Below are 57,671 nucleotides of genomic sequence, written 5' to 3' on the forward strand. Positions count from 1 at the left end.
CGAAGTGTCGTGGTCTTGCCGCATCCCGATGGCCCCAACAGGGAGAAGAACTCTCCCTGACGGATATCGAGGTTCAAAGGTTCAACGACGGTCTGGTCGCCAAACTTTTTGCCGACATTGCTTAGGCGTATGTCGATGGCTGCTGCCGTCACGACAGGTTCGCTTTCACGCGCCGGTTCCACTGGTCGAGCCAACCCGCATGGTTTGCAGCGATCTTCGCGTAATCCAGTCTCAGGGCCTTGGCGAGTTGCTCGCTGGAGACGGCCGGATCATTGGCTAGTTCTTCTGGCAGACCACTATTATCTTTCAGGACAGGTACAACTGAGGCAGTGACCGCGTAATCGATGATGTTTTCGCGTGTCAGGCTTTCATTGATCAGGTTGCGGCCAACGCGCAGCTGATCATCCGTGCTGCCGTTCAACAGCTGGAAACCTTCAGGGAACAGGATTTGCCCTTCTTCCGGTATCGCATAACCGAATGGTGCGCCTTCCTTGATCCAAGGCAGTACAATACCGCGGAAGTGCGGTGCAATCCAGACTTCACCACTTGCCAGAAGCTGCTGGATCTGGGCGTTGGAGTTGAACAGCGAATGGATGTGGCCGGACTTGGCGGCTTCTTCGTAAATCTTCAGCGCAGGTTCAATGTCAGCGATGCTGCCGCCATTGGCATAGGCGGTTGCAAGCACGCCATTGCCTGTCCAGAAGCCATCGAAAGTCGCGACACGTCCGTGATACTTAGGGTCGAACAGGTCTTTCCAGGACTTCGGTGGTTCCTTGACCTTTTCGGCATTGTAGATGATGCCGCCGAGGTCAATCCACGGGAATGCGCCGACGTCGTTTGGCAGGCGAAAGTCGTCGTGGATATTGTCGAGGTTCTCTACGTCGGCAGCGTTCAGTGCCACCCATGCATCTTCGGCGAGGCCACGTGCGGTGTTTTCGAGGTTGAAGAAACCGACATTGATCGGTGGAGGGCTGCCTGCCTTGCGGGCGGCTACAATGGTGTTGAGCACCGCATTGGATGAGCCCGGTGCAACGGTGATGCTGACGCCGGGATTGGCAGCCTGAAATGCGCTCGCAACCTTTTGCGGTACAATTTCCTGCGCGCCTGTCCAGACCTGCTGCTGGATCTGAACATTATCGGCTGCGAAAACGCTGGACTTACCAGCCAGTGTCAGTGCGGCGGCTGAGGCGCCTGCGGCACCTAGAAAATGACGACGTGAAAGCGTGTGGGTCATGGATTTTACCCTGCGTTGGGGAGATTATTGGGGGCGGGAGGAAACAGTAATGTCGAGCGCTCTCGTTGCGGTCAGCGCCTGATAGATCGAGCAATTATCGAGGTAGAGCTGGCGTAGACGGTTGGCCTCGGTCTGATCGATACCTTCGACTGCGACGTCGAGATGGAGCGAGCCGAGGTTTGTCTGACCCTCGACCCGCTGGAAACGGGCATCAATATGCACATTTCGAAATGCGGGCAGATCAGGCTCAATTGCGCCTCTGAAAACGTTCAATGCACAGGTGACGAGCGCGCCACCAATCAGGTGCGAGGTGCCTGCTGCCTGTCCGCGACCACCTTTGCCAGCGGTTGCGTCGGTCACGATCTGGAAGCTGTCATTGCCGATCAGAAAGCGGCCCGGAATATGGGTTGTCGCACCTTCAATCTGCACATCGGTGATAATCTTGCTCATTGTATTCAACCTCTGAAACGGTCACGCAGCGTTCCGGCTGCATAGTCTGTACGGAACTGCCCGCGTTTTTGCAGGATCGGCAGAACCTCATTGATGAAGATGTCGAGTGGTTCGTCGTAATAGGGCAGGGACAGGTTGAAGCCGTCGACGGCACCCGTTTCCCACCAGTGTCCCAGACGGTCGGCTAGCTGCTCGGGCGTGCCGACGAAATAGCCGCCGTCATTGCTGCCTTCGAGATGTTTGGCAATGTCGCGCAGCGTGTGGTTCTTGTCCTTGATCAGACGCAGGATTTGTTCGTAGCGGCTTCTTAGGCCCTGAACCTGATCCGGCTCTGGCAAAAGCTCATGCGGGATGGGTTCATCGGGTCCAATCTCAGACAGTTCCAGTCCAAACCAACTGCGCATCGACCCATAGACGTGATCGACTGTTGACAGTTCATGCAGTTCTTGCGCGATGTTTTTGGCTGCCTGCTCAGTGTCTGCCAGTACGGGGCAAAGGGCTGCCAGAACGGAGATTGCGTTACGCGGCCGTCCGGAACGTTCTGTTGCTTCCCTGATCTGTTTGGTGAACGCCAGCGTCTGGTCAAAGTCGTCGCCTGGTGCGTAAATCGCGTCCGCATAGGCACCGGCAAATTTCTGGCCGCTGGCTGATGCGCCAGCCTGAACGAGCAGAGGGTGGCCCTGTGGTGGTCGCGGGCTGGTCAGCGGGCCGCGTACATCAAAATAGGGCCCCTTGTGATCAATGGCGTGAACCTTGTCATAATCGACCAGTGTTCCCTGAGCCTTGTTTCTGACGAGAGCGTCTGCTTCCCAGCTGTCCCACAGCTTTCGCACCACATCGACAAATTCTGCAGCACGATCATACCGCGTCGCATGTTCGGGGATCGGGCGGTCTCCGAAGTTTGCTGCTGATTCCGGATGGAATGTCGTGACAATGTTCCAGGCCGCGCGACCTTTCGAAATGTGGTCGAGGCTTGCGAATGCGCGGGCGACGCTGAAGGGGTCCGAATAGGTTGTCGATGCCGTGGCGATGAGACCAATATGTTTTGTGGAGACAGCCAGCGCCGAGAGAAGTGTCAAAGGCTCAAAGAGCCAACTCAACCCTTTCCAAGGGTGATTGATGACCGAGAGACCGTCGGCAATGAACAGCGAGTCGAATTTGGCCGCCTCAACCTTGCGGGCGATCTCAATGTAATAATCAATGTCGAGAATTTCATTGATGCGGTTTTTAGGGTGCCGCCATCCGGACAAGTGATTGCCCTGTAACCGCATAAAAAGGTTGAGGTGGATTTCCCGCTGGGTCATCTGTTTGCCTGCACTGCTCGTCTGCAACAAAAAATAGAACTGGTACTTCGGGTGTCGGTTCTGTGTTCCAGCTCACGCCCATGCATCGCAGGCGATGAAGTTTTCAACGCGCCTCAGTTTTGTGTAACTGTATGAAAATAAGTAATTATTTTCCGATTTCGGAGTGTGTGGAAACGGACGTCTGTCCCGCTCATCTTATGTAATTAAAATCTATAAAATTTATAGGTAATATAATCTAATATCCCGACGACAATGAGAATTTCTTTGCAAACCAACGCGTGGGGAAGCGTGAATCATGAAGGGGAGGTCACAGGTCGTGCGCGGTTGCAACGGACGTTTGATGTCGGTTGTGCACATTGACGGAAATTCCCTTCAGGAACTTCCGGTTCTGCCGACTGCTTTCATCGGGAGACAGCCTTGGCCATGCATGGCTCTATCGCCAGCTATGGGTCGTTAAACAGAGAGCCTGCGCTTCGCTCAGTCTTCCCGCGCGACATTGCTGAGCGGCGAGGTGGTGCCATCTGAAAATCCGCGATAGCGCAAATGGCTGCGGTTCAGATGGGCGCGCATGGCTTCTCGCGCTTTTTCCGAAATACCGGAGCTGATTGCCTCGCAGATGGCGCGGTGTTCGACAACGGTGTTTTGAATGTAATCCGGGGTAATCAGTGCAGGATTGAGTTGTCTCGAAAAGGCTGGCTGCGGCAGGATTTGCAGGCTCATCAGACTGAAAAATTCGATAAAGGCGCCGTTATTCGTCGCTTCGGCAATCGAGCGATGGAAAATGAAATCGAGATGGTCGAGTGCGCTTTCATCTTCCAGCGATGCTTCGAACTGGCGCGCGGCATTCCAGATGTTCGATTCCTGCGCCCATGAACGGCGGGTAGCGGCCAGGCCGGCTGCATGAACCTCGAAGGCCATTCTTAATTCCAGGAGATCCATGAATGAAGTTTTCAGGCGCGCAAATGGAGCGAGCGCTACGTCTGCATCGAATGTATCCGGTTCGCTCTCAGCCACTCGGGGCGCTTGCCGGACAAACACGCCAACCCCGTGCCGTGATTCCACCACGCCGTCGGATCGCAACGCCGAGACGGCTTCACGGATGACTGTTCTACTGACGCCGAACTGCTGTGATAAGTCATTGAGTGAACCCAGCTTGAAACCACTTTCAAACTGGCTTTCGCTTATGTGGGTTTTCAACGCCTGTATGGTTCGGCCTGTCAGAGTATCCAAAGTTCGCAGTTCCTGTATCGCTTATGTTTTGCGGTAAAATCTCACTTCTGTCGGCAAGGTATCACTACTTGGCCAAGTGATGCTACCTCTTTGGTCAATTTTCGCTTTTTAAGTGTGCGCACTCTGAGGTTGAGATGGCGGCTGTACGGTATATTTGGACGATAATTTGGCTTTTATTTTAAAAAAAAATTTGTATTGCCGCACAATGTCAGAAAATTCAGAGATGAGATAGCACTAATAAAAAGGATTAAAAACATACTGTTAGAGATATTTAATGGAGTTAATTTTCAAGAGATAGTATCTCTTTGTTTGTTGTTGACAAGAGGTACTATTTCAATAATGCTCTACCTCAGAACAAGTGAGCTTACGACCAGTCAGATGTAACAAGACGGTTGGCGATTGGCTCCGGGAACGTGGTCCGCGCACACTGCGCGTTCAAAAATTAAAATGGAAAGCTGCTATGGGTGCCGTCTCCGCACGTCTCACAGAGCTGGGCATCGTATTGCCGTCGATTGCCCCGGCTTCAGGTAATTACATTTCGCACCGAGTGGCGGGAAGTCTGCTGTTCGTTTCGGGTCAGATACCCAGAATAGATGGCGTCGAGCATTTTGTCGGCGTTGTCGGTCAGGATATTTCGCCCGGCGACGGTTATCAGGCCGCCCGGCTTTGCGCACTCAATGTCATAGCGCGTGTCAACGCTGCGCTGGACGGGGATCTAGACCGGGTGGTTGCCTGTGTCCAGCTTCGCGGCTTCGTCAATGCGCCACCTGATTTCAAAGGGCATCCGGCCGTCGTTGATGGTGCTTCCGATCTTCTTGTCGAGATATTTGGAGACAAGGGCCGTCATGTCCGCACCGCACTTGGCGCGGGATCTCTGCCGCGCGGATCATCTGTCGAGATTGATGCCATATTTGAAATCGCACCTAACGCCTGACAACAAAAAGGGGAACTGGCCATGAACGGGACCAGCATGTCGGAAAAAGCCATAGAGATGACCGGCGTCAACAAGTGGTATGGCACGCTCCAGGTGCTGAAGGGCATCGACCTCAATGTCGCACGGGGCGAACATATCGTTTTGTGTGGCCCCTCTGGATCGGGAAAGTCGACTTTGATCCGCTGTATCAACCACCTTGAGGAAATCCAGCAGGGCAAGATTGCCGTTAATGGCACCGAACTCAGCCAGAAAGGTAACAACGCAGACCATATCCGCCGTGATGTCGGCATGGTTTTCCAACAGTTCAATCTGTTTCCGCATCTAACCGTTCTTGAAAACTGCATGCTGGCGCAGCGTCGCGTTCGCAAAACGCCGGTTGCCGAGGCGAGAGACAAGGCAATGCGTCATCTGGAGCGCGTCCATATTGCCGAACAGGCCAAAAAATTCCCGGCCCAGCTTTCCGGCGGACAACAACAGCGCGTCGCCATCGCCCGGGCATTGTGCATGGATCCCAAGATCATGCTGTTTGATGAGCCGACGTCAGCTCTTGACCCGGAAATGGTCAAGGAAGTGCTTGATACGATGGTATCGCTGGCCGATGACGGCATCACAATGATCTGCGTTACTCACGAAATGGGATTTGCGCGCGCTGTTGCCCACCGGGTGATTTTCATGGACCGCGGCGAGATCATCGAAAGCGCCAAACCGGACACGTTCTTCAGCAATCCGGCCCATGAGCGTACCAGAACGTTCCTCAGCCAGATCCTCAACCACTGAGGAGTGACCGATGAATTATACGTTTGATTTTACCCCTGTATTTGCCGCCTGGCCGATGCTCGCGGACGGCATCATCGGCACATTGAAGATGTCGTCGCTGTCGATGGTCTTTGGTTTGAGCCTTGGCATCGTCTTCATGTCCATGCGGATGAGTAAGACGCCCGTGCTGCGCACCATCGCCATTGGCTACATCGAACTGATCCGCAACACGCCAATTCTGGTGCAGGTATTCTTTGTGTTCTTCGGCATGCCAGCACTGGGCATACGGTTAAGCGGAGAGCAGGCGGCGATCCTAGCCATGACACTGAACTGTGCGGCCTATGCGGCGGAGATTGTTCGCGGCGGTGTGCAGTCCATTCGTCCTGGCCAGATCGAGGCGGGCAGAGCGCTTGGTTTGCACACGGTGGACATTTACCGCTTCGTTGTGTTTCGGCCTGCCATCCGTGCTGTTTATCCGGCGCTGTGCAGCCAGTTTATCCTGATGATGCTGAACTCCAGTCTGATGTCATCGGTGTCGGCGGAAGAACTGACCTATTTCGCCCAGACGCTGGACTCCCAGACCTTCCGCAGTTTCGAGATCTATCTCACCCTCGGTGCCATTTATCTTGCGCTGTCGCAGTTCTTTTCCATCGCTCTCGGCGCCATTGGCCGAGTGTATTTCTCCTATCCTGTAAAGTGAGGCAGTGCGATGATCCGTCAATTTGGTTGGGGAGAGTTCCTGTTCTTGCTGGAAGGCGCGCGTTGGACGGTCGTCCTGTCGCTTCTTGCCTTCACAGCCGGAGGCGCGCTCGGACTGGCAGTCGCACTTGGACGTACCAGCAAATGGAAATGGCTGCGTATTTTGATGGCGACCTACATCCAGATATTCCAGGGTACGCCGCTGCTCGTGCAACTGTTCTTCGTGTATTTCGGCCTGCCGCTGGTCGGCATTAAGGTGGATGTCTGGGTGGCGCTGACCATTGGTCTTTCGCTGCACACCAGCGCCTTTCTCGGTGAAATCTGGCGCGGCAGCATTCAGGCGGTTCCTGATGGGCAGAGCGAGGCGGCGCGTGCGCTTGGTATTGGTTACGTACACCGCATGGTCGATATTGTACTGCCGCAGGCATTCCGCATCGGCCTGCCAGCGACCATCAGCTTCCTGGTCAATCTGATCAAGGGTACAGCTCTTGCCGCACTTCTCGGCCTGACAGAGCTTACCCGCTCTGGACAGCTAATGGCCAACATCACGTTTCAGCCGCTGCAGGTCTATGGGGCTGTTGCACTCATCTACTTCTTCATCTGCATACCACTGACCTATTGCAGTGCACGGATCGAAAGGCGCCTGAACGCCGCTCGGTAACACAAGAACGCATGACAAAAAACCAACCAGAGGTGACACTATGTTCAATACAGCATTCACTCTTTCGCGTTCCAAAGCCCTCGGCGGATTGACTGCCGTCCTTCTTGCCGCGACCTCATTTGCGACGTCGGCACTGGCTGTGACGCCGGAAGAAATCAAGGCCAAAGGCACCGCTACCATTGGCGTACAGATGGACCAGTTCCCCTGGGGCTTTATTGATCCAAAGGGTCAGAACGACGGCTTCGATATCGAGATTGCCAACATGATTGCCAAGGAACTTGGTGTTGAGGTGAAATTCGAGCGCATCACCGGGCAGAACCGTATTCCGCTGCTGGTCAACGGCAATGTCGACTTCCTGGTGCCGTCGATGACGATTACCGAGGAACGCGCCAAGGTCATCCAGTATGTCATTCCTTATTCATCGAATGACATCACGGTCTGGGGCAAGAAAGATGCTGACATCAAGGCGAACGAAGATCTCGGCAAGTTCGTGATCGGCGTTAACCGCGGCAGCGCTTTTGAACCACTGCTGGTCAAGGTTGCGCCTCCAGACACCCAGATCAAACGTTTTGACGATGACGCAACAACCGTTCAGGCACTGCTTTCTGGCCAGGTCGATGCCATTCTTGGCAGCGTGACATACGGCATTGTTATCAAGCAGGCCGGTTACGATGCGCAATTCGACCGCAAGTACAAGGTTGCAGACAATTTCCAGGGCATGGCAGTGCGCAAGGGCGATCAGGAATTGCTGGATTACCTGACGGACTTTGTCACCCGCCACACGGCAGACGGCACGCTGGATGCCGCCTACAAAAAATGGATCGGGGTTGATCGGGCCAAGTTGCCAACGACCCTGCCGGGTGTCGATTTCACCGGCAAACAGTAACGCTGAATTTCTGCGCGGCCGCTGCGGCCGTCGCGCAGAACACCTCAATATCAACAATTCAAGAGCTTTTGGCCTCCACCTGATTGTGTGGGTGGGGGAACGGCGGACGCACGTCAAAAATTGAACGTCCCGCGCCCGGCACAACCAGCAGCTCGCTTACGGAGCATGAGTTATAAAATGGCGAAAGATGGCAAGCAGATCAGGGTCGGTGTCGATATCGGTGGCACCTTCACCGACGTTGCGATGGAGGTAGGCATCACGCTCCATTCGATCAAAGTGTTGACCGATTACTCTTATCCCGAAAACGCGATCGTCAAGGGTATCCGACAGGTGGCGGAGGTGGCGGGTGTCGAGCTTTCCGAGATCGATACGATCATCCACGGCACCACGCTGGCGACCAACGCATTGATTGAACGACGTGGCGCGCGCACGGCCTTCATCACCACCAAGGGCTTCCGTGACGTCATCGAAATGCGCACCGAAAGCCGTTTCGAACAATATGATCTCAATATTGTTCTGCCGGCGCCGCTCGTGCCAAGAAACGAACGTTTTGTCATCGATGAACGTATCGGTGCAGATGGCTCGGTCCTCAAGGCACTGGATATCGCCGAAGTGGACGCGCTGTGTGACCGCATTATTGCAGCTGGTTACGAGAGCGTCGCGATCGGTTTCATCCACTCCTATCTGAATGGCGAGCATGAAAAGGTCGTTCGCGAACGCCTACTTGCCAAAAAGCCGGATATTTCGGTGTCGATCTCGTCTGAGGTCTCGCCGCAGATGCGCGAATTCCAGCGTTTCAACACGGTTTGCGCCAATGCTTTCGTCAAGCCGCTGATGGCGTCCTACCTAAACCGCCTTGTTGGCCGGTTGACCGAAGAAGGCACGCGCTGCCCGGTCTTCATGATCCATTCCGGTGGCGGTATCATCAGCGTCGAAAGCGCCGTTGAATTCCCGGTTCGTCTGCTTGAATCCGGACCGGCTGGCGGTGCCATTTTTGCAGCCCATATTGCCAGCAGCTATGGTCTCGATCAGGTTCTGTCCTACGACATGGGCGGTACGACCGCCAAGATTTGCCTGATTGAAAAACAGACACCAAAAACATCGAAAACCTTTGAAGTCGCCCGTACATGGCGCTTCAAGAAGGGCAGCGGCATGCCGATTTCCATTCCGGTTATCGAAATGGTCGAAATCGGTGCCGGTGGTGGCTCTATCGCAACCATCGACAGCATGCGCCAGATCCGTGTTGGGCCGCACAGTGCGGGTTCCGAGCCAGGCCCTGCCTGCTACGGTCGCGGCGGTGCAAACCCGACGGTAACCGACGCCGACCTTATCCTTGGTCGTCTTGACCCGGATGAATTTGCCGGTGGCGCCATGAAGCTTGATCGCCCGGCCTCCGACAAGGCCATGGATACCGACATCGCGTCAAAACTTGAAACGGACATCGCCACCGCTGCTTACGGTCTGAGCGAAGTGGTTGATGAGAACATGAGCAATGCCGCGCGTATGCATGCGGTGGAAAACGGCAAGGAACTCTCCGAGTTCACCATGATTGCCTTTGGTGGTGCAGCACCAATTCATGCGGCACGACTGTGTGAAAAGCTCGGCATGTCGGATCTGCTTATCCCGCCTGGTGCCGGTGTTGGTTCGGCTATCGGCTTCCTGCGTGCGCCTTTCGGTTTCGAATCCGTTCGCAGTGCTTACAGCCGTCTCAGCCGGTTTGAGTCCAAGGCGATCAACCAGACGATCTCCGACCTAATTGCCGAAGCCACGTCCTTCGTTCGTTCCGGCGCTCCAGATGCCGATCCGGCACTCGAATGCACGGCTTACATGCGTTACGTCGGTCAGGGATGGGAAGTGCCTGTCACTATCGACGTCCGTGATTATGCCGACACTGACGAAAAGCTGTTCCGTGACCTGTTTGATGAACAATACGAACAATTCTTCGGACGTGTCATTGATGGTCTGGATGTCGAGATCGTTAGCTGGTCGCTGCGTGCAACATCAAAAGTCACGCCTCCCGGCCGTATTGGCAAGACCGAAAAGGCTGCCAGCGCCAAAACCAGCGGTGTGCGTGATATCTTCGATGTGCAGGAAGGCAGCTTCCAGAAAGCCTCGATTGTGTCGCGCAACGACATGAAGGCCGGCGACTGGGTTTCAGGACCTGCCGTCATCACCGAACGCGAAACCTCGACCATTATCACCGCAAGTCGCGAAGTCATCATGCAAGCTGACGGATGCCTGCTCGTACGCGTCAAGCAAAGCGCTTGAACGGAGGATTACCCATGAAAACCAATGCACTTTCCGAAGTCCACATGCAGATCATGTGGAACCGTCTGATCTCCGTCGTTGAAGAACAGGCTGTCACCCTCATTCGTACCGCTTTCAGCACCAGTGTGCGTGAATCGGGCGATCTGTCTGCCGGTGTGTTCAACCGTGGCGGCAAGATGATTGCCCAGGCTGTGACCGGTACGCCCGGCCACGTCAACGCCATGGCCGAGGCGGTTGGTCACTTCATCCGCGATATTGGCCCTGAAAACATTTTCGAAGGTGATGTCTACATCACCAATGATCCCTGGAAGGGGACGGGCCACCTGCACGACTTCACCGTCGTGTCGCCCAGCTTCCGCAATGGGGCGCTGGTGGGTTACTTCGCCTGTACCGCGCACGTTGTGGACGTGGGGGGGCGCGGTTTCGGACCGGATGCCAACGAAGTTTACGAAGAAGGTATCTTCGTACCGATCATGAAATTTGCCGAACGTGGCAAGGTCAACAAGGATCTGGTCAACATCCTGCACAACAATGTGCGTGAAAGCCATCAGGTGGTGGGTGACGTCTATTCGCTGGCTGCCTGCAACGAAATCGGCCATCGCCGTCTGATGGACATGATGGAAGAGTTTGAGCTTGATGATCTGGAGACGCTCGGCGAATTCATCTTCAAGCGCAGCTATGACGCTACAATCGAGCGTATTGCGGCGCTGCCAAAGGGCTCCTATTCGAACGTGATGCGTGTCGACGGTTACGGCTCGCCAATCGACATTGCCGTGCGTCTTGATGTTGCAGAAGATCATATTCTTGCGGATTTCGAGGGCACATCACCGCCCAGCCCAAAGGGGATCAATTGCCCGATCATCTATTCGGCAGCCTATGCCTGCTATGGCATGAAATGCTCGATTGCGCCTGAAATCCCCAACAACCACGCTTCGCTGCTGCCATTCCGTATGACGGCACCGACCAACTGCATTCTGAACGCTCAGCACCCGGCGCCAGTATCGGTTCGCCACGTTCTCGGCCACCTGGTACCGGACGCCGTACTCGGTGCGGTTCACAAGATGCTGCCGGGGCAGGTTCCGGCAGAAGGTGCCGGCGCCCTGTGGAACCTGCATGTCAGCGTACGGCCATTGCAGGGTGAGCATGCACCAGCCGACGGCGGTCAGCGCGCAGAAGTCCTGCTGTTCAACAGTGGTGGTGCTGGCGCCCGCTCGACACTTGATGGTCTGAGTGCCACCGCCTTCCCAAGTGGTGTCCATTCTATGTCGATCGAGGCGACCGAGCATGTTGGTCCGGTTATCTTCTGGCGCAAGGAATTGCGGGATGGTTCCGGCGGTGCCGGCCAGTTCCGTGGTGGCCTCGGTCAGGTTGTCGAGATATCCCCAACCGATGGGCATGAAATGCACTTCAACGCGATGTTTGACCGCGTCGATCATCCACCACGGGGTCGTGAAGGCGGTGAAAATGGTGCAGCCGGCGCCGTTCTTCTCGACGACGGAACACGTCTTGCCACCAAGGGTCGTCAGCATGTGCCTGCCGGTCGGCGGTTGATCCTGCAGCTGCCGGGTGGCGGCGGTTACGGTCCAGTCGAAAAGCGCGACGCCGATGCCGCGAAGCGCGACACTGACTTCGACTATGTGATTGCCCAATAACCCTCCCGTAGAAACCGGGCGAGAGGTTCAGCCTCGCCCGGTTTCTGGCTCAAAGATAAGGTCAAGGAAGTCGGAAATGAGTTTCGAAAACGGGCGCGCAGCAAGCATCAAATCATCCCCAAGCATGGCCATTGCCATGGCGGCAAAAAAGCTGGCGGCGGAAGGTCGCGACATCATTGATCTCTCATTGGGAGAGCCGGATTTTGAACCGCCGGAGCATGTCACCAAAGCGGCTGTCGCAGCTGTTTTGAAAGGTGGCATACGCTATGGCGCGCCAGCTGGCATGGAAAGCCTGCGCAAGGCGATTGTTCAAAAATTCAAGACCGAGAACGGGCTGGATTACACCGCCGACGAGGTGATGATTGCCAATGGCGCAAAACAGATCCTGTTCGACGCTTTTCTGGCGACACTGGAACCGGGTGACGAAGTCATTATTCCAACACCCTGCTGGGTGTCGTACGGCGATATCGTTGCCCTGCATGGCGGCAAGCCGGTTTACGTCAACTGTGGTCCTGAAGATGGTTTCAAGATTTCGGTCGGTAAGCTGAAAGCTGCCATCACGCCAAAAACCCGCTGGCTGATGTTGAATTCTCCTTCCAATCCGACCGGAGCAATCTATTCCGCCGCTGAATACCAGTTGCTCGCAGAGGTGCTTATCCGCCACCCTGATATTCTCGTGGTCTCAGACGAGATTTACGAACATGTTCTTCTGCACGACAAACCCTTCGTCTCGTTTGTCAGTGCCTGTCCGCAATTGCGTGATCGCACTTTGGTCGTCAATGGTGTGTCAAAGGCATATGCCATGACCGGTTGGCGGCTTGGATATGCGGCAGGGCCAAAGTCGTTGATCTCGGCGCTCAACAAGATGCAGTCGCAAAGCGTGTCCTGCGTTTCGTCAATTGCACAAGAGGCTGCGCTTGCAGCCCTGACTGGCAATCAGACCTTTGTAACTGATGGGGCACAGATTTTTGCCAGCCGTGCCCGTCTCATGGCGGAACGTCTGGCGAAGATCGATGGCATCGACTTCATTCCTCCCGATGGCGCATTTTACGCATTTATCGGAGTGCAAAGCCTGTTGGGTCGCAAGACGAGCGGCGGGGATGTCATTGCTGACGATACGGACTTTGCCGCCTGTCTGCTGCAGCAGTTTGGCCTTTCCAGCGTTCCCGGTGCTGCATTCGGTGCACCTGGTTTTATTCGCCTGTCGATCGCCGCATCCAATCAGGAATTGGAAAGTGCCTGTGATCGTTTGGCTCAAATGGTCGGCTCTCTAAAGGCCTGAACCATCTTTCCACCCATTCACAAGTAGACAGAGGTGACGGACAACCGCACCTCGACAACAGGAGGGTTACATCCATGAAAACCGAAGATCTGAAACATGTTTTGGGGGCGGGACTGTTGTCCTTCCCGGTTACGCATTTCGATGGCGGTGGCAAGTTCAATGCAAAAAGCTACGCCGAGCACGTCAACTGGTTGTCCGGTTTCGAGGCGGCGACCTTGTTTGCGGCCGGCGGTACAGGCGAGTTCTTTTCGCTGACACCGGAGGAAATCCCGGAGATTGTTCGAGTCGCAAAGGAAGCGGCCGGCACAACACCAATCGTTTCGGGCTGCGGTTACGGCACTGAAATCGCCATTTCCATAGCCAAGTCAGTGGAAAAGGTTGGCGCCGACGGCATTCTGCTTTTGCCTCATTATCTCATCGACGCTCCGCAAGAAGGTCTCTACCAGCACATCAAGGCAGTATGCCAGTCAACCGGCATGGGTGTGATGGTTTATAACCGAGACAACTCGGTTCTTCAGGCGGATACGCTGGCACGGCTTTGCGATGCATGCCCGAACTTGGTCGGTTTCAAGGACGGGACGGGCGACATTGGCCTGGTGCGCCAGATCACCGCGAAGATGGGTGACCGCCTGACCTATCTCGGGGGTATGCCGACAGCGGAGCTTTTTGCGGAGGCCTATCTGGCTGCAGGCTTTACCACCTATTCGTCGGCGGTTTTCAACTTCGTTCCGGGTCTCGCAGTGGAGTTCTACAAGGCACTGCGGGCAGGTGAACGGGCCACGTGCGAAAAGATCCTTATCGACTTCTTCTATCCGTTCATGGCGATCCGTAACCGCGCCAAGGGGTATGCCGTTTCAGCCGTCAAGGCAGGCGTGCGATTGCAGGGCTTTGATGCAGGCCCGGTCCGGTCTCCATTGCAGGATCTGACAAAGGAAGAAATGGGCATGATGGAAGCGCTGATCGGCAAGTACAAGCGCTGAACGAACTGTCATGGTTGCCCTTACTGCGGACAACCATGACGCATGGATAGGCTGCCTCAGTCGATGGCAGGATGGACATCCGGCGGGATCGGGCAGACATAGGGCTGCCCGTCCATTTTTTCTTCCCATTCAGCCTTTGCTCTGGCCAGTAATTCCGGCGAAACAAGAAGATCAAGTCCGGTTGCGGCCATCGCTCTGGCGGCATGGATCATCGCCTTGTGTGCACCAGGACTGCGCCCTTGCGCCACGACCTGCCATGTGTGCGGATTTGTGCCGATTGCCCAGGCCGGTGCCCAGCATTGCGCGGTTGGTGTGACACGGCTGACATCGCCCACGTCGGTTGACCCTGCGCGGAAGTGCGACTGCCCCTCAAACGACCGAAGTCCGAGATGCAAAGGTTGTGTGCCATCCACCTTGTGATTGAGGAAAACGTCCTCCTTGATCTGATAAAGCCGAATGCTGCTCTTGATTGCCTCATCTGAGAAAGTGGCTTGAATCTTCTGCGCAAAGGCAACATCCGCGTCATCGAATGGAACCGGTCCGAGAGCGGTCAGATTGTCATGGATTGCGTGTTCAAGAGTCAGATTGGGCAGGAGATTTGTTGAGGCTGAATCGAAGACGATCTCGACTTCGGTTTCCGTCATCATGGCAGCGCCTCTTGCCACCTTGTTGACCCGCTCGGCAAGGGCAAGTGCTTGCGACATTTCAGGCGCACGAACGAGATAAAGCACTTCGGCACGGGCCTGTACGACATTGGCCGCTTTGCCGCCGGTATCGGTAATCGCGTAATGGACGCGGCAATCCTGTGGCATGTGTTCGCGCAGGAAGTTGACGCCGACATTCATCAGTTCCACCGCATCAAGTGCTGAACGACCAAGATGGGCGGCATTGGAGGCGTGGGCGGCAACGCCTTTAAAACGATAATAATATTCGAGAACGGCGAGATTGTTCGTCGACCGCACACCGTTGAAAGGTGCTGGATGCCAGGTCAGCGCGGCATCAACATTGTCAAACAGACCGGCCCGCGCCATGAAGGTCTTGCCGGATCCGCCTTCTTCGCCAGGGCAACCGTAATAGCGCACCGTTCCAGGAATGTTGTTTTCCGCCAGGTGTTTGGCAAGGGAAATGGCTGCAAGCAGCGAGCCACTGCCCAAGAGATTGTGACCGCATCCATGGCCAGTTGCGCCTGTCTCCATGACCTGTTGTTCGTCAACACCCGCGACCTGGCTCATATCTGCCAGCGCATCGTATTCGCCGAGGAATGCGATGACCGGTTTGCCACCGCCATATTCGCCAATGAATGCAGTTTCCATACCGGCAACACCTGTGGTGACCGAGAAATCATGCTTCTTCAGCATGTCGATCAATAGCCCGGCTGAGCGATGTTCATGGAATTTCAGTTCTGCAAAATCCCAGATGCTGTCACTGAGGGCCGTAAACCCGGATGAAAGGCCATCAATATTGGCGTTCAACGCGGCAAGTGAAGCGGTATCAGGCATGTCGTATCCTCAGGGCAGGGGTGGAATTTCAGGCAAAAGAAGTCTGGATGGCGGACTAACGCCCGCCATTGCATCTGTTCTTGTGGTTGAGTTGTTCAGGACGTCAGATCATCGCTGACGTCCTGAAGGTGCGGATCAATCTGCGATCGATACTTCCCAAAGACGGGCGTTCGACTGCCACACTGGCTCACCGCGAAGCTTGGCGGTTGCGCCCCAGACGTCGATCATATCGTAGAGGAAAATGCCGGGCATTTCAGCCAGCATCAGCTCATGGAATTCATCGAAAATCGCCTGGCGCTTGGTCTGGTCGGTTTCGACATAGGCGGCGTTCATCAGTTCGATGGCCTTTGGATTGTCCCACATCAGCGATGCGTTCTTGTCCTTGTCACCGACATAGAAGCTGTACATCAGTGCCGGGTCGAGACGTGGCGCTACCGACTGCGAAATAACCTGATAATTGCCGGAACGACGGCGATCCACCTGTGTTGCATAATCGAGAACTTCGATCTGAACGTTAAGACCTGCCGCCTGCATCATGGCCTGCGCCATCACAGCGGCGGGGAAGCTCGGCACGTTACCGCGCTTGTTGGCGATGATGTTGATCTGCTCGCCCTTGTAACCGGCTTCTGCCAGTTCTTTCTTCACGGCTTCCAGATCGTAGGCGGGACGTTTTTTCTGAACGTCGCTGTAGTAGATGGAGTCTTCGGCAACCATGGAACCGTTGGCATGGCCGGTTTCATTCGAAGCCGCCATAACGAGCTGGTCGAGATCAAGCGCCATGGCCATGGCACGGCGAACGCCTGGCTTGCTCAAAACCGGGTCACGGGTCTGGATGTAGAACAGGTTCTTGCCGTTGTTCGGCGAAACGATCAGCTGGGTCTTGTCGTTCGACTTGAATTCGGGGATCAGGTCCGGCGAGATTTCGGCAGTGTCCAGAACGCCAGACTGCAGGCCAGCCTTGACCGTGGATGCATCAGGAATGACCATGAATTTGATGCCGTCAGCCAGCGGGCGCTTAGAGCCCACCATGCCATCTGCCTTGCCATCATTTTCCGGTGAGACATAATCATCGAACTTGGCGAGGCGGATATATTCTCCCTTCTTCCACTCGTTCCACTTGAAGGGACCGGTGCCGATTGGCTCCTTGAAGGTGCCATCAGCAGCAACAGAGTCGGGCGAGATCATGCCGGTGTAACCGCATTCAGGACGCGACATCAGGCCGAGGAAAACCGCCGAAGGCTTTTCAAGGGTCATGGTAACGGTGTTGGCGTCCACAGCCTTGATGCCGGTAACGTGGACGATGCGGCTACCGTCAAAATCACCAACGCAGGTCCATTTGGTGGCCGGGTCCATATAGCGGTTCCAGTTCCACACCACGTCTTCAGCGGTCAGCGTCTTGCCATTGTGGAACTTCACGCCGTCGCGAAGAGTAAACGTATAGGTCAGGCCGTCATCGGAGGTTTCGAAGCTCTTGGCGAGAAGTGGCTTGACTTCACCATTGTTGGCGTAGCCGACAAGGCCTTCAACGATGTGCAGGATAACGCCATCGGTATTGCCGTCGCGATTGACGCCGGGATTGTTGCTGCGCAAATCCGAGCTTTGCGCCACGACGATGTCGCGGGCGACAGCCATATTGGCCATGGTGAGCAGGACGGTACCTGCAAGCAGTATCTTTTTCATGTTCTACCCTCTTTTGTGATTGAGTTTATTGCTGGAATTGGTCCCAGCAGATGCGTGAAAGTCTGCCGATCGTTTCTAGTGATACGGTGTAGCCCGGCGTTCCGTCGGCCATGGCCTGTGGCACCTGATCGGTGAAAGCGGCGATGATGTAGAAAGGCGCGCCATCGCGGTAAACGATGCCGGCATTCATACGGCCGCGTTTGCCCGTTCCGCCCTTGTGAGCGACCAAGGTGCCGAATGGCAGGCGTGATGGAATGGCGTAACGCAGGATCTGATTTTTGAGCGTTTGCAGCGCGTAGGCACACAGCTCCATGGATGAGCCGAGCAGTTCCGCAGCTTCCGGTGACGTCTGCGCATCAAGAATTGTCTGCAGCAGAAACACCTGATCGCGTGCCGTGGTTGTCGTCACCGAACCCAAAGTGTGATCCGGCGACAGGGCCAATGGCGGAATGAGGAAACGGTGATGCGTTCCGCTCATGCCGATTGACTTGCAATAGCTGTCCACTTCCGACAACTGCAGTCGCTCGAACACCATCTTGGTGCAGACATTGTCACTCAGCACCATCATGCCGGTAATAGCATCACGCAGCGAGATGACGATGCCAGGCGTCAGGTAGCGGAACATGCCGCTGGCGACTTCCTCGGAAAAACGTTGCTCGTAGACAATCTGCTCGTCCAGATCGAGACGGCCTTCATGCACTGCTTTGAGGGCTGCCATCATGATGGATGTCTTGCGGGTGCTGGCAGACGGTGTTTCTTCATTTTCACCGCGACCGATGGTTTCACCCGTCAGAAGATTGCACACCATGAAACGGGTGGTGAAAGGCTGCGCGTTGCAAATTTCCTCAAGCGCGGTTGCCGCAGTAGCGGTGTTTACACTCATGTCCATTTTATGCCTCCAGTCGCCATTTCAGTTGCACTCCACCATTTTCGTTGAGGTCGAGAGCAGGAATTGCCTGAAGGAGACGCCGTGTGTAGGCTTCCTTCGGGTTGTCGAAGATGGTGTCACGATCACCTTGCTCGATGATGCGTCCGTCCTGCATGACGATGACGCGGTCAGCCACCTGCTCGACCACGCCGAGATCGTGGCTGATGAACAGGCACGAAAACCCGTAACGTTTCTGCAGATTTGAGAAGAGGTCGAGAACCTGCGCCCTGACGGTTACGTCAAGTGCTGAAACCGGTTCGTCGGCGATCAGGAATTTGGGACGGCGTGCGATTGCGCGGGCTATGGCAACGCGTTGACGCTGGCCGCCGGACAGTTCGTGCGGATAACGGCTGGCATAGCTGCTGTTCAGACCGACTTCTTCCAGCGTCTCGTAAGCACGCTTCTTTTTTCCTGCCTTGTCGATATCGGGCACCAGACGCAGTGCTTCTTCGACCAATGCAAGAATGGTCATGCGTGGATCGAGAGACGAGTAGGGGTCCTGAAAAACCATCTGGCAGTTCAGGCGGTAGTCGTTCCAATCAGCATCGCGGCTGCGGCCACCAAACAGGATCTGGCCACTGCTTTCCTTGACAAGTCCGGCAATGGTGCGGCCAAGCGTTGTCTTGCCGGAGCCTGAGCCACCGACCAGAGCCACAACCTCACCCTCATGAATGTCAACGCTGACACCATGCAGTGCGCGTTTCGGTGCTGCCTTTTTCAGGAAACCCTTGCGCCCGGGATAATCGACGATGATGTCGCGGGCGCTGACCATCGGCTTGGCGTCAGCCGCCAGTACGCGTGCTTCACTGCGAAACGGCAGCGAGGACAGCAGCTTTTTTGTGTAGGGATGTTGCGGCTTCTGCAGAATATCTTCCGTCGTGCCTTGCTCGACGATGACACCTTTTTCCATCACCACAAGACGGCTGGTATAACGGGCGACCATCGGTAAATCGTGGCTGATGAGCAGAACGGCCGTGCCTTCGGCGCGGGTCAGTTCCACCATCAATTCCATGACGTCACGCTGGATCACCGCATCAAGCGCAGTGGTCGGCTCATCGGCAATCAACAGGGCAGGCTTCAGAAGCATGACCGATGCCAGCATGATACGCTGGCGCATGCCGCCTGAAAATTCGTGGGGCCAGGATGTCAGTGCTCCTTCAGGGTCACGAATGCCGACACGTTGCAACATGTCGAGAATACGTTTGCGGCGTTCTTCCGGTGACAGCGTCGTGTGAAGGACAAGACCTTCCTCAAGCTGCTTACCAATGGTCATCGATGGATTGAGCGATGTCATCGGTTCCTGAAACACCACGCCGATTTCCGCACCGCGCATGGCGCGCAAGTCGCGGCTGGTCATCGTCAGGGTATCACGACCCTTATACATGATCGTGCCACCGGTTGCCTTGATGACAGGCGGCAGAAGCGAAATCAGTGCACGTGTGGCAAGTGTCTTGCCGGAGCCGCTTTCGCCAACGATGCCGAAGATCTCGCCGGATTTGATGTCGAAACTGACATTCTTCACCACTTCGATGCCGGTGTGGGAGACCTGAAGTGACAGGTCGCGAACGCTGATAAGATTTTGTTCCGTCATTTAAGGCCCCTCATACGTGGGTCGAGTTTGTCGCGCAGCGCATCGCCCAGGAGGTTGATTCCAAGAAGGGTGAGTGCAATGCAAAGGCCAGGGAAAAGACCGAGCCACACCGCTTGCTCAATGAAGGGGCGGCCAGCGGCCAGCATATTGCCCCAGGTTGGTGCAGGTGGCGGTACACCGAGACCAAGAAAACTGAGCGCGCTTTCCGACAGAATGGCCCAGCCGAACATTGAAGTTGCCAATACGGTGATCGGCGCAACGCAGTTGGGCAGGATGTGGCGGAACATCGTGAAGAGTTCACTGTTGCCCATTACGCGCGACGCCTCGATAAATTCACGCTCGCGAAGTGACAGCACGGCACCACGGACAACGCGGGCCATGGAGGGTGTGTAGGCAATACCGAGCGCAAAAATGATTCCGTATTGGTTGGCACCAAACACGGCGAGAAGACCGAGCGCCAGCAGAATGCCGGGAAAGGCCAGCAGTGCATTGTTGACGGCCATGATGACGCCATCCACCCAGCCGCGGGCATAACCGCTGATCAGGCCAATGAGCGAACCAAAAAACACGGCGAAACTGACCGTCAGAAAGCCGATCCAGACGCTGGCGCGTGCGCCGACAATGATGCGGCTCAGCACATCACGTCCAAATTCGTCGGTACCAAGCCAATGTTCTGCACCGGGTGCCGCCAAACGGGCGGTGAAGCTCAGTTTCATCGGATCGTAAGGTGTCCAGAACAGACCTGTCAGAGCTGCGAGCAGCAGGACGGTGATGAGCGTTCCGCCAATGGCGGCATTGAATGTAAGCTTTTTCATTCGGCCACCACGCGCGGATCGAAAAGAGGATAAAGCAGGTCAACGATAAGATTGACCACGACGTAGGAGAGGGCGACAAACAAAAGGCAGCCTTGAATAACCGGGTAATCACGTTGGAAAATGCTGTCGACCATCAGACGGCCAAGGCCGGGAATGGTGAATACAGTTTCGATGACCGCGATACCGCCGAGTAAATTGCCGAGGATCAGGCCGATCATCGTCCAGGTAGGGCCGAATGCGTTCTTGAACGCGTGTTTCCATAAAACGGCGCTTTCGGACAGTCCCTTGGCTCTGGCGTGGGTGATGTAATCAAGCCGCAAAACTTCCAAAGTCGATGCGCGCGCCATGCGGATCAGGACACCGGCCTCATGGATGACAAGAGTCATGATGGGCAGGACGATGTAAAGCAGGCCAGCCGTGAAGTTTTCAGACATCGAGACATAACCGAGCACAGGCAGCCAGCCGAGCTTGAGGCCGAAAAATAACAGCAGCAGCAGACCGAGCCAGAATGTCGGGATGGAAAGCAGCACCGTTGCCGTTCCAACCAACGCAAGGTCGGTAATGCTGTTTTGTTTCCAGGCAGCGATCACGCCGGCCGGAACTGCAATCAGGCTGGCAAGCGCGACCGCAATCAGCACGATTTCCGCACTGATGATGAAGCGTGAAACAACAAGTTCTAAGACCGGTTCGTCGTTGACGATGGACTTTCCGAAGTCACCAGCAAGAACATTCTGTCCCCAGATGAGGAACTGTTCCGGCATGGACTTGTCCAAGCCCAATTCGGTACGCATTTCGGCGATCTGCTCTGGCTGAGCCATGTCGCCCAGCATCAACGCTGCCGGATCGCCGGGAATAAAACGGATCAATGCAAACACGGTGATCGATACGATCAGCACGGTCGGCAACGCCATGAATAGGCGATTTAAGATAAATCGAAGCATATGTTCCCCTGAACTGGACATGCCGTTTTTTAGGCGGCTATCCATTGTTCCAATTTTTCCGGACTATGAGCGATATGGAAAAATTGCGCAATATTATGCATTTTTGTCATAGGTTTATGCATATTGTCGCAGTGATGCAGACGGGGTGAAAATCTGCATAAATTTTTGTAAACGCTTATTTTTGTGAGATATCTATCTGCTGTTTGAGTGTGTCCATCAATGCCTGTGTGGCAAGTGATGGTGGAACTCCAGCTGGTTTTGCCAAGCCAAACTCCTGTGTCGCAACAGGCACGAACTGGCGCTGAACAATCGGCAGGTGAGGGTAGAGATTCGCATAAAAACTGCTGACGATACCGACGCCGAGATTATGCGCGGCATAGGCACAAGCCGAGCTATTGCTGTGAGTTTCGATCCTGACATTCTGGCGCACGCCAGCGCGTTGGAACGTATTGTCGAGCATCACACGCTGGGGGCGTTGCCGTCCCAACATGATCAATGGTTCACCACGTAAATCCTTCGGCCCGATCTCTTTCTTGGCCGCCAGCGGGTGGTCCTTGTGCATGACGCAGACACTGACGCCACGTGCAACGGGCTCCATGGTGATACTTGTGGGTATTTCCCCCTCATATCTCAGGAAGCCGAAATCGATGACCCGCTGCTCGATCATACGGGTGATGGATGTGGTTGTTTCGAAAAAGGTTTCGATGCGCACATTGGGAAAGTTGCGCCCATATTCAGCGAGAACGGCGGGGGCAAAATTTTCCCACATGCTGCTGGGCAGGCCCATACGCACCAGATCAGGACCTGAAACGCCGGTGCGCAAGTCGTCTGCCAGTTCGGAAAATCGCTCAATACCGAGCAGCACATTTTCGGCATCTTTTGCAAGGATCAAGGCTTCGGGCGTGGGGATAAGCCGGCCCTTGTCGCGTGCAAAAAGCGTCAGAGACAGGTCCGATTCAAGCTGTTGCAACAGCCTGCTGACGCCCGATTGGCTGAGGTTCATGCTTTTGGCCGTCGCAATTGTCGAGCCTGTTGCAAGCAGGGTTTTCAACACCTCCAACTGCCGGAAATTGATCATCGGAGGCGTTCCTTCACCATTAAACCCAAGAGTTACATCCAATCTTCCAGACAGCGTAGAAAGGCAACCGCAACTTTGGAAAGTGGGGCGCGCTCACTGCTGATGAGGGCATAATTGACTGTCAAAGCGGGTTCCAGTGGTACAAATGCCAAGGGCAGTTCGGTGTATTCCCTGGCAATGAGTTCACCCACAACAGCAATTCCCAGTCCTTCCGCCGCAAGTGCACAGGCACAACCAACCGAATGCGCCTCGATGGCGGGGCGCTGTCTGAGACCCTGATTGTAGAGGAGGGCCTCCAACTCATGGCGCACAGGTCGTGCGCGGTTGAGCAGGATCAGGTCGTTGCCCTTGAGGTCCGTGACTGTCAGCCCGTCACGGCGAGAAAGCGGATGGTCACGGTGCAAGACGCAAATATTCCGCGACGGAAGCACGCGCTCATGTTTCAGGCCGGCGGTGGATTCCGGCAAGCGCGTAAAGCCGATGTCGGCCTCATCATCTGCAATCATACGTTCAATGCTCAGGTAATTGCCTGACTTCACCTCGATACGTGCGGGTCCGTTCTCTCTAAGGAGGCGTTTGATCAGGCGGGGCACCAGTGTCACGGACAGACTGGCGGGAAAAGCCAGTCGCAACGGGATTTCCTGCGAACGTCCATGTTCTAGGTCCTGTGCCATGACCTTCAGAGACGTCAGTCGGTCAGAAATCGCCCGGATTTGGGGCCCTATTTGTAAGCCTTCTCGCGTGGGGGAAAGCCTGTTCTTATCACGCTCAAACAGCCGGACGCCAAGATAAAGCTCAAGCTGCTGCAGCAATCTGCTGACATTTGATTGGGAAACGCCAAGCTCACCGGCGGCTGCAATGGTGGAGCCTGTTGCGGCAATCGCATCATAGGCATGGATGTGCCGGATGCTGATCGTGACGTCGCTATCCTCCGTCATTTCTTCTCCCGAAATTGAATAGAGCGACCCGTAAACCGCATAAGATTGCGCGCCCTAGCCAAAACGCACATTTTCACGGCACTAAGAAATCCGCTGAAAAGGCATTCGTCAATGACGACCGTAATTGAAAAAATCGCTACTCAGCTTTCCGACCGTAAAAGATTTTCGGCATTGGCGTTGCAACGAGCCACGGACGCTATTGTCGATACGATTGGCTGTATGTTGGCGGGTGCCAATGATGAGACACCACGCGCCGTGATGTTCGCCTTTGCCGGTGATATCAGTGAGCATGGTGGCTCGGCATTGGTCGACGGGTCAAAAGCATCGGCTTCAGTCGCCGCCCTGATCAATGGTACCGCCGCGCACTGCCTTGATTTTGATGATAATTTCCATCCTGCCCGTGCACATGCATCTGCAGTTCTGGTGCCAGCCCTGCTTTCCCTCGCAACCGCCGACTATGGGATAACTGGCAGGCAATTTGTCCATGCCTATCTGGCTGGCTTGGAGGCGCAGGCGGCGGTTGGTTTCGGTGTTATCCCCTCGCATTACAACAGGGGCTGGCACGGTACATCGACTGTTGGTGCAATCGGTGCGGCGGCTGGTGTCGCCGTTTTGTTGGGACTGGGCAGGGACCAGATTGCGCAGGCAATGAGTATTGCTACGAGTTCTGCCTGCGGGCCAAAGGGACAGTTCGGAACACCCGCCAAACCGCTGCATGCGGGGCTGGCGGCACGCAACGCGGTTGAGGCGGCATTGCTTGCAAAGGCCGGTGTTGCAGGACGGCTTGATATTTTCGAGAGATCACAGGGTTTCAAAGATCTGTTCGGTGGCGATGCCGCAGCCGGTTGGGATGCGCTTTCATTCGGTCACGACCACATCATCGAAACACGTGGGCTGGTGACCAAGCAGCACCCGTGCTGTGCTTCAACACACCGCGCTATCGACGCAGCGCGCGAGTTGCAGGATCAGCACGGATTTCGGGCGGAAGATATCAGGTCCATCAACACCAAGGTCGGCATTTCCGCGATGGATAATCTGACCTATCCCGACCCGCGCGATGAAATGCAGGCACGTTTTTCAATGCAGTATTGCCTGGCGACCGCACTTGTTCACGGCAGGCTGTCTCTTGGTGATTTTACACCGTCTGCCATCTTTCGTACGGACATTCGCCAGTTGATGCCGCTGATATCCATGTCGGCTTACACCGCTGCCGAAGAGGTTGGCACGGAGCGGTTACCGCATCAGGTCGACATTCACTTGAATGACGGACGGCATCTCAAAATCGAGAGATTGCATGCAGATGGCTCAATTCAGAAGCCGCTCTGCAGCGCTCAACGGCAGATGAAATTTGCAGATTGCCTGAGATGGGCTGGCCTGAATGCTCACAGTGATGCCTGGCAACAACTTATGGACATTGAAGATGCGACGTCATTTCGATCCCTATGGGCAGAGGTCAGCCACTCTCTGCGCAGATAGGTGTTGAGCGAAAGGGTAGATTTGCGGCTTACTTCGCGATCAGGACTTCGATGCCGCGTTTCTCAAATTCGCGGGCGTCGCGGTCTGAAATGCCATCATCTGTAACGAAGGAATGGATCACGTCGAGAGAACCAAGGCGCGTGAACGACGATTTGTTGATCTTGGTCGAATCCGCCACGAGGTAAACATGGGCCGCCGCTTTTATCATCGCTTCCTTTAACTGAAGGTCGGCAAAGCTTGGATAGGTCAGCCCGGCATCCAGTGCCACACCGGCTGTGGCGAGAAACAGCTTGCCCGCAAAAATGTTGCGGAAATATTCGACTGACTTGTCACCCGAAAGCGAAAGCGTGGGGGATTTGAATTGCCCGCCGGGCATGTGCACCGCAAATGATGGCACAGCACCCAATATGATTGCGATGTTGAGCGCGTTGGTGATCAAGGTCAGATCACGGCGGTTGGTCAGGCGTGTTGCAATTTCCGTTGTTGTCGTGCCGGCATCAAGGATCAGCGTTTCGCCATCCTTGACAAGGCTTGCAGCAAGGGCGCCAATGCGGCGCTTTTTGTCCATGTTTTCCTGATGGTACAGGGTCATGGTGCCGGTTTGTGGTGCGACCGTATTGAGATAGGCGCCACCATGCTCGCGCGTGATGAAACCTTCGTTTTCGAGCCTTTCAAGGTCCTGACGGATGGTTGCTTCTGATACGTGGAAGGCGGCCGCCAACTCTCTGACGCGGGCGGAGCCTTCTTCTTGAAGCCATTCAAGAATGCGGCGACGTCTTGGCTCGGATAAAAGCCCGATCATCGACTCCGAAGCATCTTGCTCGTCTTTCGCTTCCATTTGGACTTACCTAAGCTCCTGAATCGCAACCAATCGAAATTATTCGATTCCTTTTTATCGGATACTTACAGTATCGATCTGGTAGCATCAAATCCTCAATTGGCGTTCTGCTGCAACACCACGCGTGCTTGCAGTTTCTGCTGCACCTGGTCGACAACCACGGCGGCGATGATGACCAGACCCTTGATGACGGTTTGCCAAAAGGACGAAACGCCCATCATGATAAGCCCATCCGCGAGGATGCCGATGACGAAGGCGCCAACGATGGTGCCTGCGATACGACCGCGACCACCCGACATGGATGTTCCGCCAAGGACAGCTGCCGCGATGGCATTCAGTTCGAAGGTCTCACCGGTTGCCGGGTGGCTTGCCTGCAGTTGCGAGGAGATGATGAGGCCGACAAATGCGGCACACAGGCCTGAGAACATGTACACGAACAGCTTGATACGATCGACGTTCACGCCGGACAGGGCCGCGCCGCGCTCATTGCCGCCAACGGCATAGATGTGCCTGCCAAGCGGGGTACGGCTGGCAAGATAGGCCGCGCCCAGCGCCACCACCACCATGATCCACACAGAGACCGGAAAGCTGAGAAACGTGCCGGAACCGATGATGCGGAAAGTGTCAGACCCATACTCCGGATTGCCGGAAAGGTTTGGGAATGTCCGGCCCTCGGAGAACAGAAGTGCTGCACCGCGCGCGACATAGAGCGTGCCGAGCGTGGCGATGAACGGCGCCACATTCAATTTGGTTATCAGGAACCCGTTTATTGAGCCGATAAAGACACCCACGACTAGCACGATAAGGCAGATTTCGATCGTATTAAACTGCAGGCTGTACCCAATGCCGAGGAAGCCGAGATCAATGCCGTAAAGCACCAGATATCCGGCGACCATGGCGCAGAGGCCGACAATTGAGCCGACTGACAGGTCAATGCCACCAGCGATGATGACAAAGGTCATTCCGATAGCAAGCAATGCATTCAGCGCAACGTGCTTGGAAATGATCACCATATTGCCCATGCTCAGGAAGTTGGGAGCGGCGATGGCAAAGAAGGTAAACACCAGAATGAGAGCCACGAATGTCCGCATGTGCAAAAGTAGCAGCAATGCAGAGGTTCTGGACGTTGACACTCCAGTGACGGTTTTGACGTTGCCCGAGGTGTCGATGCTGCTCATAGTGTTTCAACCTTTTTAAGATTGGGAGTTGCCGCCGAAACGACATCCGCTGCGTTGGCGCCAGCTGGAAATTGTCCAGTCAGCCGGCCATTCGCCATGACGAGAATGCGATCGGAAAGGGCCAGAACCTCCTCCAGATCGGATGTGACAAAAAGGATGCCCAAGCCATCACCGGCCAGGCGCCGCATGGTGCGGAAAATTTCCGCCTTGGCGCCGATGTCGATGCCGCGAGAAGGCTCATCCATCAGAAGGATTTTCGGTTTCGTCATCAGCGCCTTGCCGATAACGACCTTTTGCTGGTTGCCGCCGGACAGGCTGGAAACTGGATGTTCCATGCTGGCGATCTTGATCGCCATGCGCTTGACGAATTCGGCAGCCTTGGCGGCCTCTGCCTTGAGGCTCAGGTGAAACCCGCGCGTGAAGTCGTAAAGAGACGACATCGTCAGGTTTTCCCGGATTGTCATGATCTGCACGAGTCCGTCGCGTTTGCGATCCTCAGGGATCAGAGCAAGACCGCGACGGATGCGCCCGGAGACACTTTGTTCCTTGAGTGGTTTACCCGAAATGAACATCTGGCCGGACGAATTCGGATGCTGTGCCATGATGCACTCAAGCAGTTCCGAACGGCCGGCGCCCATCAGGCCGTAAAGCCCGACGATTTCACCTTCTCTGACCGTCAGCGACATGTGATCAACGGCATAACCGCCAGCCGGGCTCGGCAGGCAGATGTTTTCAACACGAAACACTTCGTCGCCCAGCTCGTGCTCAACGGTTTTGGGAAACTCTTTAGATGCGCTGCCGATCATGTTGGCAACGATCCAGGGGATGTCCACGCCCTTCATCGAGCGCGATCCGGTGATAACGCCATCACGTAGGACGGTTATATAGTCGCCTATGCGAATAAGCTCTTCCAACCGGTGGGAGATGTAAACAATTCCAACGCCTTGTTTTTTTAGGTCGTTGATGACCCTGAACAGCACCTCGACTTCGGCCGCAGAAAGGGCCGATGTTGGCTCATCGAGAATGAGAATGCGGGCATTTTCCGCCAGTGCCTTGGCAATTTCAACGATCTGCTGCTGACCGATCCGCAGGTTACCGAGCGGCGTGTCGGGATCGATATTCTGTTCCAGCCGCTTCATCAGCGCTCTGGCGGCACTGGTCTGTGCAGCCCTGTCGATATGAATGCCAGCCCTGGTCTTTTCGTGACCAACGAAGATGTTTTCCGCGACCGTCAGGTTGGGGAACAGGTTGAGTTCTTGAAAAACAATGCCGACGCCATGTTTGGCGGCATCCGTTTTGTCGGTAAAAACAACCGACTTACCATCCAGTTCGATGGAGCCGCCATTCAGTTGTTCAACGCCCGCTATGATTTTCATAAGCGTTGATTTTCCGGCGCCGTTTTCGCCGACGAGAACGTTGACCGCACCCAATCGCAGGTCAAAGTCGACGTTCTTGAGTGCCTGGGTTCCGGGATAGATTTTTGAGCCATTGCGGATGGACAGGCCGATCGGATGCGGTTCGACTGCTGCAACCGCACTCATTGTGCCACCTCGATGGAGACTGGCATGATCAGTGGCTGTTCGGTTGCCGAGCGAATGACCACAGCGCCGAGGAAATTGATCTTTTTACCCTTCAGCGGCGTGTCAGCAGTGGGCAGTTTGGAAACGGCCTTGTCGTTGAGGGCGCGGCCAAGTCGGGCATATTCGATCTGGTCACGGAATGTGGAGAAATCATAAAGTGCAGTCGTATCGCGCAAGGCCGACCCCTTGACGACCGGTCCCAGTTGCAGGGTCGCGTCGGCCTTTCCATCACCATCAATGTCGATATCTGCGACGGCTGCTTTGGATGCGCGGTTTTCGTTGATAACGTTTGCTGTTCCCTTGACCGCGAAGTTCCAGCCGCCGCCAGCGCCGCCAACTCTTACGCCATGGCTCTCCCCAGCCTTGTCGAGACCGGACTTGATGGCGTCGCGAAGTTGCGTGAGATCCACGGCCTTCTGTGACAGCGCTGGTACCAGCTTGGCATCAAATGTCGTTTCGACCAGTTCTGCAATCGGTTCTGCCGCGGCGCCTGTCGCGTCGTCTTTGTTGGTCTTGACCAGTTTGCAGCCTGAAACGGACACGGCAAGCAGGCTCACCGCAACAAGGGTTGTGATTTTCATGGCGATCCGAACTTTTAAAAGCGGGCAAACATCCGGGGTGCTCAGGCACCCCGGATGGCGAGGCAGGTTTTACTGCGTCAGCGCGAATGTCTCGAGCTTTTCGGCATTGTCAGCGTTGATGAGAATGCAATCCATCAACTGCTTTTCTTCAAGGCCTGTGGAGCCGGTCTTGATGAACTTGTCAGCCTGTTCAACAGCCAGCTGTGCTTGCTGGTAAGCGGGCTGAAGAACGGTTGCCTTGATGCCACCCTTCTTGATGGAGTCACGAACGTCGTTCGAACCATCGAAACCAACGACGATAACGTCCTTGCGGCCAGCGGCTTCAAGTGCTGCATAAGCGCCCATGGCCATGGTGTCGTTGCCGGAGATCACGCCCTTGATGTCAGGATGCGCCTGCAGGATCGATTCCATAACAGTGTAAGCTTCGGTCTGCGACCAGTTTGCCGTCTGTTTGGCAACCAGCTTCATGTCCGAATATTGGTCGATCACGTCGTGATATCCCTGCGAACGAATGCCGGCATTGGTGTCGGATTCCTTGCCGAGAAGTTCGGCATAATTACCCTTTTCACCCATCAGCTTGACGAACTCTTCCGCGCCAAGCTGTGCACCCTGATAGTTGTTGGAAACGATCTGCGATACGGCAACGCCGGCTGTGGTGATCTCGCGGTCAATCAGGAAAGAAGGTATGCCCTTGTCCTTGGCCTTCTGGACTGCCGCAACCGAGGCGTCTGCACCGGCATTGTCGAGAATGATGGCTTTTACGCCAGCTGCGATAGCGCTGTCGAACAGTTCGTTCTGCTTGTTGGCGTCATCATTGTGGACCAGAACCATAGTGGCATAACCCAGTTCTTTCGCCTTGGCTGCAGCGCCATCCGCTTCAGCCTTGAAGAATGGGTTGTCATGGCTTGGTGTAATGATTGCGATAGTATCGGCGGCTAAAGCCACGCCAGACATCGCACCGGCAATGCCGAGCGCGACGACGGACATCAAAAGACGTTTCGTCAGTTTCATGGAGACCTCCCGTTGTCAAAACCACCCTCCAGCGGTTTTTCGAGGTTTAAACTATCGATTACTTTCGTTTGATGTCAATATATTTTTGAGATTTGCGGTTTTTCGCAAAATTGATGACCCAACATGCACTGATAGGATGTAAGGCGGCGCTCTCTCTTTCGTTATGGTTTGGTGGGGCAATAATTCACTTGAACGCTTTGGTGTTTCATGCGATTTGTTCAATCAAATGAAATAAATCGAAAGCATTCAAAAGCCGTTTAGTGCTTTGATGTGGTTGCCACCTCTGGGAGGAGTGGATTGTGCCGGTTCGTTTGCAAACAGATACGTGTATCGCTGTCAGGGGTCGGTCGGACTTCAATCGCCCGCTGTGCGATGTCGGTTTCGTTTCATTTCGATCTGCTTTGACACTGTCTCGTCATCACATCTGATTTTACGTTGCCGTCTGCAGAAGGCGCGCGCCCAAATATTCACATACATGGAGGAAACCTATGACAACACAACGTTTTGGCGCCGGTATCTGGCACTTCGCCACCTATCTCGATCGTTATGCCACGGATGGATATGGTGCACCGCGCAGTGTTATCGAGGCGATTGACCTGGCAGGTCAGGTTGCTGATCTGTCGGTTGTCGATATCAACTATCCATTCTTCGGCGGTGACTTTTCCAATGCGCAGGTTAAAGAGGCGCTGGATCGTAACAAGTTGGGCGTCATCGGTATTACGCCAGAGATCTATACCCGTGAATTCGTCAAAGGCTCATTCACCAACCCGGATGCCGGTGTTCGCAGACGAACCCATGAACTGGTTACAGAAGCCTGTGATCAGGTTCGTTATTTCGGTGCTGATTATGTCAAGCTTTGGCCGGGTCAGGATGGCTGGGACTATCCGTTCCAGGTTGATTACGGCACATTGTGGAAGCACTCGCTTGATGGGGTCGGCCAGCTTGCCAGCGAAAACCCCGATCTGAAATTCGTGATCGAATACAAACCGCGGGAACCACGCGTGCGCATGAGCTTTGGTTCTGTGGCACGTACACTGCTCGGTATCGAGAAAATCGGCCTGCCGAATGTTGGCATTCTTCTCGATTTTGGCCACGCCATCATGGGCGGTGAGTCTGCTGCCGACAGTGCACAGCTTGCAATCGATTATGGTCGTCTGTTCGGTATGGACGTCAACGACAACTATCGTTCATGGGATGACGATCTGGTTGCTGGCAGCCTTCATCCAATTGAACTGTTTGAGTTTTTCTACGTTCTCCGCAAGAACAAGTGGGAAGGCGTCTGGCAGCTGGATCAGTTCCCGTTCCGCGAAGACAGTGTTGCAACGGCCAACCACGCCATTGATTTCCTCAAGGCCGCCGACAAAGGGCTTGCCGCGCTTGATGTTGATGCATTGAGAGAGGCGCAGAGCCGTCATGACGCGATTGGTGCCTTGAAAATCGCCCAGAAAGCATTGTTCGGCGCCATGTAATGGCGTGCAAGTAACGGTTCGATTTCGCTTTCTGCATATCAAAGCCCGGCCGTAAGGTCGGGCTTTTTACATTTATATCTTTTAACCAACAGTCTAGCCGCTTTCCCCCTCGATCAGGGCCATTGGCCAGACGCGGCGGTAGGTGGCCGGATAGATATCCTTGTAGGCAGGCATAACAGACAGCAGACCCTCGGCAAGGCTGACGCCGAGGTCGTGTAGCGAAAGGCTGAAGCCCGTTAATGCCGGAGACAGAAACTGGGTGTGCGGACTGTGGCGGCCGATGATGGCGATATCTTTCCCCGGTTTGATGCCTGCTTCTTCCAGGCCTTTGTATAGACCCGTCACCAGCGTTTCGTTGACAAGAGTAATGGCGGTCGGGCGGGTCGGCCGGGCAGCTATCTCCTGCGCCACCGCATAACCGCCAGCCTCATTGGGGCGGGCGCGAAAGATGTATTCATCGCGCAGCGTCAGATTATGGCGAGCCAGAACTTCCCGGCATCGTTCGATGAAAATGTAACCCAGATTGAGATCGCCATGCGGCCAGACGACACCGATGTCCGTGTGTCCAGCATTGATGAGACGCTCCATGGCGGTTTCGGCCATGCCTTCAAAATCCAGATCGATCCACGGTTGACCAACGTCGGTCAGGCTGCGACCGAGTGAGATGAACGGGATGTTTTGCCGGTCGAGCAGTTCGAAACGGGCGTCGTTTCGCCGGGTTGCCGAAAGAATGATGGCATCAGCAAAACCGCGTGCCACGGTGCGTTGTAGGTAGGCGTCGGGATCTTCGGATGAGGAGCAGAGCAGCGCGACAAGATCGAGATTGTGACGAGCCAGCACCGTCTGCACGCCGTCAAAGACGCTCATGAAAAACGTGTCGCCCTGGCCAGTGATTTCCGGCCCAGTTTGCATCATGAAACCGATGACGCCGGTTGAACCCTTGCGGAGAGAGCGGCCCGACTGGTTGGCAACATAACCCAGTTTTTCTGCGGCCTCGAGAACACGTTGGCGTGTCCGAGGATTTACATCCGTCTTGCCGTTCAGCGCACGCGATACGGTGCCGATCGATATGTCGAGATGCTCGGCCAGTTGGCGAATGCCCTTCATGCTGTAACCCGTCTTTCATCACCGTTTCAGCAAACAGTATTGACAAAAAATCAGACATGTCCATAGTTACCGTAAACGTTTACGGTTTTTGCTGGAGGGCGAGAATCCTAACGTCTCAGGGAGGTTAATCTTGACATACAACGTCGTATTGTGTGGCTGCGGGGCCATGGCCAAGGGCTGGCTTCGTGCGGTGAAATCCACACCAGACTTGCGGGATGCGCTGTCGGTGGTCGGTCTTGTTGACCTTGACCTGAATGTCGCTCGAGCACTCGCAGACGAGTTCAATTTAGGCCCTGTTATTACAGGAACAGACCTGCGTGAGGTGCTGGAGAAGACCAGAGCGGATATCGTGTTTGATATCGTCATTCCAGCCGCGCGCCATTCGGTTGTCCGCACCGCCCTGGCATATGGTTGTCACGTGCTGAGTGAAAAGCCGATGTCGAGCTCGATGAGCGAGGCAGCTGATCTGATTGAAGCTGCGAAGGCCGCCGGAAAAATCCATTCCGTCGTGCAGAACCGCCGTTTCATATCGGGTGTGCGGCGTATGCGTCGCTTTGTTGAGAGTGGTGCGATCGGCGACATCACCGCCATTCATTGCGACTTTTTCATTGGTCCGCATTTCGGCGGATTCCGTGAAAAAATGGACAATGTGCTGCTTTTGGACATGGCGATCCATACCTTCGATGCTGCCCGTTATGTTTCGGGCAAACTGCCACTTTCTGTCTATTGCCTTGAAACAAACCCCCGGGGCTCGTGGTACGCCCATGGTGCTTCCGCCAATGCGGTGTTCCAGCTGTCGGATGATGTGGTGTTTACCTATCGCGGCTCTTGGTGTGCGGAAGGCGAACGGACAAGCTGGGAAGGCACTTGGCGTCTTGTCGGCACGAAGGGAATGCTGACCTGGGATGGCGAGGAAGCCTTTAGTGCTTCTATTGCGGGCGTGCAGGATGGCTTGCTGCGCGGTTTCACGTCCATTGAGGTGCCGCCGCCTGCCAATGAAGAGGAAACCCATGGGCATGCCAGTGTCATTGCTGATTTTCTGTCGGCAATCCGGACAGGTCGTACCCCTGAAACGGCCGGGCAGGACAACATCAAGAGCTTGGCCATGGTGTTCGGCGCAATCGAAAGCGCCCGGTCTGGCCGATCCGTCGATCTTGCAGCATAGGAAGAATCAGCAATGAGCGAACAGAACAGGAATTCCATCCGCGTTGGTACAATGGTCAGTGCCACAAAAGGTCAGGCGGCACAGCGCATTTCGCAGATCGCGGATATGGGTTTTGAGAGTTTTGAGCCGTTTTTCTGGCAGACGACCAATGGTCAGGATATTGCCGAGCTTGGAAAACGGTGCGTCGATGCCATCGGCGACAGGGATATTACCATGTCAACGATCGGCATGTTCGGTAATCCGCTCGAGGAAACCGAACTGGATTTGCAAACCCTGCAAGGTTGGAAAGACTGCATCGATAACGCCCATTATTTTGGTGCGACCTGCGTCGCTGGTTTTACCGGCCGCATCAGAAACAAGCCATTGCCAGAAAGCCTACCGCGTTACCGGGAAGTATGGAGCGAACTTGCCAAACGTGCCGCTGACAAGGGCATCAAAATTGCCTTTGAAAATTGTGCCATGGATGGCAACTGGGCAACCGGTGACTGGAATATCGCCCACAATCCAGACGCCTGGGAGCTGATTTTCAACGAAACGCCTGACGATAATATCGGTCTGGAGTGGGAGCCCTGCCACCAGATGGTTTATCTGATCGATCCGTTGCCGCAGATCCGCAAATGGGCGCACAAGATTTTCCATGTTCATGGAAAGGATGCCACCATTCGCTGGGATGTCATTCGTGAGCACGGAATTTTTGGAAAACACCCGTTCGTTTTTATGCGCACACCCGGGTTTGGCGACAGCAACTGGACCGATATTATCTCTGAACTGCGTCTCGCTGGCTGGTCCGGTTCCATCGACATTGAGGGCTGGCATGACCCTGTCTACCGCGATGCGCTTGAGATGACCGGTCAGGTCCATGCACTTAACCATTTGAAACAGGCGCGAGGAGGCGATTTCGTCGTCGATCCGACCTGACAGGAGTGGCCGGTTGCCTGAGGAGGCGGGCAATCGGCAAGGTGACGTGAAGATAACCCGAAGGAGGAGAACTATGGGTATCCGAAAGCATTCGATTGCCATTGCACTGGCCATGACATGTACTTCGCTTGTTGGTTTCGCCGCGAAAGCTGACGACGTAACGCTGACCCTGTGGTCTCTGGATCGCGATATTCAGCCCGCACCCAATCTGATCAAGGAATTCAACGCACAGAATAATGGCATCAAGATCGAATATCGCCAGATCCAGTTTGACGATGTCGTGAGTGAAGCCATGCGTGCCTATTCGACCGGAAAGGCGCCCGACATCATCGCCATCGACAACCCCAACCACGCGATGTTTGCGTCGCGCGGGGCCTTTCTTGATTTGACAGACATGATCAAGGGATCGACAGAGATCAAGCCGGAGAACTATTTCCCTGGCCCCCTGAAGTCGGTCACTTGGGACGACAAATATTATGGTGTGCCGAAGGCCACCAACACAATTGCGCTGTATTACAACAAGGACCTGTTCAAGGCGGCAGGGCTTGATCCGGAAAAGGCACCCCAAACATGGGATGAACTGGTGGAAACAGCTCGCAAGCTGAATGATCCGTCGAAGAATGTGTATGGCATTACGTTTTCTGCAAAGGCCAACGAAGAAGGAACCTTCCAGTTTCTGCCATGGGCACAGATGGGGGGATCATCCTACAAGGCCATCAACGGCGAGGGTGCCGTGCGTGCTCTGACCATCTGGAAACAGTTGCTGGATGAAAAGCTGACGTCGCCCGATACGCTGACGCGCAGTCAGTGGGATTCGACGGCGACGTTTAATGCCGGCAACGCCGCCATGGCGATATCAGGCCCTTGGGAAATCGATCGCATGCTGAGCGATGCCAAGTTTGAATGGGGCACGGCCTTGTTGCCAGTTCCGCAGGAAGGCGCTGAACGCTCGTCGGCTATGGGTGACTATAACTGGGCGATCTTTTCAAAAAGCCAGCATCCGGAAGAGGCTTTCAAAGCGCTGGAGTTCTTCGCGTCGAAGGATGCCACCATGTACAAGGATTTCGGCCAGCTGCCCGCCCGCGCTGATCTGCCGGTCCCACCCACCGGCAATGCGGTCAAGGACGCTGCCTTGGCGACATTCGTCGAACAGCTGAAATATGCCCAGCCGCGTGGCCCTTCACCTGAATGGCCCAAGATTTCCAAGGCAATTCAGGATGCCATTCAGGCCGCGTTGACCGGGCAAATGGAGCCCAAGGCGGCGCTTGATCAGGCCGCCGAGAAGATCAAGTCGATCGAAGGCTGACCAGCCTTCCATCTGACGTGACCGAATATCTCGTTTCCTCCCCGACGTCACTACCCGGCACTGCGGTGCCGGGTAGTCTGAAGCGATCATAAGAGGTTCTGATGAGACGAATACTCTCCAGTATAAGCGATGGTCGCGGTTTCGACCTGATGCTGGTTGGCGTGCCCTTTGCATTCCTGTTTGCGTTGGCCGGCCTGCCGCTGATCTACAATATTCTGATGAGCTTTCAGGAGGTGGACATGTTCAGCCTCGGCAGCTTTATCAGGCCATTTGTGGGCTTCGACAACTATGTTGCTCTATTCAAACAGCCGGAAACGCTGCCAATCCTGACCAATACGCTGATCTTCGTGCTTGGCTCCATCGCGGGTCAGTTCGTGATTGGTTTTGGTCTGGCCCTGTTTTTCTGGACGAGTTTTCCCGGCTCCACATGGCTGCGTGGATTGTTCCTTGTGTCATGGGTCATGCCAGGGTTGGTCGTCGGCGCGATCTGGAACTGGATATTGTCTGGTGATTTCGGCGTGTTGAATTTTTTCCTGCGGGAAAGTGGTTTGATCAGCGACAATATCTTCTGGCGCTCCGATCCCGATTTCTCCCTCTGGGCCGTCGTTATTGCCAATATCTGGCTAGGCACGTCCTTCAACATGATCTTGCTTTCGGTTGGTCTGTCCGCCATTCCCGGTGATCTCTATGAGGCAGCCGAGATGGACGGCGCCAATGCCTGGAACCGGTTCTGGACAATCACCTTGCCGATGATGCGTTCGACCATCGGGGCTATTATTTCTCTGGGTCTGATTTTTACCCTGCAGCAATTCGACCTGTTTGCGGCCATAACCGACGGTGGACCCAACAATTCCTCCAATGTTGCGCAGTATTGGGCCTGGGATCTGTCATTCCGCCAATATGACTTTGGCAGAGGTGCGACGATCTCGGTGATCATGACGGTGTTCGTGATGTTTGCGGCGGCAGTTTATGTCCGCTCGACACGGCATGAGGTGCGCGGATGAATGAAACATCTCGTAATCGTTTGATGCTGGCTATCGCTCTCGTCATGGCGGCAATCTATCTGTTTCCGCTATACTGGATGTATATAACCGCGATCAAAGCCGGCTCGGAAATGTTTGCCAATCCGCCAAGTTTCTGGCCTTCGACTGCACAGTGGGGCACGTTTACCTATGTGTGGGAAAGCCGGAATATGGGGCGGTACCTGTGGAACTCGACATTGATTGCGTTCGGGTCCGTTGCGCTGATCACCGTGCTTGGAACCGGCTGTGCTTATGTACTGGCGCGTTACAGAAACGTCTGGATTGATGCCGGTCTTTTCCTGATCTTGATGTTGCAGGTTCTGCCGGCCTCGTTGATGGTGACACCGATCTTCGTCGGCTTCACGCAAATCGGCCTGCTCGATTATCCACGTTTTGCCGTCATTCTGGCAATTGCCGCCAAAAGCATGCCGTTTTTTGTCGTGCTTGTCCGTGCAACCTTCATGGCCGTGCCGTTGGAGCTGGAGGAGGCGGCACTTGTGGATGGCAACTCCCGTTTTGGTGCCTTTTTTCACATCGTTTTACCGCTTGCCCGCAACGGCATTCTGGTCAGCGCAATCCTTATCTTCATGCAGGCCTTCGGAGAGTTCGTCTATTCCAAGTCGATGATCCAGGATGTCACTTTGCAGCCGGCAAGTGTTGGCCTCAATTCATTCATGGGGCCAAACACCAGCGAATGGAACAACATCATGGCCTACGCCACAATGTATGTAACGCCAATCCTTGCGATCTTCGTGCTGTTGCAGCGACGTATCGTCTCCGGCCTGACCTCAGGAGCTCTGAAATGACCCAGCAAATCGAACTGTCGGGCGTGAACAAATATTATGGCGCCTATCATGCGCTGAAGAACATCGATCTTTCTATCCGCAAGGGTGCGTTTGTAGCACTGGTCGGTCCGTCCGGATGTGGCAAGTCAACTCTGCTGCGTTCGCTCGCCGGGCTTGAGACAATCTCTGCCGGAGATTTGGTGATAGCGGGTGAGCGGATGAATGACGTTCCGCCCAGAAAACGTGACCTTGCCATGGTGTTTCAGTCCTATGCGCTTTATCCGCATATGACAGTGGAGCAAAATCTTACCTACAGCCTGAAAATAAAGGGCGTGAAAAAGGCAGAAGCAAAGAAGGCCGCCGAAGAGGTCGCGGCCATCACCGGACTTTCTGATCTGCTTCATCGTTACCCGAGGGAATTGTCGGGCGGCCAACGTCAGCGTGTGGCAATGAGCCGTGCGATCATTCGTAACCCCAAGGCCTTCCTGTTCGATGAACCTCTATCCAACCTCGATGCCGCTTTGCGTGTCCACATGCGCAAGGAAATCCGGGCGCTGCACGACAGGCTGGGCGCAACATCGGTCTATGTGACGCATGATCAGGTCGAGGCGATGACCATGGCAGACCATGTCGTGGTGATGCGCAGTGGCGTGATCGAACAGCAGGGCAGGCCGCTTGATCTCTATGACCGACCGGCCAACCGCTTTGTTGCCGGTTTTATCGGTTCACCCGCAATGAACTTCATTCCTGCGCGGTCATCGGCGGATGGAAAATCGCTAAGCCTCAATCTTGGTGGTGAACAGGTCATTGAACTCGGAAAGGTCTTGCCAGCCAACACAGAATTGCTGGTTGGCGTCCGGCCGGAACATCTGGTGCTGGCAGCGCCCGATGCGCCAGGGTTTGATATTCCGGTCGCCGCAGTCGAGTCGACTGGTGCAATGACCTATGTAACGTCCGCCACATCACCGGAAATCGTCGTTGTTTTGAACGGCAGGTCTCCGCTTACGTCGGATACATCCATCCGCCTGACTTTCGACCGGGACAACATTCATGTGTTCGATGCGAAAACAGAGCTGCGGATTGAGCCTGGCGTTTAAGCCATGCTCGCTTTTCAGGAAAAGCGCCGGACACTCAAGTGCAGAGGGCGCACCTTTTCCGTCCCGGTAACCAAGGTTTTCTGAGGATAAAACGACGCGGGTGGCCAACATGGAACACCCGCGTCTTTTAACATTTTTTTACGGATAGGCGGTTCCACCGTCTGGTTTGCGGGTGATCTTGCGCTCCCAGTGAATATAATCTTCTTTCATAAGGGCTTTTTCATCGATTTCAATGCCCCAGCCCGGACGGTCCGGACGCAGTTCCATATGGCCATCGACAGGCATGTATGGGTCCAGTGCCCATGGCGCATGAATATGGGGTTTGAACTCGAGGATCTTGAAATTGGGCTGGGCCGCGCAGAAGTGAATATTCACTGCTGTGGCCAATGGACCCATCGGGTTGTGCGGTGCGATGGTGACGTAATGTGCCTCGGCGATTGCCGCGATGCGCCGCATTTCACTGACACCGCCCACAACGCAAATGTCGGGCTGAATGATGTCGGCTCCACGTGCGGACAGAAGCGACAGGAACTCGAAACGTGAGTAGAGTGATTCACCAGTGGCCAGCGGCACTGTGACTTTGGATTTCAGTTCACTCCAGGCCGGTATGTGCTCCGGGCGGATCGGCTCTTCGTAAAACAGCGGGTCGTAAGGCGCGATGGCCGCGGCCAATTGGACCGCCTGATAGGGCTCAAAAATCTTGGCATGAGCATCAAAAGCAAATTCGAAATGCGATGGTGTGATGTCTCTGATCTTGCCGAACCAGTCACCCGTTTCCTTTACCAGTTCACCCCAGCGGCCGGTATGCAAGTCGCGGCGGAAGGGGCTGAGCTTGAAGGCAGTGTAACCGTAATCCTCTTGCAGTTTCATGGTTTGGTCACGGGCATGTTCTGCATCCGGCGCTGTGTAGACGCCGCAATAGACCCGCACGCGATCACGCACATTACCGCCCAGCAGCATATAAACCGGCAGACCGGCGGCTTTGCCAGCAATGTCCCACAATGCGTGATCAATGGCTGAAATTGCAGCAAGGCCCAGCGCACCAGGCGGAAAGCGGCATTGCTGGTTGAGCTTCAGCACCAGATATTCCACACGGCGAGGATCCTCGCCCTCAATCTGATGGAACAGATAGTCCAGGAGTGGCGGCAAGGCCCAGTCGGGACCATGATTGTAGCATTCGCCCCAGCCGGAAATTCCCTCGCTGGTTTCTATTTTTAGAAGCAGGCGCGGGCGATCATCGACGCGCTGCATATATGTTTTTATACCGGTAATATGCACGTTAACTCTCCTCAGGCAGCCTGCTGCTCGTTGCTGACCCGGTCAACCACGTTGCGCAGCAAGGCGCGTTCGCTTTCGTTGAGCGAAACCACGCCGGGAAGACGGACCGGACCAACATCATTGCCGAGCATGCCGAGCGCTTCTTTGACGACCGTGACATTGGCGCCGTTATTGTATTTGGTGCGAAGCGCCTCGAAACCTGCGATGCCGTCGATCAACTGGCGTGCTGTAGCATAATCACCCGCTTCCAAAGCCGTGTGGATGGCATGCGAACGTTGCGGGAAAACGTTGACGAGACCTGATGTGAAACCGCGCGCGCCGAGCGCGTAAAAGGCCGGAGCCCAACCCTCGGCAAGACCGCAAACCCAAACGGCCGGTGCATCCTGTGTGGAGCGGATGATGTCTGCCAGCAGCATGAGGTTTGACGAGGCAAACTTGATCCCTGCAATGTTGGAATGCAGTGCCAGTTCACGGAAATCAGCCACCGAAAAGCCGTCACTGCGCACATAAGCGATGACCGGCACGGTAGACGAATCTGCCAGCTCGAGGAAATACCGCGCCTGATAGGAGGGGCCTGCAAACGGGTCCATCGGGTGATGGCCCATGATGGCATCTGCACCTTCAGCAATTGCGTCTTTCGCCAATGCTTTGGCATCGGCCAGCGAGCGGCCAACAGCCGCACTGACCAGTGCCTTGCCATCTGCGGCACGGATCGTTGTGCGGTGGACGAGGCGAATTTCGTCCATAGTCAGCGTGAAAAATTCACCGGTATTGCCTGCAGCCATCAGGTTGTGCACGCGGGCTGCCGCCAGCCCCTTGATCAGCGTGTCGAGCTTCTCGACGTGAACGCTGCCGTCAGCGTGGTAGGGGGTAACCGGCACTCCAGAAATGCCAGTCAGTGCCTTTCTTACGATTTCGAGCTTCTCACTCACCCTTGATGTCCTCCCTTTTTCCAAAAACGATTGCGAGATATGTCTCGCCAGAGCGCACCACATGGTCGCGCATCTGCTTTTCTGCTCGTTCCGCATCCCCTGCTATGATGGCATCGGCAATGGCTGCGTGCTCACGCAACGCCTTTTCGCGCTCTGCGGTATCCGAGTGAATGATGCGGCGAATGCTGGCGTCATAAAACTGCTGACGCTCAATCAGCTTTGCCAAATATTGACAGCGAGATGCCTGATGGATCTGGTCATGGAATGTTTCGTTGAGCGCAATAAGCTCATCGACATCGCCACTTGATGTGGCGACTTCCATAAGGCCGACAGTGGCCCTTAACGCTGTGGTCGCCTCTTTTGACATGCGCCGGGCTGCGAGATGGCCAATCATCGATTCGAGAGCCGCGCGTGCAAGGATCATTTCCTCTGCCCAACCCATGTTGAAGCGGATGATCACGCCGCGTCGTGGCAATGCCTGAACAAGCCCCTCTGCTTCCAGCTGTCGCAACGCCTCCTTGATGGGGGTGGTGCTGACGCCAAACTGCTCCGCTAGTTGCCGTTCGTTGACTTTTTCGTCAGGGGCGAAACGACCGGCAATGATCGCGCCGCGCAGGATGCGATGCACGTGATCACGGACGGTAATCTGGAGTTGTGGGTCCAGTTTCTCAATGCGCCCCTGTGTCGATGAAAGATCCGGTAGATCAGCCATTGATGCAAAATCCTGTTGACGTGTTATCGAACTTGTGAGATCTGATATACCAGATTTCAGATCGATGTCGATATGAAAATTGTGGTTTTCAGAGGTTGAGGAGCCTCGTTGTGGAGGAGAAGAGCATGTTAAGACGCCATTTCCTGACGCTTGCCGGTGCTGTTGCCATGTCAGCAGCATTGCCTTTTGCCGCGTCAGCGGCGACGCCCAAAGATCAACTTGTCATCGCGACCAACATGTCGTCGATGCGTGGTCTGGATCCGCATGAATTGAACCAGCTTGAAGCGGCTGAAGTTGTCGCCAACCTCTATGAGCGGCTGATTGTTTTGCCGGCCGACAAGATTAACGAGCCTCAGCCGGGTCTTGCTGAAAGCTGGACTGTTTCCGAAGACGGCAAGACTTTTACGTTCAAAATTCGCTCTGGCGTGAAGTTCCATTCCGGCAATCCACTTACGGCTAAAGATGTAGAATGGTCGCTTCGCCGTTTGGTAAAGTTGGGGCTGGCGCCGTCGACAGATCTGCGCCAATGGGGTTTTTCAGCTGACAATGTTGATAGTCTGATCAGGGCAACTGACGATCAGACTGTCGAGATCAAGACCGCAGATGTGTGGAACGCAGATTTGCTGTTGTTGTCTTTGGCAAGCTTTTCCACCTCTATCCTGGACAGCGCATTCCTTGCCGACAAGGAAAAGGATGGCGACATGGGGCGTGCCTATCTGCAGACGGCGGATGCGGGTTCCGGCCCTTACTCCTTGCGCTCATGGCGTTCCAACGAAACGCTGATTGCCGAGGCGTTCCCCGATTATTGGCAGGGTGCTCCTGCAATGCGCCGCGTGCTTTTGCGTCACCTGCCGGAATCGTCTGCGCAACGTTTGCAAATCGATGCGGGCGACATGGATGTTGCGACACGTCTTTCCTCGACAGATCTGGCAGCCCTTGAGGCAGGCGGCAATGTCGAAATCCAGAAAACGCCGGGTTTTGGATTCTATTATGTGGCGCTGAACCAGAAGGACGAAATTCTTTCAAATCCTAAGGTTCGCGAGGCATTCCGCTACCTCATCGATTATGACGGGCTGTCTTCCACAGTGATGAAATATTACGGCATCAAGCAGCAGAGCATCATTCCTGCTGGTCTTCCGGGGGCAATCACCGAAAATCCATACAAACTGGATATTGAAAAGGCCAAGCAGTTGCTGGCCGAGGCCGGTTATCCAGATGGCTTTTCCAAAACCTATTATGCGACGCCGGTAACGCCGGAATATGAGGTGGCACAGTCCCTTCAGGCCAATGCTGCAAAGGCTGGTATCAAGCTGGACTTGCAGGGTGGTGACCACATTGGCAAGTTCCGCGACAGGGCTTTTGAGATATTCTCTGCCCGTTCAGGTGAACGTTTGCCGGATCCGCATGCGGTTCTCGCGTCCTATGCTACCAATGCCAACAACGCCGATGAAGCAAAGCTGACCGGTCTTCTTGCTTGGCGTTCTGCCTGGGATGTTCCGAAGGATATTCAGGACATGGTGTTGGCCGCAGCACATGAAACCGACAAGGCAAAGCGTGCCGATCTCTATGGCAAGATCAATAAGGCCTATCTGGAATCCTCGCCTGCTTTAGTCACGTCATTCCAGAGAACGGATGCCAAGGCAGTCCGCAAGGACGTGAAAGGTTATGTCGGTCATTCCACCTGGCTGACCCGCTGGGATACCGTGACAAAGGGTGAATAACTCTTTTCGGGAGAGCCTGTCTGATCGGATCAGACTGGCTCTCTGTACCTCTTTTAAGTGACGATAGTCTCACTGGCACCATTGGTGCTGTGTGCGGATTATGCTCCAGCAAGGATTTCCGAATTGAACTCCTCCCAGGCAACCGCCACAAGGGTATCGGGCAGCAGTAAAAAGCTGCTGTCCTCAATCCGAAAAATCGCCACATCATTTGCGGTGATCCTGACAACCCTGTTTGGGCTTTTGGTGATAACCTTCGTTATCGGGCGTCTTGTCCCTGCCGATCCGGTTATCGCGGCCATCGGCGACCAGGCCGATCAGGCCACATATGAGCGCGTTTACAAGGAAATGGGGCTGGATCGTCCTCTTTACGAGCAGTTCGGGACCTATCTGGTAAATGTGGTGCAACTGGACTTTGGCCAATCTCACATTACGAAAAATACGGTTTCAAGCGACCTGGCCCGTGTCTTCCCGGCAACGATTGAACTGGCGACGCTCGCCACCATCATTGGTGCAGGACTTGGCGTCCCACTCGGCGTGGTTTCTGCAGTGCGCAAGGGAACATGGGTCGACCACCTAGGGCGCGTTGTCGGACTTATGGGGTATTCGACGCCCATTTTCTGGCTCGGTACCATCGTCATCTTGGTGTTTTACGCGAAAATTGGCCTCATCCCCGGCGGTGGGCGCATCGATATTTACAATGAAGGGCTTGTCGAAGGGCCGACCGGTTCTTTGCTGCTGGACTCCGTACTGGCTGGCGAGTGGGAAGTGTTTCTGAGCGCGCTGCACCATGTTATCGCGCCCGCTCTTATCCTTGGTTACGCAGCGATGGCGTATCTTAGCCGTATGAGCCGCAGCTTCATGCTGGAGCAGTTGCGCCAGGAGTACATTCTCACCGCCCGCGCCAAGGGGCTGGGACAACGCGCTGTTGTCTGGCGGCATGCATTTCGCAACATCCGCGTCCAGTTGTTGACGGTAGTGGCTTTGGCTTATTGCGGACTGCTTGATGGCACCGTGCTGATCGAAACGGTTTTCGCATGGCCGGGTCTTGGTCAATATCTGACATCGGCACTGTTTTTTGCGGACATGAATGCAGTGCTTGGCAGTGTGCTGCTGATTGGCCTCATTTCCATCGCGATCAATCTCCTGTCGGATATTGTCTATCGCTTCATCGATCCACGGACGCGGTGATTTATCATGATGAAAAACGGATCTTTCACCACCCTGCATAATTGGTTGATCAGCGAGGACTTCACGTCTTCCCGCCAGGCCAGGCTACATAAAGCTTATGTTGCCTGGCTTGGGCTGCTGGCCAATCCGCTGGCCTTTACCGGCTTTCTGGTGGTTCTTGGATTGATTGTCGTGGCTATTGTTGCGCCCGCTATCACCAGCTACAGCCCCTATGATCAAGATCTATCGCGCGCCTTGCAGCCACTATCTTGGCAGCACTGGTTTGGAACGGATGAATTTGGTCGTGACGTTTATACCCGACTTGTCTATGGCGCGCGAACAACCCTCTACATCAGCATTCTGGTGACACTGATCGTAGCGCCCATCGGCTTCATGATTGGCGCAATGTCCGGTTATCTCGGGGGATGGGTGGATGTGGTGCTGATGCGCATTACTGATATTTTCCTTTCCTTTCCGAGCCTGGTTCTGGCGCTGGCCTTTTCGGCGAGCCTTGGACCTGGCATCGAGAATGCGGTGATTGCCATTGCATTGACGGTGTGGCCCCCAATCGCCCGCCTTGCGCGCGCCGAAACGTTGACATTTCGAAATGCCGATTTCGTCGTAGCTGCAGAGTTGCAGGGGGCGGGAATGATGCGCATTCTTCTACGTCATATCGTGCCGCTTTGTGCACCATCTGTGGTCGTGCGTCTGACGCTGAATATGTCCAGCATCATCCTGACGGCTGCCGGTCTCGGTTTCCTTGGTCTTGGTGCGCAGCCGCCTATGCCCGAGTGGGGTGCTATGGCGGCCTCGGGGCGCCAATATCTGCTGGATGCCTGGTGGCTCACGACCATTCCCGGCATTGCCATTCTCATAGTCAGTCTCGCCTTCAACCTGTTGGGTGATGGCCTGCGCGATATTCTGGACCCAAGAAATGGCTGATTCAAAAGACACAATTTTGAGCGTGGAAAATATGTCGGTGGAGTTTCCAACACTCTCCGGCGTGGTAACCGCAGTGCGTGACGTATCCTTCAATGTCGGGCGTGAGAAGGTCGGCATCATCGGTGAATCCGGTTCCGGTAAAAGCACCGCAGGTCGTGCTATCATGCGCCTTCAGCCCCCGCACGCGCTTGTCAAAGCCAAACGCATGCAGTTTGAGGATGTTGATCTCCTCAAGGCAAGCGAGCAACAGATGCTGTCGATACGCGGCCGTCGTATTGCCATGATCCTGCAGGACCCGAAATATTCACTCAACCCGGTGATGACGGTCGGTGAGCAGATTTCCGAGACGGTTATTCTGCACGAACATGTTTCGAAAAAGGAAGCAAGGTCGCGTACGCTAGCGATGCTAGAGCGGGTGAATATCCGTGATCCACAGCGTGTTTTCGATCTCTATCCGCATGAGGTCTCTGGCGGTATGGGCCAGCGCATCATGATCTCCATGATGCTGATTGCCTCGCCATCGTTGATCATCGCCGACGAGCCAACCTCTGCACTGGATGTCACGGTGCGTCAGCAGGTGTTGTCAATCCTCGATGAACTGGTCATGGAGCGCAACATTGGCCTGCTGTTCATCTCGCATGATCTCAATTTGGTACGTAGTTTCTGCGACCGTGTCATCATCATGTATGCCGGGCAAATCGTGGAAACGATTGCTGCAGCTGATCTCGATAATGCGCGCCACCCTTACACGCGCGGTCTGTTGAATGCACTGCCGAGCCTAGAGCATCCACGTGACAGGCTGGATGTGTTGCGGCGCGACCCGGCCTGGTTGGAGAACCGTTCATGAGTATGATTAAGGTCGAACATCTGCAGGTCTCCTATGGCGCTGGTGATATGCTGCTGCGCGTGGTTAATGACGTGTCTTTTGAGATTGCCGTCGGCGAAACATTTGGTCTGGTTGGCGAAAGTGGATGTGGAAAATCGACTGTGCTTGGTGCCCTTGCCGGGCGTAATCGGCAATGGACAGGGGCCGTCACCATCAATGGTGAAGTCATTGGACAGAAACGCACAAAATCGCAACTCGCCACACAGCAGATGGTGTTTCAGGACCCATTCGGATCCATCCACCCACGCCACACGATCGGCCGTACATTGCTGGAGCCACTGGAAATTCATGGCAAGGACCGCCGCGAGGAGCGGATTGAAAAAGTGTTGACCGATGTCGGCTTGCCGCACAGTTTTCGTTACCGCTTTCCGCATCAGCTTTCAGGTGGCCAACGTCAACGTGTGGCAATCGCTCGTGCGCTTATTCTGGAGCCTCGCATTCTGCTGCTGGATGAGCCGACATCAGCACTCGATGTGTCGATCCAGGCCGAGATCCTCAACCTGCTGAAAGACCTCCGGGAGCGTGAGAAGCTCACTTACATTCTTGTCAGCCATGATCTGGCTGTCGTCGCGCATCTGTGTGACCGGGTTGCGGTTATGCAGAACGGCGTGTTTGTCGAGGTCGCCGAAAAACAACAGCTTATCGATGGAACAGTGAGCCATCCCTACACCCGCGTGTTGATGGATGGCAGTCGGGGTTATGTGCCCAAGCGCAGCACTGTTCCAGCCTGATCTTCATTCTGGCGGCCTGACTGGGAGGTTAATTTATAAGGGTTGTGGCAGCGCGTGCATTGCGGACGTAATCGGTTTCAATGCCGCTTTCGCGGCCTATCGTTTGCAGTCTGTCGATGACGGTGCGCAAGCGTTCTCTCCCGCAGAATACTACGCTTCGTTTTGCTGGCCCATCTGAGGAATCTATCAAAGTTTGCCATGCATGCCAGATGATTCCAGCGTCGATGTGACCGCGTCGGTACCCGAGGCGGCTCAGTCTGGAATGTTGTTTTCCCGGCAGTTTTTAATATCCGCACCCCCTTTACGCCGAGACCTATGATCTATGCGGGCATTCGGATAGGCAAATTTACAGCCGATTGTAGGTGATGAAGGCGCGCACCGCAGGCGATGCTTCGGTTTTGCGGTGAGCAGTGGCAAGATCCGAAGTAATGTTGTTGTCAATGATCGGCACGTATCGGATAGTCGGCAACATCAGACAATTCAGCGACTTCGGTACCAGCGCAATTCCAAGTCCAACAGCCACCATGCTGGAAATGGTGGTAAAATCGCGCCCGAGTGGGCTGATGATCGGCTGGAACCCGGCCTCGTTGCAGGCGCTGATCGTGTTGTGATGAAACCCGACATCCGGTGGCTGTCGCGGTGTGATGAAGGTCTCATGTGCAAGGGCGGATAGTTGAAGCTGTTTGGCGTGGGCAAGTGGATGTTTTTCAGGCAGCACGACCACCAGCGGCTCTTTCAAAATGATGTTGGTCGTTATGCCTTCCGGTATCGGAGCCGGAGGCCTGATGTAACCGAAATCAAGCGTGCCATCTGCGATGCTTGCAAGTTGCATGCGCATTTCCATTTCCGTCAGTTGCAGTTCCACATCCGGATAGGATGAGCGAAAACTGGTGATGGACTGCAACATAGAGCCGGCATAAGCAGCCGATGCGACATAACCGATCGAGATGCGCCCTGTCTCGCCACGGTCAAGGCGTTTGAGTGCTGCAAGTGTCGCGTCCGCGTCGGCCAGCAGCTTCTTGGCGTCGGCATAAAGCAGTTGCCCCGGCAATGTCAGGTTAACTGAGCGTTTCGTCCTGTCCAGCAGGGGCATGCCGACAATTGCCTCAAGGTTCATGATTTGCTGGCTAAGACCGGGTTGCGCAATGCCGAGTCTCGCTGCCGCACGCTCGAAGTTTCTTTCGTCCACCAATGCGGTGAAATATCTAAGATGACGAAGTTCAAAACTGTCCGCTTTGGCAATTTTGGGTCCAGCCATGGCCGTCACTTTCGAAGTGAAAATTAGAAGAATTACAAACTATGCAATTATGCGATTATCATAATTTTCAATTATGAAAATACTTATCTTTGCTTATTGGAACATTGTGAGCCCTCTGAGTAATAAGATGACAAAAAAAGTCCAGAAAATATGTCGTCTCGACATAGGACATGTGATTGGCTGTCATTTGAGGGTTTGCAACGTGGGTATCAATCAGAAGCGCAGGTCACTTTTGACCACCGATCATGTTTTGGCTGTTGCGATGGTCATGGTATGGCCGCAACTGGTCAGCGCGCAGGATTCCGGCAGCGCGGTACAGCTCGGAACAATCACTGTGCAAGGCGAAGGGCAGGAAAACCCTAAGGGACCTGTAAAGGGCTACGTTGCCAAAAGCAGTTCAACGGCCACCAAAACCGGCACGCCTATCCTTGAGACACCACAATCCGTATCGGTCATCACCCGCGACCAGATTGATGCGCAGGATGCCAAGACGCTGACTGAGGCGTTGCAATATACGCCGGGTGTTGTCGCTGCCCCTTATGGTTCTGACGCCCGGTTCGATTCTCCGACAATTCGCGGGTTTGATGGTCGCCAGGTCCAATTCCTGAATGGGCTTCGCATCATGCGCACCGCTGGTGCCGCACCGATCGAGCTCTATGGTCTGGAACGGGTAGAAGTGCTGCGCGGTCCAGCTTCTATTCTGTATGGTCAGGCCAACCCCGGTGGCCTGATCAACCAGATCAGCAAACGTCCGACATTTGATGCTTTTGGTGAGGTTGGCGTCCAGATCGGTAGTGACGACTATTATCAGACGATGTTCGATCTTGGCGGTCCGATTGCCGATAGCGAAAACTTCGCCTATCGCCTGACCGGAGTGGCACGCAATGCCCATGACGAAAGCGGATTTCTCGACAACGACCGTTATTTCGTCGCGCCTGCTTTCACTTGGAAACCGGATGAAGACACGTCGTTGACGGTTCTGACCAGCTTCCAGCGCGATAATCCAAGCTCACCATCCGGACTGCCGCCGGCCCTGACGTTGAACGCAACGGGTGTAATGCTGCCGCGCGGTTTTTATGTCGGTGATCCCTCATTTGATTTTTCCAATCGTAAACAGACCAATATCGGTTACGAATTTGAACATCGGTTTGATGAAACCTGGACCTTCAGGCAGAACTTTCGGTATTCGAACCTCGACTGGAACTATCAATCGCTTGGGATGAGTTCCGCAGGCAATGGTATGGCTGGCAGCCTCATCGCTCGAAACGCCACTTTTCAGGACGAACGTCTGAATACGTTTAATGTCGACAACAACCTGCAGGCCGAGTTTGCTACTGGCGGTATCGACCATAAGCTGGTGTTCGGTCTTGATTATCGCAATTTCGATAACAAGGTAAAAACCGAGTTCTGGCGGGCGATCTCACTTGATCCTGTCAATCCCGTCTACGGCGGGCCAATCTCACTCATTTCGCGCTCGACATATGCAGATGTGAAATCGACCCTAACGCAACTCGGCATTTACGCTCAGGACGAGATGTCCTACGATAACTGGCGTGCGACGGTTGGCTTGCGCTATGACTGGGCTAGCACGGAAGGTGGCGCGGTTTCGGCGCCTGGCACGGCTCCAAGATCACGCAGCAAGGATGATGAGAAGCCGACTGGTCGTGTTGGTCTTGGCTATGTGTTCGATAATGGTTTTGCTCCCTACATCAGCTACGCCACATCGTTCGAGCCCACGCCGGTTCCAGCCAATGGGAAATTGCTTGAACCGACCATGGGCGAGCAATGGGAAGCTGGCATAAAATACCAGCCAGAGGGATGGGACGGGTTCTTCTCTGCCGCTGTTTATGATCTGCTTCAAAAGAACGTCTCTTACCAGATTGCTTCCCTTGTATATGGTCAGTTTGACGTACGTGTAAAAGGTCTGGAGCTGGAGGGAGTGACCAGCCTTGCGGATGGTCTAAACCTTCGTGCAGCCTACACTTACATGGACACGGAAATTGTCAGCGGTCCGAACAACGGCAGACGGTACGAGAATGCTCCAAGGCATTCCGCTGGCCTCTGGCTGGATTATACTTTTGCTGAAGATACACCACTGGAAGGGTTTGGCATGGGGGCTGGCGTGCGATATGTCGGCCAGCGTTATGGCAACTCCACCAACACGTTTGATATGAGCGCCGTTACTTTGTTTGATGCAGGTGTGCATTACGAGAAAAACAATTACCGTGCGTCACTGAATGTCCAGAACATTGCAGACAAGGAATATCTCGCCAGCTGCGGTACATTCGGCTGCTATTACGGAAATGGCCGCACGGTGATGGGCAAGCTGACCTATCGCTGGTAAATACGGGCAATTGATAACGATCCGGAATGACGGTGCACACAAAACTGAACGTATCAGGCCTTGGTCGGCGACAGGTTCTTGGCCTGCTCGCCGTGCCGCTATTTGGGCGGTTGGCGCAGGCGGAGGCCTTCCCGCAGCGCGTAGCGGCCATTGATTGGGCGATGCTGGAAACCGCCATGGCGCTTGGTGTTGCGCCCGTTGCCGCGACTGAACTTATCCAGTTCAGGAAGGATAGTGTCGAGCCGCTGGTGCCGGAGACTGTCGCAGATCTTGGTTTAAGAGGTTCGCCAAATTTTGAACTTCTTTATCTCTTGCGGCCTGAGCTTATTCTGATTTCGCCGTTTTATACCCGCTATCAGCAGCAGCTTGCGGCCATTGCACCAACCATGTCGCTGCCGTTTTACGTCAAGGGTGAGCCGCCCTTCGGCAAAGCACTTGCGGCGGTCACTGCGCTGGGCGAGCGACTTGGCAGGTCCACACAGGCGCAAGAGGTACTGCAGCAGAGCGGGCATTTGCTGGAAACGATGCGTGAGCGTCTTTCAACCTACGCCAATCGTCCGACCTACATCATCAATATCGGTGATAGCAGGCACTTTCGCGCCTTCGGCAGCGACAGCATGTTTGGCGACATCCTGATGCGGCTTGGTCTGCCGAATGCATGGCGTGAGGGCTCGCGTTTTACCTTCGCAGCGCCGGTGCCGCTGGAAACCCTTGCGGAAAATCCGGATGCGCGGATTGTCGTTGTGTCCAATGTTCCGGTGGAGGCGCGCAGCGGTTTACGCAGAAGCCTGATCTGGAGCGCGCTTGAGCCGGTCAAGAGCAAGCGATTGGTGATGCTGGACAACGTCAATCCCTATGGAGGTGTGACAGCCGGCATGCGTTTTGCCAGGTTGTTGACGGAGGCACTGCTAACCAATGAGGATGCGCTGTGACCGTCAGGACAATTTGGAGCCTTGCCGCAGCAACGCTGCTTCTGGCTCTGGCACTCGCCACCTATACAGCGCTACAAAGATTGCCATTACAGGACTGGCCTGCCATTCCGTTTGATGCGGCACGAATGACGACCGACCAGATCATTCTGGCTTATGCGATATTGCCTCGCTCAGCGGTTGCCATACTGGCAGGCACCATACTCGGGCTTTCCGGCGCACTTCTGCAACGGCTTTTGCAAAACCCGATTGCCGACCCTTCTACACTTGGTGTGTCTGCGGGCGCGCAGCTTGCCATCGTCGCTGGCACGTTGTTTTTCCCGGAAGTGCTGGATGGCTACCGTGGTCTGGTCGCACTGTCCGGTTCGTTCATGGCGGCATCGGTTGTTTTCCTGCTTGGATGGCGACGTGCCTTCGAGCCCGTTTCGATGGTTGTCTCAGGTCTTCTGGTCGGCGTGACGGCGTCTGCGGTTTCTGCGGCACTGACCCTGTCGCAGGGCGAATATCTGATGTCCCTTGTCACCTGGAATGGTGGTTCGCTGAGCCAGCAGGACTGGTCGGTATCCCTGTCATTGCTGCTTCAGTTGATCGGTGGGCTGTTCCTGACCCTGCTTCTGATCCGACCTCTGGTGGTTCTGGCGATTGGTGATGCCGGTGCGCGGTCTCTCGGGGTCTCGCTTTTCGGGATTCGTTTTGCCATTGGAGCATTGGCAGTGGCGCTATCCGCAGGTGTTTCAGCTGCTGTCGGACTTGTGAGTTTTATCGGACTTGCTGCGCCGGCACTTGTGCGGGGGCTTGGTGTTCGTAAACCAGCCCATATCCTGTTTGCCGCCCCGGTCGCTGGGGGGCTATTGCTTTGGCTTTGCGACGGTTTTGTCCAGTTGCTGGCATCAACAACCAGTGAAAATTTCCCGACAGGTGCTGTGACAGCGCTCATCGGCGGCCCGCTGCTGTTGTGGCTTTTGCCGCAGGTGCGCTCCGATGATGCCCATCAATCCGGTATTGCGGAACAACAGAACCGTCGATCACTGCGGAGTCTTCTGCTGTTGTGTGCTTTTATCCCGGTCATTGTCTTTGTTGCACTGGCTGTTGCCAAAACCGCTGAGGGCTGGCTGATTTCGAATATGCAGGACTTCAAGGATGTTCTGCCTCTTCGTTGGCCCCGTTTGCTGGCGTCGGCTGGTGCCGGCGGTCTGCTTGCTCTCGCAGGCGCAATTCTGCAGCGACTGACCGGCAACCCGATGGCAAGCCCGGAAGTGATTGGTGTGAGTGGCGGAGCAGGCATCGGTTTTGCCGCCGCGATTACTATTTTCCCGGCAGCTGGCATGTTGCAATTGTTTGCCGGGGCAGGCCTCGGTGCAATCGCCGTGATGATTGTTGTGCTGATATTCTCCAGCCGGCAGCATCTTTCTCCGCAACGCATTCTGCTGGCCGGTGTTGCGGTCAGTTCCTTCAGTTCTGCAATCCTGGCGGCACTGCTTGCCGTTGGTGATCAGAGATCATGGCAGATCCTGTCCTGGCTGGGGGGTACTGCATCGACTGCGACTCCGGTTACCGCCATGGTTTTGGGCTCACTCGGCGTTATTATCCTGTTTCTGTGCCTGACGCTTTCCCGTTGGTTGACGATTATGCCGCTCGGAGCTTCCGTGCCGCAAACGCTGGGAGTGCCTGTCCGGGCAGCACGAACTCTGATGATATTGGCTGCCGGGCTGGGAACTGGCGCTGCTGCGTTGCTGGTTGGTCCGCTTAGTTTTGTGGGGCTGATGGCGCCGCATATTGCTTTCAGGGCAGGATTCACAAGATCTCGCGATCATATGCTGGCGACATTCTTGCTGGGAGCAATGCTGATGTTGATTGCAGATATCGGTGCGAGAACTGTGACATTCCCTTACGAACTGCCGTTGGGATTGTTTGCTGCCATGGCGGGCGCGCCCTATCTCATCTGGTTGATAGGCAGGCGCGCATGACAAATGTGATTGCGATTATGTATGCGGTAACGAGAGGAGCAGGGGCATGAACACTTTTGTTACATCGCAAAACGATGAGGCTTCTCCCTTGTTTTCATTAAAGGATGTATCGCTGTCTTTACAGGGCAGGACGTTGTTACAGCCCTTGACACTCGCTCTGCCCGCGAAAAGAACAGTTGGTCTGATCGGTCATAATGGCTCCGGCAAATCGACACTGCTGAAAATCCTTGCCCGTCTGCAAAACCCGACCGGCGGCGATGTTTCCTTCTGTGGAAAGCCGCTGTCGGAGTGGGGTAATCGCGAGTTTGCCCGAGGGCTTGCTTACCTGCCGCAAAATACACCGCCAGCATCGGGCATGACGGTGCGGGAACTGGTGGCTCTTGGTCGTTACCCATGGCACGGGGCGCTTGGTCGGTTCAGCACTGTTGATCAAAAAAAGGTCGATGAGGCGATTGAGCTGACAGATATCGGCCCATTCCTTGACCGGCTTGTCGATACGTTGTCGGGCGGAGAGCGCCAACGGGTGTGGCTGGCGATGCTGGTTGCCCAGGACGCACATTGCCTGCTGCTGGATGAGCCAATTTCAGCGCTCGATGTGGCGCACCAGATTGAGGTGCTGTCACTTGTTCAGCGTCTCTCGCATGAAAAGGGTCTCGGTGTTGTCGTGGTGCTGCACGACGTCAACATGGCCGCCCGCTTCTGCGACGACATTATCGCACTTCATTCCGGCAAGCTGATTGCCCGCGGCAGCCCGGATGAGATCATGACATCGCAAGCCCTGCAAAAAATCTACGGCGTTTCAATGGATGTCATCACGCATCCGGCCACCGGCAGGCTGGTGGCGCTGGCGATATAAACCGTTGCAACCGCTTTGAAAAATCTCAATTTGTCAGACGAGCGGCGGTAAACTTGTCGGTGACCAGCACGTCTATGACGCCAAGTTTCAACGCGCCGGCAATGGCTTCGGTCTTGGACTCTCCACCGGCCAGTGCCATGACGCGATTGGTCTTACGTAGCTCTTCGAGTGAAAGGCCGATAACCCGATCATTGAGTGGTGTTTCCACCGGTTTACCGTCCTTGTCGTAGAAGCGGTAGGAAATCTCGCCAACTGCGCCAGCATCGTGCAGCATGGCCATCTCCTGCGGTGAGAAGATATTGCCGGACCGGGCCAGAAGTTCTGACGGTTCGACGGCGCCAATGCCGACAATGGCGAGGCTAAGGCGGCTGAAAAGGTCCATGGTTTCACGCACAACCGGGTCGGCCAGCATGACGAGCTTTGCTTCTCGCGATGAGGTGATGCCTTGTACGAGGAGAAGGCGCGGTTCGCCACCGGTCAGCCGGGCAAGACGCGCGGTCAACTGTGTCGCATGGGTTTGCACTGACGCATCGCCCATGCCACCAAGTACCTGCACAATGTATTTGGCCTTTGCGTTTTTTAGCGGATGAATGTTGTCCACCATCCGCAGAATGGTCTGGCTCCAGCTTGAGACACCGATGATTTCATCCGGCTGAACGGTGACCTCCAGAAAATGTGCGGCTGCTTCGCCAATGCGCGCGGTAATGGCGCTGTCACGATCTTCCGAACAGTCGATAACAATGGCTTCGGTCAGGCCGTAGCGATCACGAAGGGCGTCTTCGAGCTCTGCGAAGGTGCCAGCTGGTGGAATTACCGTCGTGCGAACGATATCTTCCTGCTCGGCACGCTTCAGCATGCGCGACACGGTTGCCTGAGACATATGCATGATTTCAGCAATTTTGGACTGCCTTTTGCCTTCGATATGGTACATCTGGGCAATTCGGGCGATCAGTCGCAGCTCATTGAGCCGTGCCATGCAAACCTCCGGCAGTGAATTTTTATTCACTCATAGATGAAGGGACGGACACGGTCGAGCGATAGATTGCGTCCTGCCAGACATGCAGGCGATCCATAACATCGGAGCTCCGTGGGGTGATTGTATTGCTGTTGCGTGGCAGCGCACTGATGGCTGCCAGATCCGACCACACACCCAGTGAAAGGCCGGCAAGATAGGCAGCACCCAGTGCTGACGCCTCCGGCGCATCACATTGAATGATCGCCCGATCAAGAACATCGGCCACGCATTGCATAAGGAAAGTGTTCTGACTTGGACCGCCATCAACGTAGAGACGACCCATTGGTGTCTGCGACTGCGAGGCCATGGCTTTGAATACGTCATGCACCTGAAAGGCGATGGAATCGGTGACTGAACGCGCCATCTGCGCCCGCGTCGTGTTGAAGGTCATGCCAGAAAACAATGCGCGTGCATCGGAATGCCAGTAGGGCGCGCCAAGCCCGACAAAGGCTGGAACGAAACCGGGTCCGCCGGGGGCGGCCGTCGCGGCAAGTTCGGTCAGTGCCTGCACATCGGGAAGGCCTAGCATCTCGACCATCCATGGAAGAGAAGCGGCCGAAACCAGAATATTGCCCTCAAAAGCATAGGTCGGTTTGCCAGCAATCGACCACGCAATGGTGGTGGTGATACCTTGTTGAGGCGCAATGAAGCCGGGAAGGGTGGTCATGATTGACGACCCTGTGCCGAAGGTTGCCTTGCCATCGCCCGGATTAAACGCGCCATGGCCGAACAATGCGGCATGGCTGTCGCCAATGGCGGCGGCAATCGGAATGCCGTCCTTAAGACCCGGCACATTGCTGGTGACGCCAAAATGCGCGGCGCTATCGCGAACTTCCGGTAATGCGGACTTGGGAACACCAAACAGGGTGCACAGTTCGTCGCTCCAGACTTGGCCGTTGAGATCATATAGCTGGCTGCGGGCGGCATTGGCTGCATCACATGCGTGGACCGCGCCGCCGGTAAAGCAATGGATCAGCCAGGCATCGATGGTTCCCAGTTTTACGTTATGTCCTGCTGGTGCCCGATCCAGAAGCCATTTCATTTTCGGGCCAGGGAACATCGGGTCAATCGGCAAGCCCGTCAGTGCCTGCACGCGCGGCGCATGACCTGCGGTAATCAATTCTGCGCATGCAGATGCCGTGCGACGACACTGCCAGCTTACAACTGGGCCTAATGGCTCTCCTGTTTGTGCATCCCAGATCGTGACAGATTCACGTTGATTGGAGATGGCAATGCCGATGATCTCAACGTTCTCATTGGCCTGAATGCAGTTTGCGATTGCCTCCTGAACAGATTGCCACAGGCGAATAGGACTTTGCTCCACCCAGCCGGGTTGCGGATGCTCGATGCCAACCGGGGATGATCCGCGTGAAAGGATTTCTCCTGCGGTGGACACAAGCACGGCCTTCGAATTCGTGGTGCCTTGGTCTATGGCGAGAATGGCAGGCGTCGTCATGGCTGCTCCGGTTGAGGGGCGTTAAGGGCAGTGCGAATGTGAACCCATGCTGCGCCCGGTATCGAGTTTAGGCATGCGAGGTCATGCCTGTGAAGACTTCCGTGCAATCAGCGACACCGCTGCATCTGCTATGGCTGC

Annotated in this window: 52 protein-coding genes (2 of these 52 cut by a window edge); 26 read left to right on the forward strand and 26 right to left on the reverse strand. The window is 55.1% G+C overall.

The window, feature by feature from the left end:
- The 5 genes from M2418_RS20525 to M2418_RS20545 form a co-directional block, all read right to left on the reverse strand.
- Nucleotides 1–182 carry the 5' portion of an ABC transporter ATP-binding protein gene (locus M2418_RS20525; protein ID WP_250984564.1) on the reverse strand. It extends 943 nt beyond the left edge of the window, so only the first 182 of its 1,125 coding nucleotides appear in the window; its start codon is at nt 180–182; the stop codon falls past the left edge of the window.
- Entirely contained in the window at nt 149–1,234 is a 1,086-nt protein-coding gene (locus M2418_RS20530; RefSeq protein ID WP_259148840.1) for a PotD/PotF family extracellular solute-binding protein, read from the reverse strand. The genes M2418_RS20525 and M2418_RS20530 overlap by 34 nt, the downstream gene beginning before the upstream one ends.
- A gap of 24 nt (nt 1,235–1,258) precedes the next feature.
- Entirely contained in the window at nt 1,259–1,684 is a 426-nt protein-coding gene (locus M2418_RS20535) for an OsmC family protein (protein ID WP_250984566.1), read from the reverse strand.
- Between the two features lie 5 nt (nt 1,685–1,689).
- The gene (locus M2418_RS20540) at nt 1,690–2,988 is read right to left on the reverse strand and encodes an LLM class flavin-dependent oxidoreductase (protein ID WP_259148841.1); all 1,299 of its coding nucleotides are present in this window, start codon (nt 2,986–2,988) and stop codon (nt 1,690–1,692) included.
- A gap of 477 nt (nt 2,989–3,465) precedes the next feature.
- Nucleotides 3,466–4,218: a FadR/GntR family transcriptional regulator gene (locus M2418_RS20545; protein ID WP_250984568.1), complete on the reverse strand. Its 753-nt coding sequence runs from the start codon at nt 4,216–4,218 to the stop codon at nt 3,466–3,468.
- A 460-nt stretch (nt 4,219–4,678) separates the two neighbouring features.
- Between M2418_RS20545 and M2418_RS20550 the strand changes: the two genes are divergently transcribed.
- The 9 genes from M2418_RS20550 to kdgD all read left to right on the forward strand — a co-directional run bounded on the left by M2418_RS20550 (nt 4,679) and on the right by kdgD (nt 14,336).
- Nucleotides 4,679–5,152, forward strand: coding sequence for a RidA family protein (locus M2418_RS20550; RefSeq protein ID WP_250984569.1), 474 nt, complete (start codon nt 4,679–4,681; stop codon nt 5,150–5,152).
- A gap of 21 nt (nt 5,153–5,173) precedes the next feature.
- Entirely contained in the window at nt 5,174–5,929 is a 756-nt protein-coding gene (locus M2418_RS20555; RefSeq protein ID WP_174014749.1) for an amino acid ABC transporter ATP-binding protein, read from the forward strand.
- Between the two features lie 10 nt (nt 5,930–5,939).
- Nucleotides 5,940–6,608: an amino acid ABC transporter permease gene (locus M2418_RS20560; RefSeq protein WP_192489668.1), complete on the forward strand. Its 669-nt coding sequence runs from the start codon at nt 5,940–5,942 to the stop codon at nt 6,606–6,608.
- A gap of 9 nt (nt 6,609–6,617) precedes the next feature.
- Complete coding sequence (locus M2418_RS20565) at nt 6,618–7,268, forward strand: amino acid ABC transporter permease (protein ID WP_060725904.1); 651 nt, start codon at nt 6,618–6,620, stop codon at nt 7,266–7,268.
- A gap of 40 nt (nt 7,269–7,308) precedes the next feature.
- Complete coding sequence (locus tag M2418_RS20570; protein WP_192489667.1) at nt 7,309–8,154, forward strand: transporter substrate-binding domain-containing protein; 846 nt, start codon at nt 7,309–7,311, stop codon at nt 8,152–8,154.
- 177 nt (nt 8,155–8,331) lie between these two features.
- Nucleotides 8,332–10,422, forward strand: a complete 2,091-nt coding sequence (locus M2418_RS20575) for a hydantoinase/oxoprolinase family protein (RefSeq protein WP_259148844.1) — start codon at nt 8,332–8,334, stop codon at nt 10,420–10,422.
- Nucleotides 10,423–10,436: 14 nt separating this feature from the next.
- Nucleotides 10,437–12,074: a hydantoinase B/oxoprolinase family protein gene (locus tag M2418_RS20580; protein ID WP_259148845.1), complete on the forward strand. Its 1,638-nt coding sequence runs from the start codon at nt 10,437–10,439 to the stop codon at nt 12,072–12,074.
- Nucleotides 12,075–12,150: 76 nt separating this feature from the next.
- A complete protein-coding gene (locus M2418_RS20585; protein ID WP_250984572.1) occupies nt 12,151–13,356 on the forward strand; it encodes a pyridoxal phosphate-dependent aminotransferase in 1,206 nt (401 codons plus the stop codon).
- 74 nt (nt 13,357–13,430) lie between these two features.
- Nucleotides 13,431–14,336, forward strand: a complete 906-nt coding sequence (gene kdgD, locus M2418_RS20590; RefSeq protein WP_259148846.1) for a 5-dehydro-4-deoxyglucarate dehydratase — start codon at nt 13,431–13,433, stop codon at nt 14,334–14,336.
- A gap of 56 nt (nt 14,337–14,392) precedes the next feature.
- Here the strand turns inward: kdgD and M2418_RS20595 are convergent, their stop codons facing one another.
- The 8 genes from M2418_RS20595 to M2418_RS20630 form a co-directional block, all read right to left on the reverse strand.
- On the reverse strand, nt 14,393–15,835 hold the full coding sequence (locus M2418_RS20595; protein ID WP_259148847.1) for a M20 family metallopeptidase: 1,443 nt from the start codon (nt 15,833–15,835) through the stop codon (nt 14,393–14,395).
- A gap of 135 nt (nt 15,836–15,970) precedes the next feature.
- The gene (locus M2418_RS20600) at nt 15,971–17,515 is read right to left on the reverse strand and encodes an ABC transporter substrate-binding protein (protein ID WP_259148848.1); all 1,545 of its coding nucleotides are present in this window, start codon (nt 17,513–17,515) and stop codon (nt 15,971–15,973) included.
- Between the two features lie 25 nt (nt 17,516–17,540).
- The gene (locus tag M2418_RS20605; RefSeq protein WP_259148849.1) at nt 17,541–18,404 is read right to left on the reverse strand and encodes a class A beta-lactamase-related serine hydrolase; all 864 of its coding nucleotides are present in this window, start codon (nt 18,402–18,404) and stop codon (nt 17,541–17,543) included.
- Between the two features lies 1 nt (nt 18,405).
- Nucleotides 18,406–20,034 carry an ABC transporter ATP-binding protein gene (locus M2418_RS20610; RefSeq protein WP_259148850.1) on the reverse strand — a complete coding sequence of 543 codons (1,629 nt, stop codon included), beginning with the start codon at nt 20,032–20,034 and terminating at the stop codon, nt 18,406–18,408.
- A complete protein-coding gene (locus M2418_RS20615) occupies nt 20,031–20,849 on the reverse strand; it encodes an ABC transporter permease (RefSeq protein ID WP_250984578.1) in 819 nt (272 codons plus the stop codon). Before M2418_RS20615 ends, M2418_RS20610 begins: the two co-directional genes overlap by 4 nt.
- Nucleotides 20,846–21,790, reverse strand: coding sequence for an ABC transporter permease (locus tag M2418_RS20620; protein ID WP_192489657.1), 945 nt, complete (start codon nt 21,788–21,790; stop codon nt 20,846–20,848). The genes M2418_RS20615 and M2418_RS20620 overlap by 4 nt, the downstream gene beginning before the upstream one ends.
- Nucleotides 21,791–21,965: 175 nt before the next feature.
- Complete coding sequence (locus M2418_RS20625) at nt 21,966–22,865, reverse strand: LysR family transcriptional regulator (RefSeq protein ID WP_192489916.1); 900 nt, start codon at nt 22,863–22,865, stop codon at nt 21,966–21,968.
- A gap of 35 nt (nt 22,866–22,900) precedes the next feature.
- On the reverse strand, nt 22,901–23,806 hold the full coding sequence (locus M2418_RS20630) for a LysR family transcriptional regulator (RefSeq protein WP_259148851.1): 906 nt from the start codon (nt 23,804–23,806) through the stop codon (nt 22,901–22,903).
- A gap of 111 nt (nt 23,807–23,917) precedes the next feature.
- Between M2418_RS20630 and M2418_RS20635 the strand changes: the two genes are divergently transcribed.
- Nucleotides 23,918–25,282 carry an MmgE/PrpD family protein gene (locus M2418_RS20635; RefSeq protein WP_259148852.1) on the forward strand — a complete coding sequence of 455 codons (1,365 nt, stop codon included), beginning with the start codon at nt 23,918–23,920 and terminating at the stop codon, nt 25,280–25,282.
- Nucleotides 25,283–25,310: 28 nt separating this feature from the next.
- Here the strand turns inward: M2418_RS20635 and M2418_RS20640 are convergent, their stop codons facing one another.
- From M2418_RS20640 to M2418_RS20660, 5 genes are all read right to left on the reverse strand, one after another.
- Complete coding sequence (locus M2418_RS20640; RefSeq protein ID WP_192489654.1) at nt 25,311–26,120, reverse strand: DeoR/GlpR family DNA-binding transcription regulator; 810 nt, start codon at nt 26,118–26,120, stop codon at nt 25,311–25,313.
- 95 nt (nt 26,121–26,215) lie between these two features.
- Nucleotides 26,216–27,298, reverse strand: coding sequence for an ABC transporter permease (locus M2418_RS20645; protein WP_192489653.1), 1,083 nt, complete (start codon nt 27,296–27,298; stop codon nt 26,216–26,218).
- Nucleotides 27,295–28,839, reverse strand: coding sequence for a sugar ABC transporter ATP-binding protein (locus M2418_RS20650; RefSeq protein ID WP_259148853.1), 1,545 nt, complete (start codon nt 28,837–28,839; stop codon nt 27,295–27,297). Before M2418_RS20650 ends, M2418_RS20645 begins: the two co-directional genes overlap by 4 nt.
- Nucleotides 28,836–29,459 carry a DUF2291 family protein gene (locus M2418_RS20655; protein ID WP_259148854.1) on the reverse strand — a complete coding sequence of 208 codons (624 nt, stop codon included), beginning with the start codon at nt 29,457–29,459 and terminating at the stop codon, nt 28,836–28,838. Before M2418_RS20655 ends, M2418_RS20650 begins: the two co-directional genes overlap by 4 nt.
- 69 nt (nt 29,460–29,528) lie before the next feature.
- Complete coding sequence (locus tag M2418_RS20660; protein ID WP_192489650.1) at nt 29,529–30,470, reverse strand: D-ribose ABC transporter substrate-binding protein; 942 nt, start codon at nt 30,468–30,470, stop codon at nt 29,529–29,531.
- Between the two features lie 488 nt (nt 30,471–30,958).
- On the opposite strand from M2418_RS20660, the gene M2418_RS20665 reads away from it, so the two are divergent.
- Nucleotides 30,959–31,939, forward strand: a complete 981-nt coding sequence (locus M2418_RS20665) for a sugar phosphate isomerase/epimerase (protein ID WP_259148855.1) — start codon at nt 30,959–30,961, stop codon at nt 31,937–31,939.
- A gap of 93 nt (nt 31,940–32,032) precedes the next feature.
- On the opposite strand, the gene M2418_RS20670 is transcribed toward M2418_RS20665, so the two are convergent.
- Nucleotides 32,033–33,046, reverse strand: coding sequence for a LacI family DNA-binding transcriptional regulator (locus tag M2418_RS20670; RefSeq protein ID WP_259148856.1), 1,014 nt, complete (start codon nt 33,044–33,046; stop codon nt 32,033–32,035).
- A 130-nt stretch (nt 33,047–33,176) separates the two neighbouring features.
- On the opposite strand from M2418_RS20670, the gene M2418_RS20675 reads away from it, so the two are divergent.
- From M2418_RS20675 to M2418_RS20700, 6 genes are all read left to right on the forward strand, one after another.
- A complete protein-coding gene (locus tag M2418_RS20675; RefSeq protein WP_250984585.1) occupies nt 33,177–34,211 on the forward strand; it encodes a Gfo/Idh/MocA family protein in 1,035 nt (344 codons plus the stop codon).
- 12 nt (nt 34,212–34,223) lie between these two features.
- Nucleotides 34,224–35,129, forward strand: coding sequence for a sugar phosphate isomerase/epimerase (locus tag M2418_RS20680; RefSeq protein WP_259148858.1), 906 nt, complete (start codon nt 34,224–34,226; stop codon nt 35,127–35,129).
- Between the two features lie 73 nt (nt 35,130–35,202).
- Entirely contained in the window at nt 35,203–36,435 is a 1,233-nt protein-coding gene (locus tag M2418_RS20685; protein WP_259148859.1) for a sugar ABC transporter substrate-binding protein, read from the forward strand.
- A gap of 101 nt (nt 36,436–36,536) precedes the next feature.
- Nucleotides 36,537–37,439: a carbohydrate ABC transporter permease gene (locus tag M2418_RS20690; RefSeq protein WP_259148860.1), complete on the forward strand. Its 903-nt coding sequence runs from the start codon at nt 36,537–36,539 to the stop codon at nt 37,437–37,439.
- Nucleotides 37,436–38,263, forward strand: a complete 828-nt coding sequence (locus M2418_RS20695) for a carbohydrate ABC transporter permease (protein WP_192489643.1) — start codon at nt 37,436–37,438, stop codon at nt 38,261–38,263. Before M2418_RS20690 ends, M2418_RS20695 begins: the two co-directional genes overlap by 4 nt.
- Complete coding sequence (locus tag M2418_RS20700; RefSeq protein ID WP_259148861.1) at nt 38,260–39,339, forward strand: ABC transporter ATP-binding protein; 1,080 nt, start codon at nt 38,260–38,262, stop codon at nt 39,337–39,339. The genes M2418_RS20695 and M2418_RS20700 overlap by 4 nt, the downstream gene beginning before the upstream one ends.
- A 138-nt stretch (nt 39,340–39,477) precedes the next feature.
- Here the strand turns inward: M2418_RS20700 and M2418_RS20705 are convergent, their stop codons facing one another.
- From M2418_RS20705 to M2418_RS20715, 3 genes are read right to left on the reverse strand one after another with little or no spacing between them, the layout of a single operon-like run.
- Nucleotides 39,478–40,617 carry a mandelate racemase/muconate lactonizing enzyme family protein gene (locus tag M2418_RS20705; RefSeq protein ID WP_259148862.1) on the reverse strand — a complete coding sequence of 380 codons (1,140 nt, stop codon included), beginning with the start codon at nt 40,615–40,617 and terminating at the stop codon, nt 39,478–39,480.
- Nucleotides 40,618–40,628: 11 nt separating this feature from the next.
- The gene (locus M2418_RS20710; protein WP_259148863.1) at nt 40,629–41,549 is read right to left on the reverse strand and encodes a dihydrodipicolinate synthase family protein; all 921 of its coding nucleotides are present in this window, start codon (nt 41,547–41,549) and stop codon (nt 40,629–40,631) included.
- Entirely contained in the window at nt 41,542–42,261 is a 720-nt protein-coding gene (locus M2418_RS20715; protein WP_192489639.1) for a GntR family transcriptional regulator, read from the reverse strand. Before M2418_RS20715 ends, M2418_RS20710 begins: the two co-directional genes overlap by 8 nt.
- A gap of 125 nt (nt 42,262–42,386) precedes the next feature.
- Here M2418_RS20715 and M2418_RS20720 point away from each other — a divergent pair, with 125 nt between their 5' ends.
- From M2418_RS20720 to M2418_RS20740, 5 genes are all read left to right on the forward strand, one after another.
- The gene (locus tag M2418_RS20720) at nt 42,387–43,982 is read left to right on the forward strand and encodes an ABC transporter substrate-binding protein (protein WP_259148864.1); all 1,596 of its coding nucleotides are present in this window, start codon (nt 42,387–42,389) and stop codon (nt 43,980–43,982) included.
- Nucleotides 43,983–44,105: 123 nt separating this feature from the next.
- Nucleotides 44,106–45,170: an ABC transporter permease gene (locus M2418_RS20725; protein WP_405049456.1), complete on the forward strand. Its 1,065-nt coding sequence runs from the start codon at nt 44,106–44,108 to the stop codon at nt 45,168–45,170.
- A 9-nt stretch (nt 45,171–45,179) separates the two neighbouring features.
- Nucleotides 45,180–46,091: an ABC transporter permease gene (locus M2418_RS20730; protein ID WP_371815344.1), complete on the forward strand. Its 912-nt coding sequence runs from the start codon at nt 45,180–45,182 to the stop codon at nt 46,089–46,091.
- On the forward strand, nt 46,084–46,938 hold the full coding sequence (locus M2418_RS20735; protein WP_192489636.1) for an ABC transporter ATP-binding protein: 855 nt from the start codon (nt 46,084–46,086) through the stop codon (nt 46,936–46,938). The genes M2418_RS20730 and M2418_RS20735 overlap by 8 nt, the downstream gene beginning before the upstream one ends.
- The gene (locus M2418_RS20740; protein ID WP_259148865.1) at nt 46,935–47,708 is read left to right on the forward strand and encodes an ABC transporter ATP-binding protein; all 774 of its coding nucleotides are present in this window, start codon (nt 46,935–46,937) and stop codon (nt 47,706–47,708) included. The genes M2418_RS20735 and M2418_RS20740 overlap by 4 nt, the downstream gene beginning before the upstream one ends.
- Nucleotides 47,709–48,054: 346 nt before the next feature.
- Here the strand turns inward: M2418_RS20740 and M2418_RS20745 are convergent, their stop codons facing one another.
- A complete protein-coding gene (locus M2418_RS20745) occupies nt 48,055–48,966 on the reverse strand; it encodes a LysR family transcriptional regulator (protein ID WP_259148866.1) in 912 nt (303 codons plus the stop codon).
- Nucleotides 48,967–49,228: 262 nt separating this feature from the next.
- Here M2418_RS20745 and M2418_RS20750 point away from each other — a divergent pair, with 262 nt between their 5' ends.
- Genes M2418_RS20750 through M2418_RS20765 form a run of 4 tightly spaced genes read left to right on the forward strand, consistent with a single transcriptional unit; the run spans nt 49,229 to nt 55,062 of the window.
- Nucleotides 49,229–51,310 (forward strand): TonB-dependent siderophore receptor, encoded by a 2,082-nt coding sequence (locus M2418_RS20750; protein WP_405049458.1) that lies wholly within the window; start codon nt 49,229–49,231, stop codon nt 51,308–51,310.
- A 26-nt stretch (nt 51,311–51,336) separates the two neighbouring features.
- The gene (locus M2418_RS20755) at nt 51,337–52,242 is read left to right on the forward strand and encodes an iron-siderophore ABC transporter substrate-binding protein (protein WP_259148867.1); all 906 of its coding nucleotides are present in this window, start codon (nt 51,337–51,339) and stop codon (nt 52,240–52,242) included.
- A complete protein-coding gene (fhuB, locus tag M2418_RS20760; protein ID WP_259148868.1) occupies nt 52,239–54,206 on the forward strand; it encodes a Fe(3+)-hydroxamate ABC transporter permease FhuB in 1,968 nt (655 codons plus the stop codon). Before M2418_RS20755 ends, fhuB begins: the two co-directional genes overlap by 4 nt.
- A gap of 46 nt (nt 54,207–54,252) precedes the next feature.
- The gene (locus M2418_RS20765; protein WP_259148869.1) at nt 54,253–55,062 is read left to right on the forward strand and encodes an ATP-binding cassette domain-containing protein; all 810 of its coding nucleotides are present in this window, start codon (nt 54,253–54,255) and stop codon (nt 55,060–55,062) included.
- A 25-nt stretch (nt 55,063–55,087) separates the two neighbouring features.
- Here M2418_RS20765 and M2418_RS20770 read toward each other — a convergent pair whose 3' ends face one another.
- From M2418_RS20770 to M2418_RS20780, 3 genes are all read right to left on the reverse strand, one after another.
- Complete coding sequence (locus tag M2418_RS20770) at nt 55,088–56,038, reverse strand: sugar-binding transcriptional regulator (RefSeq protein ID WP_259148870.1); 951 nt, start codon at nt 56,036–56,038, stop codon at nt 55,088–55,090.
- Between the two features lie 22 nt (nt 56,039–56,060).
- On the reverse strand, nt 56,061–57,533 hold the full coding sequence (locus M2418_RS20775; RefSeq protein ID WP_259148871.1) for an FGGY family carbohydrate kinase: 1,473 nt from the start codon (nt 57,531–57,533) through the stop codon (nt 56,061–56,063).
- A gap of 81 nt (nt 57,534–57,614) precedes the next feature.
- On the reverse strand, nt 57,615–57,671 hold the final stretch of the coding sequence (locus tag M2418_RS20780) for a transketolase family protein (RefSeq protein ID WP_259148872.1). 912 nt of this gene lie beyond the right edge of the window; only the last 57 of its 969 coding nucleotides appear in the window; the start codon falls outside the window, past its right edge; its stop codon occupies nt 57,615–57,617.

The sequence above is a fragment of the Rhizobium sp. BIGb0125 genome (genome assembly GCF_024810055.1).
GTDB lineage: Bacteria > Pseudomonadota > Alphaproteobacteria > Rhizobiales > Rhizobiaceae > Agrobacterium.

Excerpts from the sequence above, each read along its gene's own strand:
- M2418_RS20535 (WP_250984566.1), bottom strand. The coding sequence starts at position 1,684 with ATGAGCAAGATTATCACCGATGTGCAGATTGAAGGTGCGACAACCCAT.
- M2418_RS20610 (WP_259148850.1), bottom strand. The coding sequence starts at position 20,034 with ATGACGGAACAAAATCTTATCAGCGTTCGCGACCTGTCACTTCAGGTC.
- M2418_RS20670 (WP_259148856.1), bottom strand. The coding sequence starts at position 33,046 with ATGAAGGGCATTCGCCAACTGGCCGAGCATCTCGACATATCGATCGGC.
- M2418_RS20720 (WP_259148864.1), top strand. The coding sequence starts at position 42,387 with ATGTTAAGACGCCATTTCCTGACGCTTGCCGGTGCTGTTGCCATGTCA.
- M2418_RS20660 (WP_192489650.1), bottom strand. The coding sequence starts at position 30,470 with ATGAAACTGACGAAACGTCTTTTGATGTCCGTCGTCGCGCTCGGCATT.
- M2418_RS20560 (WP_192489668.1), top strand. The coding sequence starts at position 5,940 with ATGAATTATACGTTTGATTTTACCCCTGTATTTGCCGCCTGGCCGATG.
- M2418_RS20595 (WP_259148847.1), bottom strand. The coding sequence starts at position 15,835 with ATGCCTGATACCGCTTCACTTGCCGCGTTGAACGCCAATATTGATGGC.
- M2418_RS20700 (WP_259148861.1), top strand. The coding sequence starts at position 38,260 with ATGACCCAGCAAATCGAACTGTCGGGCGTGAACAAATATTATGGCGCC.
- M2418_RS20550 (WP_250984569.1), top strand. The coding sequence starts at position 4,679 with ATGGGTGCCGTCTCCGCACGTCTCACAGAGCTGGGCATCGTATTGCCG.
- M2418_RS20630 (WP_259148851.1), bottom strand. The coding sequence starts at position 23,806 with ATGACGGAGGATAGCGACGTCACGATCAGCATCCGGCACATCCATGCC.
- M2418_RS20555 (WP_174014749.1), top strand. The coding sequence starts at position 5,174 with ATGAACGGGACCAGCATGTCGGAAAAAGCCATAGAGATGACCGGCGTC.
- M2418_RS20570 (WP_192489667.1), top strand. The coding sequence starts at position 7,309 with ATGTTCAATACAGCATTCACTCTTTCGCGTTCCAAAGCCCTCGGCGGA.
- M2418_RS20775 (WP_259148871.1), bottom strand. The coding sequence starts at position 57,533 with ATGACGACGCCTGCCATTCTCGCCATAGACCAAGGCACCACGAATTCG.
- M2418_RS20605 (WP_259148849.1), bottom strand. The coding sequence starts at position 18,404 with ATGGACATGAGTGTAAACACCGCTACTGCGGCAACCGCGCTTGAGGAA.
- M2418_RS20655 (WP_259148854.1), bottom strand. The coding sequence starts at position 29,459 with ATGAAAATCACAACCCTTGTTGCGGTGAGCCTGCTTGCCGTGTCCGTT.
- kdgD (WP_259148846.1), top strand. The coding sequence starts at position 13,431 with ATGAAAACCGAAGATCTGAAACATGTTTTGGGGGCGGGACTGTTGTCC.
- M2418_RS20715 (WP_192489639.1), bottom strand. The coding sequence starts at position 42,261 with ATGGCTGATCTACCGGATCTTTCATCGACACAGGGGCGCATTGAGAAA.
- M2418_RS20600 (WP_259148848.1), bottom strand. The coding sequence starts at position 17,515 with ATGAAAAAGATACTGCTTGCAGGTACCGTCCTGCTCACCATGGCCAAT.
- M2418_RS20645 (WP_192489653.1), bottom strand. The coding sequence starts at position 27,298 with ATGAGCAGCATCGACACCTCGGGCAACGTCAAAACCGTCACTGGAGTG.
- M2418_RS20685 (WP_259148859.1), top strand. The coding sequence starts at position 35,203 with ATGGGTATCCGAAAGCATTCGATTGCCATTGCACTGGCCATGACATGT.
- M2418_RS20640 (WP_192489654.1), bottom strand. The coding sequence starts at position 26,120 with ATGGAAGCGAAAGACGAGCAAGATGCTTCGGAGTCGATGATCGGGCTT.
- M2418_RS20745 (WP_259148866.1), bottom strand. The coding sequence starts at position 48,966 with ATGGCTGGACCCAAAATTGCCAAAGCGGACAGTTTTGAACTTCGTCAT.
- M2418_RS20730 (WP_371815344.1), top strand. The coding sequence starts at position 45,180 with ATGAAAAACGGATCTTTCACCACCCTGCATAATTGGTTGATCAGCGAG.
- M2418_RS20770 (WP_259148870.1), bottom strand. The coding sequence starts at position 56,038 with ATGGCACGGCTCAATGAGCTGCGACTGATCGCCCGAATTGCCCAGATG.
- M2418_RS20565 (WP_060725904.1), top strand. The coding sequence starts at position 6,618 with ATGATCCGTCAATTTGGTTGGGGAGAGTTCCTGTTCTTGCTGGAAGGC.
- M2418_RS20735 (WP_192489636.1), top strand. The coding sequence starts at position 46,084 with ATGGCTGATTCAAAAGACACAATTTTGAGCGTGGAAAATATGTCGGTG.
- M2418_RS20750 (WP_405049458.1), top strand. The coding sequence starts at position 49,229 with ATGGTCATGGTATGGCCGCAACTGGTCAGCGCGCAGGATTCCGGCAGC.
- M2418_RS20680 (WP_259148858.1), top strand. The coding sequence starts at position 34,224 with ATGAGCGAACAGAACAGGAATTCCATCCGCGTTGGTACAATGGTCAGT.
- M2418_RS20585 (WP_250984572.1), top strand. The coding sequence starts at position 12,151 with ATGAGTTTCGAAAACGGGCGCGCAGCAAGCATCAAATCATCCCCAAGC.
- M2418_RS20540 (WP_259148841.1), bottom strand. The coding sequence starts at position 2,988 with ATGACCCAGCGGGAAATCCACCTCAACCTTTTTATGCGGTTACAGGGC.
- M2418_RS20690 (WP_259148860.1), top strand. The coding sequence starts at position 36,537 with ATGAGACGAATACTCTCCAGTATAAGCGATGGTCGCGGTTTCGACCTG.
- M2418_RS20755 (WP_259148867.1), top strand. The coding sequence starts at position 51,337 with ATGACGGTGCACACAAAACTGAACGTATCAGGCCTTGGTCGGCGACAG.
- M2418_RS20530 (WP_259148840.1), bottom strand. The coding sequence starts at position 1,234 with ATGACCCACACGCTTTCACGTCGTCATTTTCTAGGTGCCGCAGGCGCC.
- M2418_RS20580 (WP_259148845.1), top strand. The coding sequence starts at position 10,437 with ATGAAAACCAATGCACTTTCCGAAGTCCACATGCAGATCATGTGGAAC.
- M2418_RS20765 (WP_259148869.1), top strand. The coding sequence starts at position 54,253 with ATGAACACTTTTGTTACATCGCAAAACGATGAGGCTTCTCCCTTGTTT.
- M2418_RS20650 (WP_259148853.1), bottom strand. The coding sequence starts at position 28,839 with ATGAGTGCGGTTGCAGCAGTCGAACCGCATCCGATCGGCCTGTCCATC.
- M2418_RS20635 (WP_259148852.1), top strand. The coding sequence starts at position 23,918 with ATGACGACCGTAATTGAAAAAATCGCTACTCAGCTTTCCGACCGTAAA.
- M2418_RS20740 (WP_259148865.1), top strand. The coding sequence starts at position 46,935 with ATGAGTATGATTAAGGTCGAACATCTGCAGGTCTCCTATGGCGCTGGT.
- M2418_RS20665 (WP_259148855.1), top strand. The coding sequence starts at position 30,959 with ATGACAACACAACGTTTTGGCGCCGGTATCTGGCACTTCGCCACCTAT.
- M2418_RS20620 (WP_192489657.1), bottom strand. The coding sequence starts at position 21,790 with ATGCTTCGATTTATCTTAAATCGCCTATTCATGGCGTTGCCGACCGTG.
- M2418_RS20695 (WP_192489643.1), top strand. The coding sequence starts at position 37,436 with ATGAATGAAACATCTCGTAATCGTTTGATGCTGGCTATCGCTCTCGTC.
- M2418_RS20575 (WP_259148844.1), top strand. The coding sequence starts at position 8,332 with ATGGCGAAAGATGGCAAGCAGATCAGGGTCGGTGTCGATATCGGTGGC.
- M2418_RS20615 (WP_250984578.1), bottom strand. The coding sequence starts at position 20,849 with ATGAAAAAGCTTACATTCAATGCCGCCATTGGCGGAACGCTCATCACC.